At 73.0% G+C, this 55764-nt stretch carries 54 protein-coding genes, 5 tRNA genes and 1 other RNA gene (1 of these 60 only partly in view); 38 read left to right on the plus strand and 22 right to left on the minus strand.

Features of this window, described 5'->3' with window-relative positions:
* Positions 1–480 precede the first annotated feature (480 nt).
* Positions 481–687 carry a developmental transcriptional regulator BldC gene (bldC, locus tag ABZ135_RS16420; protein WP_003949541.1) on the minus strand — a complete coding sequence of 69 codons (207 nt, stop codon included), beginning with the start codon at positions 685–687 and terminating at the stop codon, positions 481–483.
* A 545-nt stretch (positions 688–1232) separates the two neighbouring features.
* Entirely contained in the window at positions 1233–2117 is an 885-nt protein-coding gene (locus ABZ135_RS16425) for a hypothetical protein (RefSeq protein ID WP_356696185.1), read from the minus strand.
* A 152-nt stretch (positions 2118–2269) separates the two neighbouring features.
* On the opposite strand from ABZ135_RS16425, the gene ABZ135_RS16430 reads away from it, so the two are divergent.
* Together ABZ135_RS16430 and ABZ135_RS16435 are read left to right on the plus strand one after the other, a co-directional pair.
* Positions 2270–3358 carry a Glu/Leu/Phe/Val dehydrogenase dimerization domain-containing protein gene (locus ABZ135_RS16430; RefSeq protein ID WP_356696187.1) on the plus strand — a complete coding sequence of 363 codons (1089 nt, stop codon included), beginning with the start codon at positions 2270–2272 and terminating at the stop codon, positions 3356–3358.
* A 288-nt stretch (positions 3359–3646) separates the two neighbouring features.
* Positions 3647–3904, plus strand: coding sequence for a DUF3073 domain-containing protein (locus tag ABZ135_RS16435; RefSeq protein WP_345486740.1), 258 nt, complete (start codon positions 3647–3649; stop codon positions 3902–3904).
* A 147-nt stretch (positions 3905–4051) separates the two neighbouring features.
* Here the strand turns inward: ABZ135_RS16435 and purM are convergent, their stop codons facing one another.
* Positions 4052–5119, minus strand: coding sequence for a phosphoribosylformylglycinamidine cyclo-ligase (purM, locus tag ABZ135_RS16440; RefSeq protein ID WP_356696189.1), 1068 nt, complete (start codon positions 5117–5119; stop codon positions 4052–4054).
* A gap of 44 nt (positions 5120–5163) precedes the next feature.
* The gene (gene purF, locus ABZ135_RS16445; protein WP_356696191.1) at positions 5164–6690 is read right to left on the minus strand and encodes an amidophosphoribosyltransferase; all 1527 of its coding nucleotides are present in this window, start codon (positions 6688–6690) and stop codon (positions 5164–5166) included.
* A 253-nt stretch (positions 6691–6943) separates the two neighbouring features.
* On the opposite strand from purF, the gene ABZ135_RS16450 reads away from it, so the two are divergent.
* Positions 6944–7042, plus strand: a complete 99-nt coding sequence (locus ABZ135_RS16450; protein WP_356696193.1) for a putative leader peptide — start codon at positions 6944–6946, stop codon at positions 7040–7042.
* Positions 7043–7212: 170 nt separating this feature from the next.
* Entirely contained in the window at positions 7213–8628 is a 1416-nt protein-coding gene (locus ABZ135_RS16455) for a sulfatase-like hydrolase/transferase (RefSeq protein ID WP_356696195.1), read from the plus strand.
* A gap of 21 nt (positions 8629–8649) precedes the next feature.
* Here the strand turns inward: ABZ135_RS16455 and ABZ135_RS16460 are convergent, their stop codons facing one another.
* Positions 8650–9471 carry an META domain-containing protein gene (locus ABZ135_RS16460; protein WP_356696197.1) on the minus strand — a complete coding sequence of 274 codons (822 nt, stop codon included), beginning with the start codon at positions 9469–9471 and terminating at the stop codon, positions 8650–8652.
* A gap of 129 nt (positions 9472–9600) precedes the next feature.
* Positions 9601–10392, minus strand: coding sequence for a sterol carrier family protein (locus ABZ135_RS16465; RefSeq protein ID WP_356696199.1), 792 nt, complete (start codon positions 10390–10392; stop codon positions 9601–9603).
* 67 nt (positions 10393–10459) lie between these two features.
* Here ABZ135_RS16465 and ABZ135_RS16470 point away from each other — a divergent pair, with 67 nt between their 5' ends.
* Positions 10460–10870: a nuclear transport factor 2 family protein gene (locus ABZ135_RS16470; RefSeq protein WP_356696201.1), complete on the plus strand. Its 411-nt coding sequence runs from the start codon at positions 10460–10462 to the stop codon at positions 10868–10870.
* 63 nt (positions 10871–10933) lie between these two features.
* On the opposite strand, the gene purL is transcribed toward ABZ135_RS16470, so the two are convergent.
* From purL to purS, 3 genes are all read right to left on the minus strand, one after another.
* Complete coding sequence (gene purL, locus ABZ135_RS16475; RefSeq protein WP_356696203.1) at positions 10934–13183, minus strand: phosphoribosylformylglycinamidine synthase subunit PurL; 2250 nt, start codon at positions 13181–13183, stop codon at positions 10934–10936.
* Positions 13184–13271: 88 nt separating this feature from the next.
* Entirely contained in the window at positions 13272–13952 is a 681-nt protein-coding gene (purQ, locus tag ABZ135_RS16480; protein WP_356696205.1) for a phosphoribosylformylglycinamidine synthase subunit PurQ, read from the minus strand.
* A complete protein-coding gene (gene purS / locus ABZ135_RS16485; protein ID WP_356696207.1) occupies positions 13949–14218 on the minus strand; it encodes a phosphoribosylformylglycinamidine synthase subunit PurS in 270 nt (89 codons plus the stop codon). Before purS ends, purQ begins: the two co-directional genes overlap by 4 nt.
* A 307-nt stretch (positions 14219–14525) precedes the next feature.
* On the opposite strand from purS, the gene ABZ135_RS16490 reads away from it, so the two are divergent.
* From ABZ135_RS16490 to ABZ135_RS16525, 8 genes are all read left to right on the plus strand, one after another.
* Entirely contained in the window at positions 14526–14867 is a 342-nt protein-coding gene (locus tag ABZ135_RS16490) for an Lsr2 family protein (protein WP_356696209.1), read from the plus strand.
* 111 nt (positions 14868–14978) lie between these two features.
* Positions 14979–15050 (plus strand) — tRNA-Gly (locus ABZ135_RS16495).
* A gap of 81 nt (positions 15051–15131) precedes the next feature.
* Positions 15132–15204, plus strand: a tRNA-Gly gene (locus tag ABZ135_RS16500).
* Positions 15205–15384: 180 nt separating this feature from the next.
* Positions 15385–16362 carry an ABC transporter ATP-binding protein gene (locus ABZ135_RS16505; RefSeq protein WP_356696211.1) on the plus strand — a complete coding sequence of 326 codons (978 nt, stop codon included), beginning with the start codon at positions 15385–15387 and terminating at the stop codon, positions 16360–16362.
* The gene (locus ABZ135_RS16510; protein WP_356696213.1) at positions 16359–17147 is read left to right on the plus strand and encodes an ABC transporter permease; all 789 of its coding nucleotides are present in this window, start codon (positions 16359–16361) and stop codon (positions 17145–17147) included. Before ABZ135_RS16505 ends, ABZ135_RS16510 begins: the two co-directional genes overlap by 4 nt.
* A gap of 50 nt (positions 17148–17197) precedes the next feature.
* Positions 17198–18595: a histidine kinase gene (locus tag ABZ135_RS16515; protein ID WP_356696215.1), complete on the plus strand. Its 1398-nt coding sequence runs from the start codon at positions 17198–17200 to the stop codon at positions 18593–18595.
* Positions 18592–19206, plus strand: a complete 615-nt coding sequence (locus ABZ135_RS16520) for a response regulator transcription factor (RefSeq protein WP_356696217.1) — start codon at positions 18592–18594, stop codon at positions 19204–19206. Before ABZ135_RS16515 ends, ABZ135_RS16520 begins: the two co-directional genes overlap by 4 nt.
* Before the next feature lie 22 nt (positions 19207–19228).
* A tRNA-Gly gene (locus ABZ135_RS16525) sits at positions 19229–19304 on the plus strand.
* 47 nt (positions 19305–19351) lie between these two features.
* Here ABZ135_RS16525 and ABZ135_RS16530 read toward each other — a convergent pair.
* The 6 genes from ABZ135_RS16530 to ffs form a co-directional block, all read right to left on the minus strand.
* A complete protein-coding gene (locus ABZ135_RS16530; RefSeq protein ID WP_356696219.1) occupies positions 19352–20251 on the minus strand; it encodes a phosphoribosylaminoimidazolesuccinocarboxamide synthase in 900 nt (299 codons plus the stop codon).
* An 88-nt stretch (positions 20252–20339) separates the two neighbouring features.
* Entirely contained in the window at positions 20340–21800 is a 1461-nt protein-coding gene (locus ABZ135_RS16535) for a N,N-dimethylformamidase beta subunit family domain-containing protein (RefSeq protein WP_356696221.1), read from the minus strand.
* Between the two features lie 149 nt (positions 21801–21949).
* Complete coding sequence (locus tag ABZ135_RS16540; RefSeq protein WP_356696223.1) at positions 21950–23806, minus strand: hypothetical protein; 1857 nt, start codon at positions 23804–23806, stop codon at positions 21950–21952.
* Positions 23807–24068: 262 nt separating this feature from the next.
* Entirely contained in the window at positions 24069–25328 is a 1260-nt protein-coding gene (gene purD / locus ABZ135_RS16545) for a phosphoribosylamine--glycine ligase (RefSeq protein ID WP_356696225.1), read from the minus strand.
* Positions 25329–25389: 61 nt separating this feature from the next.
* The gene (locus tag ABZ135_RS16550) at positions 25390–27543 is read right to left on the minus strand and encodes a DNA polymerase III subunit gamma and tau (RefSeq protein WP_356696227.1); all 2154 of its coding nucleotides are present in this window, start codon (positions 27541–27543) and stop codon (positions 25390–25392) included.
* An 84-nt stretch (positions 27544–27627) separates the two neighbouring features.
* Positions 27628–27726, minus strand: an RNA gene (gene ffs, locus ABZ135_RS16555) — signal recognition particle sRNA small type.
* 117 nt (positions 27727–27843) lie between these two features.
* On the opposite strand from ffs, the gene ABZ135_RS16560 reads away from it, so the two are divergent.
* Together ABZ135_RS16560 and ABZ135_RS16565 are read left to right on the plus strand one after the other, a co-directional pair.
* Positions 27844–27931, plus strand: a tRNA-Ser gene (locus ABZ135_RS16560).
* A 134-nt stretch (positions 27932–28065) separates the two neighbouring features.
* Positions 28066–29541, plus strand: coding sequence for a glycosyltransferase family 39 protein (locus tag ABZ135_RS16565; RefSeq protein ID WP_356696229.1), 1476 nt, complete (start codon positions 28066–28068; stop codon positions 29539–29541).
* Between the two features lie 56 nt (positions 29542–29597).
* On the opposite strand, the gene ABZ135_RS16570 is transcribed toward ABZ135_RS16565, so the two are convergent.
* Entirely contained in the window at positions 29598–29915 is a 318-nt protein-coding gene (locus ABZ135_RS16570; RefSeq protein ID WP_356696231.1) for a hypothetical protein, read from the minus strand.
* Positions 29916–30110: 195 nt separating this feature from the next.
* Positions 30111–31520, minus strand: coding sequence for an MFS transporter (locus tag ABZ135_RS16575; RefSeq protein WP_356696233.1), 1410 nt, complete (start codon positions 31518–31520; stop codon positions 30111–30113).
* Between the two features lie 94 nt (positions 31521–31614).
* Between ABZ135_RS16575 and ABZ135_RS16580 the strand changes: the two genes are divergently transcribed.
* The 7 genes from ABZ135_RS16580 to ABZ135_RS16610 all read left to right on the plus strand — a co-directional run bounded on the left by ABZ135_RS16580 (position 31615) and on the right by ABZ135_RS16610 (position 38717).
* The gene (locus tag ABZ135_RS16580; RefSeq protein ID WP_356696234.1) at positions 31615–32640 is read left to right on the plus strand and encodes a DUF5937 family protein; all 1026 of its coding nucleotides are present in this window, start codon (positions 31615–31617) and stop codon (positions 32638–32640) included.
* Complete coding sequence (locus tag ABZ135_RS16585; protein ID WP_356696236.1) at positions 32637–33635, plus strand: alpha/beta hydrolase; 999 nt, start codon at positions 32637–32639, stop codon at positions 33633–33635. Before ABZ135_RS16580 ends, ABZ135_RS16585 begins: the two co-directional genes overlap by 4 nt.
* A gap of 10 nt (positions 33636–33645) precedes the next feature.
* Positions 33646–34707: an aldo/keto reductase gene (locus tag ABZ135_RS16590; RefSeq protein ID WP_356696238.1), complete on the plus strand. Its 1062-nt coding sequence runs from the start codon at positions 33646–33648 to the stop codon at positions 34705–34707.
* A 140-nt stretch (positions 34708–34847) separates the two neighbouring features.
* Entirely contained in the window at positions 34848–36086 is a 1239-nt protein-coding gene (locus tag ABZ135_RS16595; protein WP_356696240.1) for a winged helix DNA-binding domain-containing protein, read from the plus strand.
* Entirely contained in the window at positions 36083–36862 is a 780-nt protein-coding gene (locus tag ABZ135_RS16600) for an ATP-grasp domain-containing protein (protein ID WP_356696242.1), read from the plus strand. The genes ABZ135_RS16595 and ABZ135_RS16600 overlap by 4 nt, the downstream gene beginning before the upstream one ends.
* A gap of 92 nt (positions 36863–36954) precedes the next feature.
* A complete protein-coding gene (locus tag ABZ135_RS16605) occupies positions 36955–37389 on the plus strand; it encodes a YciI family protein (protein ID WP_356696244.1) in 435 nt (144 codons plus the stop codon).
* Positions 37390–37520: 131 nt separating this feature from the next.
* Positions 37521–38717 carry a sigma-70 family RNA polymerase sigma factor gene (locus ABZ135_RS16610; RefSeq protein WP_356696421.1) on the plus strand — a complete coding sequence of 399 codons (1197 nt, stop codon included), beginning with the start codon at positions 37521–37523 and terminating at the stop codon, positions 38715–38717.
* 34 nt (positions 38718–38751) lie between these two features.
* Here ABZ135_RS16610 and ABZ135_RS16615 read toward each other — a convergent pair whose 3' ends face one another.
* Positions 38752–40209 (minus strand): MFS transporter, encoded by a 1458-nt coding sequence (locus ABZ135_RS16615; protein ID WP_356696246.1) that lies wholly within the window; start codon positions 40207–40209, stop codon positions 38752–38754.
* A 69-nt stretch (positions 40210–40278) separates the two neighbouring features.
* Between ABZ135_RS16615 and ABZ135_RS16620 the strand changes: the two genes are divergently transcribed.
* Positions 40279–41037 carry a TetR/AcrR family transcriptional regulator gene (locus tag ABZ135_RS16620; protein ID WP_356696248.1) on the plus strand — a complete coding sequence of 253 codons (759 nt, stop codon included), beginning with the start codon at positions 40279–40281 and terminating at the stop codon, positions 41035–41037.
* A 98-nt stretch (positions 41038–41135) separates the two neighbouring features.
* On the opposite strand, the gene wrbA is transcribed toward ABZ135_RS16620, so the two are convergent.
* On the minus strand, positions 41136–41747 hold the full coding sequence (gene wrbA / locus ABZ135_RS16625; RefSeq protein ID WP_356696250.1) for an NAD(P)H:quinone oxidoreductase: 612 nt from the start codon (positions 41745–41747) through the stop codon (positions 41136–41138).
* A 133-nt stretch (positions 41748–41880) separates the two neighbouring features.
* Between wrbA and ABZ135_RS16630 the strand changes: the two genes are divergently transcribed.
* Positions 41881–42576: a TetR/AcrR family transcriptional regulator gene (locus ABZ135_RS16630; protein WP_356696252.1), complete on the plus strand. Its 696-nt coding sequence runs from the start codon at positions 41881–41883 to the stop codon at positions 42574–42576.
* On the opposite strand, the gene ABZ135_RS16635 is transcribed toward ABZ135_RS16630, so the two are convergent.
* Positions 42551–43657, minus strand: coding sequence for an erythromycin esterase family protein (locus ABZ135_RS16635; protein ID WP_356696254.1), 1107 nt, complete (start codon positions 43655–43657; stop codon positions 42551–42553). The genes ABZ135_RS16630 and ABZ135_RS16635 overlap by 26 nt on opposite strands.
* A 51-nt stretch (positions 43658–43708) precedes the next feature.
* Between ABZ135_RS16635 and ABZ135_RS16640 the strand changes: the two genes are divergently transcribed.
* The 4 genes from ABZ135_RS16640 to ABZ135_RS16655 all read left to right on the plus strand — a co-directional run bounded on the left by ABZ135_RS16640 (position 43709) and on the right by ABZ135_RS16655 (position 47669).
* Positions 43709–44302 (plus strand): alpha/beta hydrolase, encoded by a 594-nt coding sequence (locus ABZ135_RS16640; RefSeq protein ID WP_356696256.1) that lies wholly within the window; start codon positions 43709–43711, stop codon positions 44300–44302.
* Positions 44303–44312: 10 nt separating this feature from the next.
* Entirely contained in the window at positions 44313–45347 is a 1035-nt protein-coding gene (gene pip / locus ABZ135_RS16645) for a prolyl aminopeptidase (protein WP_356696258.1), read from the plus strand.
* A 41-nt stretch (positions 45348–45388) separates the two neighbouring features.
* Positions 45389–46000 (plus strand): HhH-GPD-type base excision DNA repair protein, encoded by a 612-nt coding sequence (locus ABZ135_RS16650; protein ID WP_356696260.1) that lies wholly within the window; start codon positions 45389–45391, stop codon positions 45998–46000.
* 115 nt (positions 46001–46115) lie between these two features.
* Positions 46116–47669, plus strand: coding sequence for a M28 family metallopeptidase (locus tag ABZ135_RS16655; protein ID WP_356696262.1), 1554 nt, complete (start codon positions 46116–46118; stop codon positions 47667–47669).
* Here ABZ135_RS16655 and ABZ135_RS16660 read toward each other — a convergent pair whose 3' ends face one another.
* Complete coding sequence (locus ABZ135_RS16660; protein WP_356696264.1) at positions 47670–49370, minus strand: helicase HerA-like domain-containing protein; 1701 nt, start codon at positions 49368–49370, stop codon at positions 47670–47672.
* A 106-nt stretch (positions 49371–49476) separates the two neighbouring features.
* Between ABZ135_RS16660 and ABZ135_RS16665 the strand changes: the two genes are divergently transcribed.
* Positions 49477–49773 carry a type II toxin-antitoxin system VapB family antitoxin gene (locus tag ABZ135_RS16665; RefSeq protein ID WP_003999914.1) on the plus strand — a complete coding sequence of 99 codons (297 nt, stop codon included), beginning with the start codon at positions 49477–49479 and terminating at the stop codon, positions 49771–49773.
* A 123-nt stretch (positions 49774–49896) separates the two neighbouring features.
* Positions 49897–50526: a LytR C-terminal domain-containing protein gene (locus tag ABZ135_RS16670; protein WP_356696266.1), complete on the plus strand. Its 630-nt coding sequence runs from the start codon at positions 49897–49899 to the stop codon at positions 50524–50526.
* Between the two features lie 93 nt (positions 50527–50619).
* Here the strand turns inward: ABZ135_RS16670 and upp are convergent, their stop codons facing one another.
* Positions 50620–51255: a uracil phosphoribosyltransferase gene (gene upp / locus ABZ135_RS16675; protein ID WP_356696268.1), complete on the minus strand. Its 636-nt coding sequence runs from the start codon at positions 51253–51255 to the stop codon at positions 50620–50622.
* Positions 51256–51350: 95 nt separating this feature from the next.
* Here upp and ABZ135_RS16680 point away from each other — a divergent pair, with 95 nt between their 5' ends.
* The 8 genes from ABZ135_RS16680 to ABZ135_RS16715 form a co-directional block, all read left to right on the plus strand.
* Positions 51351–51575: a hypothetical protein gene (locus tag ABZ135_RS16680; RefSeq protein ID WP_356696270.1), complete on the plus strand. Its 225-nt coding sequence runs from the start codon at positions 51351–51353 to the stop codon at positions 51573–51575.
* A gap of 320 nt (positions 51576–51895) precedes the next feature.
* Positions 51896–52435, plus strand: coding sequence for a hypothetical protein (locus ABZ135_RS16685; protein WP_356696272.1), 540 nt, complete (start codon positions 51896–51898; stop codon positions 52433–52435).
* Positions 52436–52581: 146 nt separating this feature from the next.
* Positions 52582–53010: a tRNA adenosine(34) deaminase TadA gene (gene tadA / locus ABZ135_RS16690; protein WP_356696423.1), complete on the plus strand. Its 429-nt coding sequence runs from the start codon at positions 52582–52584 to the stop codon at positions 53008–53010.
* A gap of 104 nt (positions 53011–53114) precedes the next feature.
* Positions 53115–53199: transfer RNA gene (locus tag ABZ135_RS16695), tRNA-Ser, on the plus strand.
* A 360-nt stretch (positions 53200–53559) separates the two neighbouring features.
* A complete protein-coding gene (locus ABZ135_RS16700; RefSeq protein WP_164986384.1) occupies positions 53560–53724 on the plus strand; it encodes a hypothetical protein in 165 nt (54 codons plus the stop codon).
* Between the two features lie 44 nt (positions 53725–53768).
* Complete coding sequence (locus ABZ135_RS16705; protein WP_356696274.1) at positions 53769–54068, plus strand: Dabb family protein; 300 nt, start codon at positions 53769–53771, stop codon at positions 54066–54068.
* A gap of 234 nt (positions 54069–54302) precedes the next feature.
* Positions 54303–55151, plus strand: coding sequence for an RNA polymerase sigma factor SigF (locus ABZ135_RS16710; RefSeq protein ID WP_356696276.1), 849 nt, complete (start codon positions 54303–54305; stop codon positions 55149–55151).
* Between the two features lie 235 nt (positions 55152–55386).
* Positions 55387–55764: the 5' end (the start) of an RNA polymerase sigma factor SigF gene (locus tag ABZ135_RS16715; protein WP_356696278.1), read on the plus strand. It continues 663 nt past the right edge of the window; 378 of the gene's 1041 nt are visible here — the first part of the coding sequence; its start codon is at positions 55387–55389; its stop codon lies off the right edge, out of view.

Here is a 55764-nt window from a genome sequence, read left to right on the forward strand (position 1 = left end):
TCCTATCTGGTTAGCTCGCCACCCTGTCAAGGTGGAGGTCGCGGGTTCAAGTCCCGTCAGGATCGCAAGCGAAGAAGGCCCGCACCGTTCGGTGCGGGCCTTCTTGCGTTCCCCCGCCCGAGGGACCAAGGTCCCACCAAGGGGTGACCAATGGCGCGTTGGTGAACTCCCCGCGAGTGGCAGGCTGTTGGTTGGCAAGAGTCGTGCCGTGTGACGGGTGTCACTGAATCGGTTTCAGAAACAACCACACTTACACCCTCCCTACATGACCCCGATTTAATATGTGCAATTGCACCGACCGGACGCACTCGGGCACGGACACAAAAAAGATCGCGCCGGACCCGGCGGAGTCCAGCGCGATCGATGACGCGCCACCTGTTGGGGCAGGTGCGCGCCGGCAGAGCTTGGGGTGGGCGGACCGGGTTGGGGGACCCGGCGGGATGCCCGGTGTTACGGGGTGTTGCGTACCTCGCGCGTGCCTCAGGCCTCGCTGCGCTGCTGCGGAATGCCCGCCAGCAGGGCGCGGACCTCAGCCTCGCGGTACCGGCGGTGCCCACCCAGGGTGCGGATGGACGTGAGCTTTCCGGCCTTCGCCCAACGGGTCACCGTCTTCGGGTCCACGCGGAACATCGTGGCAACCTCGGCAGGGGTCAGCAGCGGCTCGGCATCAGGGGTGCGAGCGGTCATGAGCGGCCTCCTCGGGAGAACCGAACCTTCTCGGTTCTTTCCTCTAAATTCTGCACCTTGACCCGCCTTGCCCGAAATGGCAGAAGCGGGCCGAGTCGGTTATAGGACGAACGGCTTGTCCTCGGCACTACAACTACACCATCCGTCCAGCCACGTCGGCCAAACCGATGGAATTGCCCTCGCAGGTGTTCATCAGCGGCGGAAGTCGATGGACCATGCCATAACGGACAGTCACGCCACTGTGACGATCAGTCACAGAGCGATCAGGAGTCCTCAGACCCCCCATAGAGTGCAATGCTGAGCGTTCCGCCCAATCTTGGACGGAAGGAACCCTCCCCGGACTCCTTGTCCTATTTTGGCACGAGGGTGGGTGATGGGCGCAAGGGTGCGTTAAGTGCTGTCCGTCACGCTTGAGCCAAAGGCCCGGATCGGGACCTACGTCCCGCCACACCCGCACCGACGTCCCCACCAGAGCACACCAAAGACCCGAACAGGTGTCCAGCGATGAAGATCATTTACATCAGACCGAGATGTCCTGTCGATGGTCAGTTGGCGAACTGCAGGTCACGCACCGCCCGCCACCGCTCCGCCAGCCGCCCGTAGGCCGCCTGCGCCACCTCCCCGTCGCCGTCCCGCAGCGCCGCGATCCCCTCCGCCACGTCCGCGGCCGAGCGGTCCGCCGCCAGCGCCTCCGGCGCGAGCGCGTGCACCAGACCGCCGTAGTCCAGCTCCACCAGCGCCCGCGGATGGAACTCCTCCAGCCAGCGCCCCACGCCGACCAGGCTCTCGATCATCGGCCCCTCCGCGATCGCCCCGCGCAGCGCCTTCAGGGAGCGCGCCAGCCGCCGCCGCGCCTGCGCCATCGGCGTCCGGTAGCGCAGCACCACCCCGCCGGGGCCGCCCGGACCGTCGCCCGGCCCGTCACCCGGACCGCCGGGGCCGCCCGGCTCGTACTCGCGCTCCTCGTCCGAGAAGAGCACGAACCAGCTCAGCGGCACCCGCCACACCGCGCTGCGGATCCACGGTCGCGCGTCCGGGTTCCGCTCCAGCCACCGCTCGTGGTCCGCCGCCACCTGCTCCCGCACCACCGGCGGCAGCATCGCGTCCAGGACCGGCGCCGGCAGCGTCCCGCCCACCAGCTCCTCCATCGCCAGCCAGCCCCGCAGCCGGGTCCGCCACGGACAGACCAGGACCACCCCGTCCACCGACGCCACGAACGCGTCCCCGCTCTCGTGCACCGGCACCGGCACCGGCGGGACCGGCAGCAAGTCGGCGAGCGAGCGCCGCAGTTCGTCCTGCGCGCCCGGGGTGTCCGTACGGCGCGCGTAACGGGCCCAGTGCTCCCGCTCCGCGGCCGGGAACGCGGCCAGCGGCTCGTACACACGCAGATAGGAGGCGTAGGGAACCAGCACCGAGGACGCGACCGACATGTCGCAAATCCTTCCACGCGGGTACTCCTGCCGGGGGTGATCCTCGGCACTGCGTCCCTGCTACGGCCAGGTAGGACTTAATCTTCTGCCGTTCCGGTCCCGCCCCCACCCGCAGGGGGGACCTTCGCCGCCTCGTTTTGGGAGTCACCACCGTGACCGATGTGACCGGCGTTCCTGACGTACTGCACACCCTGTTCCACTCGGAGCAGGGGGGCCACGAGCAGATCGTGCTGTGCCAGGACCGCGCCACGGGCCTCAAGGCCGTCATCGCCCTCCACAACACCGCCCTGGGCCCGGCCCTCGGCGGCACCCGCTTCTACCCGTACGCCACCGAGGCCGAGGCGATCGCCGACGCGCTCAACCTGTCCCGCGGCATGTCGTACAAGAACGCCATGGCCGGGCTCGACCACGGCGGCGGCAAGGCCGTCATCATCGGCGACCCCGAGCAGATCAAGACCGAGGAGCTCCTCCTCGCCTACGGCCGCTTCGTGGCCTCCCTCGGCGGCCGCTACGTCACCGCCTGCGACGTCGGCACCTACGTGGCCGACATGGACGTCGTGGCCCGCACCAACCGGTGGACCACCGGCCGCTCCCCCGAGAACGGCGGCGCCGGCGACTCCTCCGTCCTGACCGCCTTCGGCGTCTTCCAGGGCATGCGCGCCTCCGCGCAGCACCTGTGGGGCGACCCCACGCTGCGCGGCCGCAAGGTCGGCGTCGCGGGCGTCGGCAAGGTCGGCCACTACCTGGTCGAGCACCTGATCGCCGACGGCGCCGAGGTCGTGATCACCGACGTCCGCGAGGAGTCGGTGCGCCGGATCACCGAGAAGTTCCCGCAGGTCACCGTCGCGGCCGACACCGCGGCCCTGATCCGCACCGAGGGCCTGGACGTCTACGCGCCCTGCGCGCTGGGCGGCGCCCTCAGCGAGGAGACGGTGCCGTTCCTGACCGCGAGCATCGTCTGCGGCGCGGCCAACAACCAGCTCGCCCACCCCGGCATCGAGAAGGACCTCGTGGAGCGCGGCATCCTCTACGCGCCCGACTACGTGGTCAACGCCGGTGGCGTGATCCAGGTCGCCGACGAGCTGCACGGCTTCGACTTCGACCGGTGCAAGGCCAAGGCCACGAAGATCTTCGACACCACTCTGGAGATCTTCGCACGTGCGAAGGCGGACGGCATTCCGCCGGCCGCGGCGTCCGACCGGATCGCCGAGCAGCGCATGGCCGAGGCGCGCCGGGCCTGATCTTGACAGGTCCGGCCCGTCGCCGGCGGGCGATTCGCGAGACTTCGCTCACGCCGATCGGCGGGTCGGACCTCCAGAAGAGGTTAAAATCGCGATTGACCAGCGAGGACAGGGCACCTCGATGGTTCTGTACCGGGGTATGTGATGCGCGCGGCGTACCGTAGACCGACGGAAACAGGTACCGTTGAAGCCCTACGGACCGGTCTCTCTCCCGAGAGCCCGTTCCGAATCATGAACGCGTGTCAAGACTCTGGGGCCGTCGAGCCCCGTCACCGAGGGGGTCGAGCCATGGGGCGCGGCCGGGCAAAGGCCAAGCAGACCAAGGTCGCCCGCCAGCTGAAGTACAGCAGCGGCGGGACCGACCTTGCGCGTCTGGCCCACGAGCTGGGCGCTTCGACGACTTCGAGCCAGCCGCCGAATGGCGAGCCGTTCGAGGACGACGACGAGGAAGACGACCCGTACGCGCAGTACGCGGATCTTTACAACACGGACGACGAGGACGAGGACGACGAGTCCGGTCCGGCGTCCACTCAGCGTCGCGCTTGACCTTCTGAACATCGAAACCCGGTCCGGGCACCCCGGACCGGGTTTCTGCGCTGTCCGGAGTGGGCCGGGACCGCCGTACCGCGCAAGCCGAAGAGCACCCTTGAACGTTCAAGGGTGCTCTTCGGCTTGCGTCGCGTGCGGTCGCCGCTACTTCGCGTAGTCGCCGATCAGCTCGGCACCGGTGGCCCGGTCGCCGCGCTCGGTGATCTCGCCGGCGACCCAGGACTCGACGCCCCGGTCGGCGAGCGTGGTCAGGGCCACGTCCACGGAGTCGGCCGGGACCACGGCCATCATGCCGACGCCCATGTTCAGGGTCTTCTCCAGCTCCAGGCGCTCCACCTGCCCGGCCCTGCCGACCAGGTCGAAGACCGCGCCCGGGGCCCAGGTCGAGCGGTCCACCACGGCGTGCAGGCCGTCCGGGATCACCCGCGCCAGGTTGGCGGCGAGGCCGCCGCCCGTGATGTGGCTGAAGGCGTGCACGTCGGTGGTCCGGGTGAGCGCCAGGCAGTCGAGCGAGTAGATCTTGGTGGGCTCCAGGAGCTCCTCGCCGAGGGTCCGGCCGAACTCCTCGACCTGCTGGTCGAGCGTCATGCCGGCGCGGTCGAAGACCACGTGCCGGACGAGCGAGTACCCGTTGGAGTGAAGACCGGAGGACGCCATGGCGATGACCGCGTCACCCGTACGGATGCGATCCGCGCCGAGCAGCCGGTCGTGCTCCACGACACCCGTGCCCGCGCCGGCGACGTCGAAGTCGTCCGGGCCGAGCAGGCCCGGGTGCTCCGCGGTCTCGCCGCCGACCAGGGCGCAGCCGGCCAGGACGCAGCCCTCGGCGATGCCCTTGACGATGGCGGCGACCCGCTCGGGGTGGACCTTGCCGACGCAGATGTAGTCGGTCATGAAGAGCGGCTCGGCGCCGCAGACGACGATGTCGTCCATGACCATCGCGACCAGGTCGTGGCCGATCGTGTCGTACACGCCCATCTGGCGGGCGATGTCGACCTTCGTGCCGACACCGTCCGTGGCGGAGGCGAGCAGGGGACGCTCGTAGCGCTTGAGGGCGGAGGCGTCGAAGAGGCCGGCGAAGCCGCCGAGGCCGCCGAGGACCTCGGGGCGCTGCGTCTTCTTCACCCACTCCTTCATGAGCTCGACTGCGCGGTCGCCCGCCTCGATGTCGACGCCCGCACTCGCGTAGCTGGCACCAGTGGTCTGAGACATGGGTTCAGAGCTTTCGTGTCGTACTGCGGGTGTGCAGCGGGGTGTTACGGGCGGCGCAGCGCGTCGGCGGCCGCGGTGGCGGCGGGGCCGGCGGCCAGCTCGGTCTCCAGGAGCTGCTTGCCGAGCAGCTCGGGGTCCGGAAGCTCCATCGGGTACTCGCCGTCGAAGCAGGCACGGCAGAGGTTGGGCTTGGCGATGGTGGTGGCCTCGATCATCCCGTCGAGGGAGATGTACGAGAGCGAGTCCGCACCGAGCGAGGTGCCGATCTCCTGGACCGACATGCCGTTGGCGATCAGCTCCGCGCGGGTGGCGAAGTCGATGCCGAAGAAACAGGGCCACTTCACCGGCGGCGAGGAGATCCGGATGTGAACCTCGGCGGCGCCGGCCTCGCGGAGCATCCGGACCAGCGCGCGCTGGGTGTTGCCGCGGACGATCGAGTCGTCGACGACCACCAGGCGCTTGCCCTTGATGACTTCCTTGAGAGGGTTGAGCTTCAGCCGGATGCCCAACTGGCGGATGGTCTGCGAGGGCTGGATGAAGGTCCGGCCGACGTACGCGTTCTTCACCAGGCCGGCGCCGAACGGGATGCCGGACGCCTCCGCGTAGCCGATGGCGGCCGGGGTGCCGGACTCCGGCGTCGCTATCACCAGGTCGGCCTCGACCGGGGCCTCCTTGGCGAGCCGGCGGCCCATCTCCACGCGGGAGAGGTACACGTTCCGGCCGGCGATGTCGGTGTCGGGACGCGCCAGGTACACGTACTCGAAGACACAGCCCTTGGGCTTCGCTTCTGCGAATCGCGAGGTGCGGATGCCGTTCTCGTCGATCGCGATCAGCTCGCCCGGCTCGACCTCGCGGACGAAGGTCGCGCCGCAGATGTCGAGGGCGGCGGACTCGGAGGCCACCACCCAGCCGCGCTCGAGCCGGCCGAGGACCAGCGGGCGGATGCCCTGCGGGTCACGGGCCGCGTAGAGCGTGTGTTCGTCCATGAAGACGAGGGAGAAGGCGCCCCGGACCTCGGGGAGGATCTTCGCGGCCGCCTGCTCGATGGTGAGCGGCGTGCCGTCCTCGGCCACCTGGCCCGCGAGCAGCGCGGTCACCAGGTCGGTGTCGTTGGTGGCGGCGACCCGGGTGGAGCGGCCCTCCCGTTTGGGAAGGTCGGCGACCATCTCGGCGAGCTGCGCCGTGTTCACCAGGTTGCCGTTGTGGCCGAGCGCGATCGAGCCGCGGGCGGTGGCCCGGAACGTCGGCTGCGCGTTCTCCCACACGGAGGCCCCGGTGGTCGAGTAGCGGGCGTGACCGACCGCGATATGACCCTGGAGGGAACCGAGAGAGGTCTCGTCGAAGACCTGGGACACGAGGCCCATGTCCTTGAAGACGAGGATCTGGGAGCCGTTGCTGACCGCGATTCCCGCGGATTCCTGACCCCGATGCTGGAGGGCGTAGAGCCCGAAGTACGTGAGCTTTGCGACCTCTTCGCCCGGAGCCCAGACACCGAAGACGCCACACGCGTCCTGGGGGCCTTTCTCGCCGGGGAGCAGATCGTGATTGAGTCGACCGTCACCACGTGGCACGTCTCCGAGTGTAGGCGAGATCGACCACCGGTCCGAATTCGTCCGGGAGCGTGATAGGGCGCTGTGCGATCGCACGAACTGATCGTCCGGTCCTTGTCGGAGCCCACAAAGCAGGCGGGGTAAGGGCGGGGGCCGGGTGGCGTGATCAGAGCGCACGCTCGTACGGCACGGGCCGAACGGTCGGGATGTGACGGAGTCCACGCAGCGGGACGCCCGTTGACAGCCGGAGGCGGACTCGGCCACGCTTTCGATCATGCAGCCCATCGGTGACCTCGACCCTTCGGTCACGCTCGTCGAGCGCCGGCACGTGGACCTGGCCCGTGTCGCGAGCGCCGTCTGTCGCCGCGCCTGAGCGCTTCCTTCCGCAGGCCGTAGGGCCCTGCCGGAGAGCGGGCCGCGAAGCCCCGCCGTCCGGCCGTGCCGTACCGCCGCGCCCTCTCACCGCCGCCTCACCGCCGCGCTCGCGGACCTTCCGCCTTCGGGCCGTTCCGCGTTGCCGCCGCGTCCCTCCAGGAGACCCGTATGTCCACACCCCTGTCCCGGCGCGCCCTCGGCGGCGCCGCCGTCGGAACCGCCGCCGCTGCCGCCCTCGCCGCCACGGTCCCCGCCGCACAGGCGACAGCCTCCGCACCCGGGACGGCCGCGCGGGAACGGCCGTTCCGTGCCGCGCCCGGCCGCCACTCCGCACGCCCGAACATCCTCTTCATCCTCGGCGACGACCTCGGCTGGGCCGATCTCTCCTCCTACGGCTCCCCGCACATCCGCACCCCGCACCTGGACCGGCTGGCCCGCCAGGGCGTCCGCTTCACCGACGCCTACGCCGGTTCCGCCACCTGCTCGCCCACCCGCTTCAGCCTCTACACCGGCCGCTACCCGGGCCGCACCAAGGGCGGTCTCGCCGAACCCATAGCGGACCGGTCCGTGGGCCTGGAGCCCACCCACCCCACGCTCGCCTCACTGCTCCGCGACGCCGGCTACGCCACCGCCCTCATCGGCAAGTGGCACTGCGGGTACCTTCCCGACTACTCCCCCACCCGCTCCGGCTGGGACGAGTTCTTCGGCAACTTCGGCGGAGCGCTCGAGTACTACTCCAAGCTCGGCCTCGGCGGCGAGTACGACCTCTACGAGGGCGACGCCGCGTACAAGGACCTGCGCTACTACACCCGGATCCTCACCGAGCGGGCGAGCGAGTACGTGGGCCGCGACCACGGCCGGCCCTTCCTGCTGAACCTCAACTTCACCACGCCCCACTGGCCCTGGATCGCCGACGGCGACGAGGAGACCAGTGCGGAGATCGTCCGGCGGATCAAGGCCGGTGACCGCTCCGCGCTCTGGCACCAGGACGGCGGCTCCCTGGAGAAGTACAAGGAGATGGTCGAGGACCTCGACCGCTCCGTCGGCACGGTCCTCGCCGCACTGGAGCGCGCCGGCCGCGCACGCGACACCCTCGTCTTCTTCGGCAGCGACAACGGCGGCGAACGCTTCTCCTACAACTGGCCGCTCGCCGGCAACAAGGGCTCCCTCCAGGAGGGCGGCATCCGCGTCCCGTCGATCCTGCGCTGGCCCGCCCGGATCGACGGCGGCCAGGTCAGCGACCTGCCCGTCTTCTCCCCCGACTGGACGGCCACCCTCCTGGAGATCGGCGGCGCCCGTCCCCACCCGGCCTATCCGCTCGACGGCACCAGCCTCGCCGGCCACCTCCTGCGCGGCGAGGCCGTGCCCGAGCGCGACCTCTTCTGGCGGGTGCGCGGGGAGCGGGCGCTGCGTCGCGGCGACTGGAAGTACTACCGCGGCAAGAGCGGTCGCGACCAGCTCTTCCGGCTCACCGAGGACGCCCGCGAACAGGCCGACCGGGCCCCGTACGAGCGGGCGCGGCTCGCCGAGCTGAAGGCCGCCTGGGAGAGGACGGACGCCGGGCTCCTCCCGTACGGGAGCTAGGCCGGGGTCCGGCGGCCCCGGCTAACCCTCGACGGTCTCCGCGCGGGCGGTGAAGCCCTGGCCGTCCGCGCCGGTGACCGTGAGGGTGCGGTGGTCGAGACGGTAGGTGACGGGGCCGTCGAGGACCTCGTACAGCTTGGTCTCCAGCTCCATCTGCGGGCCCGCGCAGATCATCCGGGTCGTCGAGACCGCCCCCAGGGTGATCGTCTTCCCGGAGATCTTCGCCGGGGCGGAGACCCGGTTGCAGCCGAGGCTGCCGCTGAGCCGGCCGTCCTTGCCGAAGGCCAGCTTCGCCTTGCCCTCCGAGCCCGTCGGCAGCGACGCCGAGACGTCCCCGGTGAGCAGCGCGTCCACCGTCCAGGCCGTGCCGACCAGCGGAGCGGCGGTCTCGGTGACCAGCTCCAGCGTCTTGCGGCCGTCGGGCGAGGCCAGCGTGAGCCCCTTCTCCTGGAGCTTTCCCGTCAGCTTGCCGGTGAAGGCCGTGAGCAGCGCCCGTTCGAAGCGGTCCCAGTCGGCGGGGCAGCCGATCATCGTGACCTCGTGTGTGGACACGGTCAGGGTGTCCCCGTTGACGGCGACCGCCGCACCGAAGCTGTTGCAGCCGGTGTTCCCCCGGGCGCGGCCGTTCTCCTCGATCTCCAGGCGGGCGCCCGGCGGAGCCACCGAGCGGGTGCCGTCGACGGTGACGGCGGCGATCGTCCAGTGGCCGCCGGCGACGGGCAGGTCGGGCTTGTCCGGGTCCCCTCCCGCCCCGGGGCCGGCGCCCGGCTCCGTACCGCAGGCGGTGAGGAGCGCGAGGGCGGAGACGGTCAGGGCGGCGGCGAGTGTGCGCGGCTTCTGCATGCCGATGGGACGGACCCTGTGCCCGTACGGTTCCTCGGCCGGCCTCCGTACGGTTCCTCGGCCCTCATCCGTACGGTTCCTCGGCCGGCCTTCACCGTACGGTTCCTCGGCCGGCCTCCGTACGGTTCCTCAGCTCATCAGCGGCAGCAGGCCCGCCAGATCGGCCCGCTCCCCGCTGGCGCTCACCCGCGCCGCGTCCCGCTCCGCCGCCCAGCCGGTCCGCCCGGTCGCCAGCCGGATCCAGGTGAGCGGGTCCGTCTCGACGACGTTGGGCGGGGTGCCCCGGGTGTGCCGGGGGCCCTCGACGCACTGCACCACCGCGAACGGCGGGATCCGCACCTCGACCGCGCCGCCGGGGGCCTTCGCCGCGAGGGCGTCGGCGAGCAGCCGGGTGCAGGCGGCGAGCGCCTGCCGGTCCAGGGGGATGTCCAGGCCGGCGGCCCGGTTCAGGTCGTCGGTGTGGACGACCAGTTCGACGGTGCGGGTGACGAGGAAGTCGCCGAGGCGCATGGGGCCGATCCACAGGTCGAGCACCCGCTCGTCGTCGTGCGCGGCGAGGGCCTGCGCGAGCCGGGTTCCGGCCCGCTCGTACAGCTCGGGAAGCGGCGCCCCGGTCAGCGTCTCGCGGGCCGCGTCGGCGATCTTCGCGGAGAGCGCGACCGTGGTGAAGGGCCACTGGTGCGGCAGGATCTCGCCCTTGGCGGCCGGCGGGCGGTCGAGGGAGCCCGCCAGGGAGTCGGCGACCCACGCGATGTGCGCGGCCAGATCGGCCACCGTCCACTCTCCCAGGCCCGACGGCCGGGCGAGTCGATCGGGCGCGAGGCCGCGGACGGCGTCGGCGACGTGTCCGAACTGGGCGAGCACGGCGGCCCGGATCTTGGCGGAGTCGTAGCTGCGGGTGCGCTTCTTGGCCGGTGGCATGGGCAGAGGCTAGCCCCGAGACTGGAGGAAGGGGGGAACGCCCCTCACGAAAGGCAGTGACGGGACCATGACCCATCACGAGCACCCCGACGCCGCTCTGGTGCGCCGGGGCTACGAAGCGTTCTCCCGAGGAGACATGGAGACCCTGCGGTCCCTCATGACCTCGGACTGCACCCACCACTCGCCGGGGTCCGGCCCGATGTCCGGGCACTTCAAGGGCGCGGACAACGTCCTCGCCCACTTCGGGCGTCTCATGGAGCTCACCGGCGGCACGTTCCGGGTCGAGGTGGACGGCGTCTACCCGGACGGCCGGGGACACGTCATGGCGACCCACAAGTGGCACGCCGACCTCGGCGACCGCGGCATCGAGATGCGCGGCGGTCTCTTCTTCACCATCGTCGGGGGCAAGGTCACCGACGTCGACGAGTGCGTCGAGGACATCGAGGAGGCCGACGCCTTCTGGGCGCAGGCCGGCTGAACGAGGGACGGCCCCCGGTCCGAGGACCGGGGGCCGCCGCACGTACGCCTCGGGGGCCGGCGGCTAGGCCAGCAGACCCGGGATCGTCGCCTCGTGCACCGCGCGCAGCTCCTCCAGGGAGACGCTGAACTCGCCCTGCACGTCGACCGAGTCGCCGTCGACGACACCGATCCGGGTCGCCGGCAGACCCCGCGCACCGCACATGTCGGTGAAGCGGAGCTCCTCGCTGCGCGGGACGGCGACGACCGCGCGGCCGGCCGACTCGCTGAAGAGGAAGGTGAACGCGTCCAGGCCCTCGGGCACGACCAGGCGCGCGCCGTTGCCGCCGCGCAGGCAGGACTCGACGACCGCCTGGACCAGGCCGCCGTCGGACAGGTCGTGCGCCGCGTCGATCATGCCGTCGCGGGAGGCCGCGATCAGGATCTCGCCGAGCAGCTTCTCCCGGTCGAGGTCCACGGCCGGCGGCATGCCGCCGAGGTGCTGGTGGATCACCTCGGACCAGGCCGAACCGCCGAACTCCTCCTTGGTGTCGCCGAGCAGGTAGAGGAGCTGGCCCTCTTCCGCGAAGGCGATCGGGGTGCGGCGGTTGACGTCGTCGATCACACCGAGGACGGCCACGACGGGCGTCGGGTGGATGGCCACGTCACCGGTCTGGTTGTACAGCGACACGTTGCCGCCGGTGACCGGGGTGCCGAGCTGGAGGCAGCCGTCCGCGAGACCGCGGGTGGCCTCGGCGAACTGCCACATCACGGCCGGGTCCTCGGGCGAACCGAAGTTCAGGCAGTCCGAGATCGCCAGCGGCTTGGCGCCGGAGGCGGCGACGTTGCGGTACGCCTCCGCCAGCGCGAGCTGCGCGCCCGTGTACGGGTCGAGCTTGGCGTAGCGGCCGTTGCCGTCGGTCGCCATGGCCACGCCCAGGTTCGACTCCTCGTCGATCCGGATCATGCCGGCGTCCTCGGGCTGGGCGAGCACGGTGTTGCCCTGCACGAAGCGGTCGTACTGGTCCGTGATCCACGCCTTGGACGCCTGGTTCGGGGAGCCGACCAGCTTCAGGACCTGGTCCTTCAGCTCGGCGCCGTTCTGCGGGCGGGGCAGCCTGCCGGCGTCGTCGGCCTGCAGCGCGTCCTGCCACGCGGGACGCTCGTACGGGCGGTGGTAGGTCGGGCCCTCGTGGGCGACGGTGCCCGGGGGCACGTCCACGATGAGCTCGCCGTGCCAGAAGATCTCCAGGTGGTCGCCGTCCGTGACCTCACCGATGACGGTGGCGGTGACGTCCCACTTCTCGCAGATCTCCATGAAGCGGTCGACGTGCTGCGGCTCGACGATCGCGCACATGCGCTCCTGCGACTCGCTCATGAGGATCTCCTCCGGCGAGAGCGTCGCGTCGCGCAGCGGCACGGTGTCCAGCTCGACCCGCATGCCGCCCGAGCCGGCGCTCGCCAGCTCGCTCGTCGCGCAGGAGAGTCCGGCGCCACCCAGGTCCTGGATGCCGGCGACCAGCTTCTCCTTGAAGATCTCCAGGGTGCACTCGATGAGGAGCTTCTCCTGGAACGGGTCGCCGACCTGGACGGCGGGGCGCTTGGTCGGCTTCGTGTCGTCGAAGGTCTCCGAGGCCAGCACGGACACGCCGCCGATGCCGTCGCCGCCGGTGCGGGCGCCGTAGAGGATCACCTTGTTGCCGGGGCCGGACGCCTTGGCGAGGTGGATGTCCTCGTGCTTCATCACGCCGATGCAGCCGGCGTTGACCAGCGGGTTGCCCTGGTAGCAGGAGTCGAAGACGACCTCGCCGCCGATGTTCGGCAGGCCCAGGCAGTTGCCGTAGCCGCCGATGCCGGCGACGACGCCGGGCAGCACGCGCTTGGTGTCGGGGTGGTCGGCGGCGCCGAAGCGCAGCGGGTCGACCACGGCGACCGGGCGGGCGCCCATGGCGAGGATGTCGCGGACGATGCCGCCGACGCCGGTGGCCGCGCCCTGGTAGGGCTCGATGTAGCTGGGGTGGTTGTGCGACTCGACCTTGAAGGTGACCGCGTACCCCTGGCCGACGTCGACGACGCCCGCGTTCTCGCCGATGCCGACGAGCATGGCGTCGTTCTGCGGGGCCTTCTCGCCGAACTGCTTCAGGTGGACCTTGCTGCTCTTGTAGGAGCAGTGCTCGGACCACATGACGGAGTACATGGCGAGCTCGGCGCCGGTGGGACGGCGGCCGAGGATCTCGCGGATGCGCGCGTACTCGTCCTCCTTGAGGCCGAGTTCCTTCCAGGGCTGCTCGACGTCGGGCGTCTCGGTCGCGTGCTTGACGGTGTCGAGGGTCACGCTCGGTCGCTCCTTCGCGCGATCGTGGTGCTGTGGTCTCGCGCGGGGCGCTCAGTCGCTCCCTCGGCTGTTCCGATGTCCAGAGTCATCAGGCGTTGACCAGCTTCTTGAGGATCGAGGTGAAGAAACCGAGGCCGTCGGTCTTGCCCGTGCCGACCAGCGGCTCGACCGCGTGCTCGGGGTGCGGCATGAGGCCCACGACGTTGCCCGCGGCGTTGGTGATGCCCGCGATGTCGCGCAGGGAGCCGTTGGGGTTCACGTCCAGGTAGCGGAAGGCCACCCGCCCCTCGGCCTCCAGCTCGTCGAGCACGCGCTCGTCGGCGACGTAGCGGCCGTCCATGTTCTTGAGCGGGACCTCGATCTCCTGGCCCCGGGTGTAGTCCGAGGTCCAGGCGGTCTCCGCGTTCTCCACCCGCAGCTTCTGGTCGCGGCAGATGAAGTGGAGGTGGTTGTTGCGCAGCATGGCGCCCGGCAGCAGATGGGCCTCGGTGAGGATCTGGAAGCCGTTGCAGATGCCGAGGACGGGCATGCCCGCCTTCGCCTGCTCGATGATCGTCTCCATCACCGGCGAGAAGCGGGAGATGGCTCCGGCCCGCAGGTAGTCGCCGTAGGAGAAGCCGCCCGCGAGGACCACCGCGTCGACCTGCTTGAGGTCCTTGTCGCGGTGCCAGAGCGAGACGGGCTCGGCGCCCGCGAGGCGGGCGGCGCGCAGCGCGTCCTGGTCGTCGAGCGTCCCGGGGAACGTGACGACGCCGATGCGTGCGGTCACGACGAGGCCCCGGCGGTCTCCGTGGACTCGACCTTGACGGTGAAGTCCTCGATCACGGTGTTGGCAAGGAAGGTTTCGGCCATCTCATGGATGCGGGCGAGGGCGGCGTCGTCGACCGGTCCCTCCACCTCCAGCTCGAAGCGCTTCCCCTGGCGGACGTCGGAGATCCCTTGGAAACCGAGGCGGGGCAGTGCACGCTGCACCGCCTGTCCCTGCGGGTCGAGGATCTCCGGCTTGAGCATGACGTCGACTACGACGCGTGCCACTGGCACTCCCGGTGGTGTGTTGCGTGGGCGGTTCCCTCAGCGTACCTGCCTCCAAAATCTACGCGAGTAGAAATCTGAAGGATCCTACAAAGACGACGGGGTGACGGGCAGCCGAATTCCAGCGAAATTAGGCGGGACACGCGGAGACAATTGCCTGGGCTTCCCCATGCGATACCCCGCGCTGTACAAAGGAATGCAGAACGACGCAGTATGCGCCAGGGGTGGCCGCGATGACGGCATCACCGCACGTCAGAGTGGTGATGGCACCGTTCGGGACACGGCGATCCCCAGGAAAGGACCGATATCCGTGGCCCAGCGTGTGGTAGTCACCCTCTTCGACGACATCGACGGCGGAGAAGCGGCGGAAACGGTCGCGTTCGGCCTGGACGGGAAGATGTACGAGATCGACCTGAATCCCGCCAATGCAAAGAAACTGCGCACCGCCCTCGCGCCCTACCTCGCCGCCGGCCGCAGGCTGAGCGCGCGCGACGGCGCTGCGGCCCCGGCCTCCCGGAGCGACTACAAGCACACGGCGCTCGCCCCCGACCCGGCCGCCGTCCGCGCCTGGGCCCAGTCCAACAAGATGGACGTGCCGGCCCGCGGCCGGATCCCCAAGCGGGTCTACGAGGCGTTCCAGGCCGCGAGCTGACCCGGGCCCGGGGAGGGGATCCGATACGGATTTGCGCTCCACCCCCCATGATCCGCTAGAGTCTGGATCACGCCGAGGGGCGAGGCCGCAAGGCCGGACCTCACGCAGCGTGCGGGTGTAGTTCAGTAGTAGAACAGCCCCCTTCCAGGGGGAAGCCGCAGTGTGCGATCCCTGTCACCCGCTCTGCATCACGGTTACCGAGCACTCCGGTGCGTTTGGTAGAGTGGTGCTCGCACCGCCCGGTGAAAGCCGGTCGGGAGCAATGCGGACGTGGCTCAGTTGGTAGAGCATCACCTTGCCAAGGTGAGGGTCGCGAGTTCGAATCTCGTCGTCCGCTCAGGGAGCGAAGGCCCCGGTTCTCAGGAACCGGGGCCTTCGTCGTTCCCACGTCCGGGGTGTTCCCGCGCCCGGGGTGTTCCTACGGCCGGGGTGTTCCCGGGCCGGGCATGACATTTGTCAGCCGGGCCGGTGACAGCGCGCACTGCCGAAGGCCGGGGACCGGCGGAAGCCTGGACCCATGACACCAGCGATCGAGGCGGACACCCTCCACCGGACCTACTCCGGCGGCTTCGAGGCCGTCGGCGGGATCTCCTTCACCGTGCCCCGGGGCGAGATCTTCGCGCTCCTCGGCACCAACGGCGCCGGCAAGACCTCCACCGTCGAACTCCTGGAGGGCCTCGCCGCCCCGACCGGCGGCACCGCCCGCGTCCTCGGCCACGACCCGTACCGGGAACGCGCCGCCGTCCGCCCCCGCATCGGGGTCATGCTCCAGGACGGCGGCTTCCCCTCCGACCTGACCGTGGCCGAAACCGTACGGATGTGGGCCGGCTGCACCAGCGGCGCCCGCCCCGTCGGCGAGGCCCTGGAGACCGTCGGCCTCACCGACCGCGCCCGCGTCCGGATCAAGCAGCTCTCCGGCGGCGAACGGCGCCGGCTCGACCTCGCGCTCGCCCTCCTCGGCCGCCCCGAGGTCCTCTTCCTCGACGAACCCACCACCGGCCTCGACGCCGAGGGCCGCCGCGACACCTGGGAACTCGTCCGCCGGCTGCGCGACGAGGGCACCACCGTCCTCCTCACCACCCACTACCTGGAAGAGGCCGAGACCCTCGCCGACCGACTGGCGATCATGCACCGCGGCCGGATCGTCACCTCCGGCACCCCGGCCGAGGTCACCGCCGCCCGACCCGCCCGGATCCGCTTCCGGCTCCCCGAGGGCGTCGGCCACGAGCGGCTGCCGCTCGGCCTGAAGGCCGCCGCGTACGGCCGCCGCGTGGAGATCCGCACGTACGAGCTCCAGGAGACCCTCGGCGAGCTGCTCACCTGGGCCGCCACCCACGGCGTACGGCTCGAAGAGCTCGACGCCCGCTCCGCCTCGCTGGAGGAGGCGTTCCTGGAGATCGCCTCCCGCGCCGACGACGACTTCGCCGAGCACCCCGGCGGCGGCCTCGGCAGCGCCCTCGCCCGCACCCCCACCGCCCTGGAAGAGGCCCGATGAACGCCACCGCCGCGCGCCTGACCGCCCTCGGACGGGCCGAGCTCACCCTCCTGACCCGCAACCGGAACAACCTCTTCGTCGCCCTGCTCATGCCGGTGCTCATGGTCTTCCTGCTGCGCACCTCCCTCGCCGGCATGGACGAGGGCGGCCTCCCGATCGGCGTCGCCGAGGCCACCATGGTCGGCGGCACCGGAATGGTCCTCTGCCTCGTCGTCTACATGAACCTGGTCGCCACCTACGTCGCCCGCCGCGAGGAACTCGTGCTCAAGCGGCTGCGCACCGGCGAGGCCCGCGACACCGAGATCCTGGCCGGCGGCGCCCTGCCGGCCGCGGTCATCGCGCTCGCGCAGTGCGCGGTCCTGACCGCCCTCGGCCCGGCCGCCCTGGGCGCGGCCGCCCCGCGCCGCCCGGATCTGCTGCTCCTCGGCGCGCTGGCCGGGATCGTGCTGCTGGCCGCGCTGGCCGCCGTCACCACCGTGATCACCCGCTCCGTGGAGAGCGCCGGCCTGACCACCCTGCCCTTCTTCCTGGTCTCCGCGATGGGCTCGGGCCTGATGGTGCCCGTCGAGTCCCTGCCGGACGCGGTCGCCTCCGTCTGCTCGCTGCTCCCGCTCAGCGGTCCGATGGAGCTCGTCCGGGCCGGCTGGCTGGGGACGGGCGGGGAGGCCGGGGCGGCCGGCGTCGGCGGAAAGGAACTGCTGGGCGCGGGGCTCACCACGGTGGCCTGGATCGTGCTGAGCGTGTTTGCTGTCCGGAAGTGGTTCCGCTGGGAGCCGCGGCGCTAGGGGACCGGGACCGATACCGAGACCGGTGAACGGGAGAACGGGGGTCGGCCGTGTCCAGGCTGACGGGGTGGTGGAGCGGCCGCAGCAGCGCGGCCAAGGTCGAGCTGTACACGCGGTGGACCTTCCACCTCTTCCCGCTGCTCGAGGTCGGCGGGGTCGCGTTCGTGCCCTTCGCGAGCAACGCCGAGGGGAAGATCGGCATCGCCCCGGCCACGGTGATCGCCCTGCTGGTCGTCGCGCACGCCGTCCTGTGCGCGGTGCTCGCCTCCCGCGCCCTCGACTGGCAGCTCGACCGGCGGGAGCGTCCCGTGCGGCTCGCGGCCGTGCTGCTCGGGGTGACCGCGCTCGGGGCGGTGACGCTCATCGCGCTGCAGTCCGCGGGCACGCTGCGGGACGCGGGCATCGCCGGCGCCGTCGTCGTCGGCACGGCGGCCTTCACGCTCGGTTCGGTGGCCGTGTGCCTGCGCTCGGCGCGGCGGATGGCCGGCACCGTGCTGCTCGCCTCGCTCACGGCCGGCCTCGCGGCGCTCGTACTCGGCCTGGACTGGCCGCAGGTCCTCGCGTACACCCTCGGTGTGCCGGTGAGCGGCGGCGCCATGGTCTTCGCCTGCGGGTTCTCCGGCTGGCTGCTGCGGATCGTGTGGGAGCTGGAGCGGTCCCGCGACCTCGGGGCCCGGCTCGCGGTCGCCGAGGAGCGGCTCCGGTTCGGGCGCGACCTGCACGACGTCATGGGCCGCAACCTGTCGGTGATCGCGCTCAAGAGCGAGCTGGCGGTGCAGCTCGCCCGGCGCGGTCGCCCCGAGGACGCGGTGGCCCAGATGACCGAGGTGCAGCGGATCGCCCAGGAGTCCCAGCGCGAGGTGCGGGACGTGGTCCGCGGCTACCGCGAGGCGGACCTCAGGGTGGAACTGGAGGGCGCGCGGGGCGTGCTGGCGGCGGCGGGCATCGCCTGCGCCATGGATCCGGCCGCGGTCGAGCTGCCCGGCGAGGTGCAGTCGGCGCTCGGCTGGGTGGTCCGCGAGGCCACCACGAACGTCCTGCGGCACGGTGACGCGCGGCAGTGCCGGATCGCGCTGCGGACGCGGGGCGGTGCGGTGCTGCTCGTCGTCGAGAACGACGGCGTACGGGAGGCGGCGGACGGCACCGGGTCGGCGCGGCGGCCCGGCTCGGGCCTCGCGGGGCTGCGGGAACGGCTGTCGGCGGTGGACGGCACGCTGGAGGCCGGCCCGGCGAAGGACGGCTGGTTCCGGGTGACGGCCCGGGTTCCGCTGCCGGCGGGGCCCGGGGCCGGGGTCGGGGTCGGGGGCGCACCCGTCCCGGGGACCGGGGGGCGTTCGGGGGACTCGGGGCGCTCCGGGCGCTCTGGGCGCTCCGGGCGTTCGGAGATTGCGAAGAGCGCGAAGAGCGCGAAGAACGCCGAGAACTCGAGGAAGGAGACGGCGTCGTGACCGCGCGCGTACGCGTTCTGCTCGCCGACGACGAGCATCTGATCCGGGGCGCGCTCGCCGCCCTGCTCTCCCTGGAGGACGACCTCGTGGTCGTCGCCGAGGCCGCGTCCGGGCCCGAGGCGCTCGCCATGGCGCTCGCCCACGAGCCGGACGTCGCGGTCCTCGATCTCCAGATGCCGGGCGCCGACGGTGTGAGAGTGGCCACATCCCTGCGGGAGCAACTGCCCGGCTGCCGAACCATGATCGTGACGAGTCACGGCCGCCCGGGGCACCTGAAGCGGGCCCTCGCCGCCGGTGTCCGCGGCTTCGTCCCGAAGACCGTCAGCGCCCAGCGGCTGGCCGAGCTGATCCGTAGCGTGCACGCCGGAAACCGTTATGTGGACCCGGAGTTGGCGGCCGACGCCATCGCCGCCGGGGACTCCCCGCTGACCGCCCGCGAGGCCGAGGTCCTCGAACTCGCCGCCGACGGGGCCCCCGTCACGGAGATCGCCAGACGGGCCTCGCTCTCCCCCGGAACCGTCCGCAACTACCTCTCCTCCGCCGCCGCGAAACTGGGAGCCGAGAACCGGCACACGGCAGTGCGTCTCGCGCGGTCGAAAGGTTGGGTATAGTTAGCTGCGCGCTACGGCGCAGGCGGACGTGGCTCAGTTGGTAGAGCATCACCTTGCCAAGGTGAGGGTCGCGAGTTCGAATCTCGTCGTCCGCTCCATGAAGAAGCCCCCGGTCGATCCGACCGGGGGCTTTCTCGTGCCCGCCTCAGCTCCAGGTGTTGCCGGTGAGACGCTCGTACGCCTCGATGTACTTGCCGCGGGTGGCCTCGACGACCTCCTGCGGGAGGGCCGGCGGCGGCTGCTCGCTCTTGCGGTCCCAGCCGGAGGCCGGCGAGGTCAGCCAGTCGCGCACGAACTGCTTGTCGTACGAGGGCTGGGCCCGGCCCGGCTGCCACTGGTCGGCCGGCCAGAAGCGGGACGAGTCCGGGGTGAGGACCTCGTCGGCGAGCACCAGCGCCTCCCCGTCGAAGCCGAACTCGAACTTGGTGTCGGCCAGGATGATCCCGCGCTCGCGCGCGATGTCCCGGGCCCGGCTGTAGACGGCGAGGGTGGTCTGGCGCAGCCGTGCGGCGGTCTCCGCGCCGACCTGGCGGGCGACCTCCTCGTACGACACGTTCTCGTCGTGGTCGCCGACGGCGGCCTTGGTCGCCGGGGTGAAGATCGGGGCGGGCAGCTCGGAGCCGTCGGCCAGGCCCTCCGGGAGCGCGAGGCCGCAGACCGTGCGGGACTCCTCGTACTCGACCAGGCCGGAGCCGGTGAGGTAGCCGCGGGCCACGCACTCGACCGGCACCATGTTCAGCGACTTGCAGATCAGGGTGCGGCCCGCCCAGTCGGCGGGGGCGCCGGCCGGGAGGTCGGTGGACAGGACGTGGTGGGGGGCCAGATCGGCGAGCCGGTCGAACCACCACAGCGAGAGCTGGGTGAGGACCCGGCCCTTGTCGGGGATCTCGGTCGGCAGCACCCAGTCGTACGCGGACATGCGGTCACTCGCCACCATGACGAGGTTGCCGGTCTCGTCGCGGTACAGGTCGCGAACCTTGCCCGTGTGGAGATGGGTCAGGCCCGGGACCTGGACGGGTTCGGGCTTTTCTACGAATCCGGACACGGTTCCTCCGCGTAGGTTGATCCAGGAGCGTGTCCGATTGTCTCGCACACCCGGCCGGGTCCGGCCGCCGGGCCCGGTGAACCCCTGGTCAGTCCCTCTTACAGATCCGGTCGAGCAGGTTCGCGGTGGCGCGCTGGACGCGGGTGTCCACATGGCCCGGCCGGTCGAGCGCCGGCGACCAGGCGAAGGTGCCCGAGGCGAAGACCCAGGCGCCCGACGGCGCGCGGTAGAGGCTCGTCTCCTGGTGGCGCCGCGCGCCCTCGCCGTCCCGGTACGGGGAGTGGGCGAGCAGGATGCGGCTCTGGTGCTCGGGGAGCGCGGTGCGCGGGAAGTAGCGGTCCGCCTCGCCCGCGACCAGGCCCGGGAGCTCGTCGCCCTCGCCCGCGCCGGTGGCCTCCCACAGCCAGTGGTTCGCGTTCCGCACGACCAGCGGGTGCGGTTCGGGCACCCGCCCCGCGTACTGGATGCCGAGCAACTGCTGCTCGGGCCGGTCGACCTCCCGCCACAGCGCCGGGCGGCCGGGGCCGCGGCGCTTGCGGCAGGTCAGGAGCCGGTCCGGGGCGCCGGACGGCGAGGGCCCCAGCTCCACCTGCCAGTACAGGGTGTTGGCGGACAGGAAGACCAGCGAGGTGCCCTGGTCGCGGGCGAGCTCGACCGTACGGCGCATGGGCACCGACCAGTACTCGTCGTGGCCCGGGAAGACCAGGCCCCGGTAGCGGCTGGGGTCGACCCGGCCCGCGTGCAGGTCGCGGGTCTCCGCGTACGCCAGGTCGTAGCCGTAGCGCTCGGCCCAGCGGATGAAGTCGTAGGCGTGCCCGACGTGCAGGGGCAGGCCGGCGCCCGCGTACGGGCGGTCGAAGGAGACGGTCACGGCCGCGTCCTCCTCGCCGAGCAGCCGGCCCTCCTCGTCCCAGGCGTGGTAGAGGCTGGCGCCGGTGCGGCCGTCCTCCGGATAGAGGTTGTACGCCTGCCAGGTCACGTCCGGCAGGACGAGCAGCAGGTCGGCCGGGTGGCTGTCGCGGACCGTGAACGGGATGTGGGAGCGATAGCCGCCGACGGTGGTGAGGACGGCGACGTACGCGCCGATCGACCAGTACGAGGGGACCTGAAGCCGCCAGGACTGCCACCAGTGGTGGCAGGAGACGGTGCGGTCGGCGGTGAGCGGGGCCGGCTGGACGATTCCGGACAGCCGGGGGCTGGTGGTGATCTTGGCGGCGCCGTCGCCGCCGTAGTGCCCGATGCGATAGACGTCGACCGAGAACTGCTGCGGCGGGTCCACGGTGATGTGGAAATCGATCGCCTCGCCGGGCGCGACGGCCCCGGTGGACACGAAGCCCTTGATCTGGCCGTGCACGTCGTCGGCGGTGCGGGGGCCGCCGCCACCGCCGCGGGCCAGGGTCTCGTCCGCGTACCAGGGGACGAGCTGGCCGGTGCCGTCGAAGTAGTTCTCCGAGCCGCGCAGCCAGGGCAGGGGGCCCTGGCCGAAGGGATCCGAGACGGCATGCGCGAGCGCGCCCGACTCCCACCGCCTGATCTGCTCCGCCCCCATGCTGCGCCCCTCCCTCGACTCCCCCGGTCGTCGCCCTCGTCGGTCCGGTGTCCTGCCTCTGTCAGTGCCGGTCTCCAGCACATCACATAACGCACGCACTCCGTCACCGTTCGTCGCGAATTGACGAGAGTGGAACCTCGCCCTCCGGCTCAGACGAGCCGGACGGGCTTCTCCGGGCGGACTCCGGTCCTGGCCAGCCAGGCCCGCAGGGGCTTCGGGTCGCCGTCCTCGACGAGGGCGAGCACGACCGCGGTCAGATCCGTGCTCCGCTCGCCCCGGACGAACAGCGCCGGCCCGTCCAGCCAGTCGAGCCCCGGCGCCGCCTCCGCCGTGTCCACGGCGGCGCAGCACACCATGGCCGCCACATGATCGGCGAGCAGATCCCGCCCACTGCGGGGCGGCTGCAACGGGAACAGCTCCAACGGCCCGTCGGGCCCCTCCGCCGCGGGCACGGCGGGCCGCCGCCCCTCCTCCTCCCGCGCCGCCTGCGCCGCGAGCGCGGCGGCCAGCACATCGGCGGCCCCACCGCCCCCCTCGGAGCCCCCCTGCGGCGGCCCGGCCAGATGCGCCATGACCCGCGCGAGCGTCGGCCCGTCGGGCGCGGCGACGAAGTCGGTGGACGTGGGGGTGGGGGCGGGCGTGGGGGCGGGGGTGGGAGAGGCGGCGGGGGCCGGGCCGCCGGAGGCGGGCGCGGGCGCGGGCGGCGCGGTCGGGGCCGGCTCGTCCGCCGGCTCGGGAAGGCCGGTCAGGGGGGTTTGGGGGGTTTGGGGGGTCAGGGGGGTTTGGGAGGTCAGGGGGTTCGAGGGCGGCGGGGGGCTCGCGCCCAGGCGGTCGAGGACCTGGTGGAGGCGGGCCGCGTCGGTGCGCCAGGTGCGGTCGACGACCTCGTCCGCGTAGTCGCTCCACTCGACCGGCGCCCAGTCCGGGCCCGCTCCGGAGGGGGCGCCGTGGAAGAGCTGGGCGGCGAGGAGGGAGGTGGCCTCGTCGACCGCGCCCGGCTCCTCCAGGAGGTCGCAGGCGGGGCGCTCGCCGAGGCGGGAGGTGAAGCCGTCCGCCAGCCGGTCGCGACGGGACAGCTCCGTGAGCGCGGAGACCACGCCGGCGTCGAGGCGGGAGGGCCAGCGGCCCATCCGCCAGGCGGGCAGCGCGACCCGGGTCAGCAGGCGGTCCCAGCCCGCGTAGGCGAGGCCGACCTGCTCCTGGGCGACGATCCGCACGCCGTAGTCGACGGTCTGGGCCCGCTCGGAACCGGCCGCGGCGACACCCCGCTCCATCTCGGCGGCATGCCCGCGGCAGCTCCTGAGCATCACCCGGGCCAGCCGGCCGACGCCCAGCGCGCCCAGCCTGCGCAGCGGGTCGAGGCCCGGGCGCCGGGGCGCGGCCACCGCCGCGTCGAGGCCCCGGACGAAGCGGCGCGCGGCGGCTATGTCGGGGTGCGCGGCCGGCCCCGTACCGGCGACGACCGGCGCGAGCACCGCCCGCAGCTCGGCGACCCGCATCCACCACAGGAAGGGCGAACCGATGACGAGGACGGGCGCGTCGCCGGGCGCGCTCCCCTGGTGCCGGCGGCCGTGCGCCGGGTGGGAGCGGTCCTCCAGCCAACTGTCGCAGTCCGGGGTGAGGGCTATCGCGGAGGGCGCGGGAACGCCGAGCCGGTCGGCGAGGTCGCGCACCAGCCGGTACAGATCGGGCGCGGCGCTCTCGGCGAGCTCCACCGTCGGCGTCACGGCCGGCCGGGACCGGGCGACGACCAGGGCGACGGCCGCCGCCACGAGCAGGACGACCACGGCGAGCGCGGTCACCACCCAGCGGGCGGTGTCCCAGCCCGGGCCGGTGAAACGGCCGGTGACACCACCGGCGTACAGCACGACGGCGACGGCGGCGGGGAGCACCGCGAGGCCGAGGGCCCTGCCGCGGACGCGGAGCACGGCGAGGGCCCGGGCACGCGCGGCGCGCGCGCCGAGCTCCTCGCCGGCCGCGGAACCGATACCGGACACGCCGTACATCACCCCCTCCTGCCCTCGTCGGGACTGCCCGTGGCGGTGTTGCTCACTCCCCCACTGTGGCACCCGCCACTGACATCGCAATGTCGGTAGGGCCAAGTGCCGGAACATCGGCGGAACGCCTTCGCCGCACCCTAGTTGGGCGTTCGGCGGGCGTCATCCGGATGGCCGAGCCGTCACTCGATGGAATGGCTTTGGGCAAAGGTGATGACGTCGGCGCGGCCGTGCGGTTCACTGCGCGGCCGCGCCTCCGGGCGCCGGGACCTCAGCCCCGCGCGTCCTTCGCGGCCTTCTCCGCGATGTCCGTACGGTGCTGGGAACCGTCAAGGCGGATTCGGCCGACCGCCGCGTAGGCGCGCTCGCGGGCCTCGGTCAGGTCCGATCCGGTGGCGGTGACCGAGAGGACCCGGCCGCCCGCGCTCAGGACCGCGTCGCCGTCCCGCCTGGTGCCCGCGTGCAGGACGTACGCGTGCGGGGCGTCCTTCTCGGCGACCTCGGCCAGGCCCTCGATGGGGTCGCCGGTGCGCGGGGTGCCCGGGTAGTTGTGGGAGGCGACGACCACGGTGACGGCGGCCTCGTCGCGCCAGGCGAGCGGCGGCTGGTCGGCGAGGGTGCCCTTGGCCGCGTTCAGCAGGACGCCCGCGAGCGGGGTCCTGAGCCGGGCGAGCACGACCTGCGTCTCGGGGTCGCCGAAGCGGGCGTTGAACTCGATGACCCGCACTCCGCGGCCGGTGATCGCCAGACCCGCGTACAGCAGGCCGGAGAACGGGGTGCCGCGGCGGCGCAGTTCGTCCACGGTGGGCTGCAGGACGGTCGCGAGGACCTCCTCGACCAGCCCGGGATCGGCCCAGGGCAGCGGCGAGTAGGCGCCCATGCCGCCGGTGTTCGGGCCCTGGTCGCCGTCGAGCGCGCGCTTGAAGTCCTGCGCGGGCTGGAGCGGCAGGACGGTGGTGCCGTCGGTGATGGCGAAGAGGGAGACCTCGGGGCCGTCGAGGTACTCCTCGATGACCACGCGGTCGCAGGCGAGGGCGTGCGCCCGGGCCTGCTCGACGTCCTCGGTGACCACGACGCCCTTGCCGGCCGCGAGACCGTCGTCCTTGACGACGTACGGAGCGCCGAAGGCGTCGAGCGCCTCGTCGATCTCCTCGGGGGTGGTGCAGACGTAGCTGCGGGCGGTGGGCACGCCGGCGCCGGCCATCACGTCCTTGGCGAAAGCCTTGGAGCCCTCGAGGCGCGCCGCCTCCGCGGAGGGGCCGAAGACGGGGATGCCGGCCGCGCGGACGGCGTCGGCGACGCCCGCGACGAGCGGGGCCTCCGGGCCGACGACGACCAGGTCGGCACCGAGCCGGGTCGCGAGCGCGGCGACGGCTGCGCCGTCGAGCTGGTCGACGGGATGGAGCTCGGCGACCTCCGCGATTCCGGCGTTGCCGGGCGCGCAGTGCAGAGCGGTGACGTCGGGATCGAGCGAGAGGGAGCGGCACAGGGCGTGTTCGCGGGCGCCGCCGCCGATGACGAGGACCTTCACGCCAGCCAGGGTAGCCCGCGCGACCTCGTGGTCTTTGTGCGGGCCGCCGACCGGGACGCCCCTACTCGTTCGTGTATTCCTCCAGGACCGTGGCGCCGAGCTCGCGCACGATCAGCTCGTGACCGGAGAGCGCGGAGTCGACGAGGTCCGGATCGTCCTCCTCCGGCATGTCGTCCTCGGGCGCCACCGGCGGCGGCGCCTGCGGGGCGGGCGCCGGGACCGGAGCGGCCGCCGTCGCCTGCGAGGCGGCGGCGGACGCGGCCTGGGGACGGTGCTGCTGTACGGGGCCGGGGGCGGGGGCCGCCGCCTGGTACGGGGCCTGCGGGGCGGGCGCCGGCGCGGGAGCGGCGGGCTGCTGGTAGGCGGGGGCGGCCGGGCGGCCCCCGAAGCCGCCGGCGGCGGGCGGCGGGGCGGAGCCGCCCGAGGGGTCGACGATCGCCTCGACCCGCCAGTGCACGTTGAACTGCTCGGCGAGGGCCGCCTTGAGCACGTCCTCGCTGCCGCTGCTCGCGAAGTTGTCGCGGGCGCCCGCGTTGAGGAAGCCGAGCTGGAGGGTGGTGCCGTCGAAGCCGGCCACCTGCGCGTTCTGCGAGAGCAGGATCCAGGTGAAGCGGCGCCGGTTCTTGACCGCCTCCAGGATCGACGGCCACATGTTGCGCACCTGGGCGGCACCGGCGGCCATGTTCCCGGCGGGGGCCTGCGCGGCTCCGGCGGGGGCCGGGGACTGGGCGGCGGGGGCCGGGGGCTGGGGCTGCGACGGGGCCGGGGACGCGGACGCTCCGGGCCAGGCGCCGGGGGCACCACCGCCGGGCGCGCCGCCGCCGGGGCGGGCGGCCCCGGGCCAGGCGCCGGGCCGGGGGGCGTCCGCGGGGGGCGCGGGGGCTGCCGGGGTGGGGGCTGCCGGGGCGGGGGCCTGCTGCACGGGCTGGGCGGCGGCCTGGGGCTGGGCGGGCGGCTGCACCGGTGCGGGCGCCGGGACGTGGGCGTCGGCACCGGGCACGTACCCCATCTGGGGCGCCGGGGACGTGGTCGTGAAGACGGGCGCGGGCGCGGCGGCGGCCCCGCGCTCCAGCCGGTCGAGGCGGGCCTGCACCGACCGCTCGTCGTCGAAGGCGGCGGGCAGCAGCACGCGGGCGCAGATCAGCTCCAACTGGAGCCGCGGCGAGGTCGCGCCACGCATCTCGGTCAGTCCGGCGTTGACCAGGTCGGCGGCCCGGCTGAGCTCGGCGGCGCCGAACACGGACGCCTGCGCCTGCATACGCTCGATGACGTCGACGGGCGCGTCGACCAGGCCCTTCTCGGCGGCGTCCGGCACGGCCGCCAGGATCACCAGGTCGCGCAGCCGCTCCAGGAGGTCGGCGACGAAGCGGCGCGGATCGTTGCCGCCCTCGATCACCCGGTCGACCACCTCGAAGGCCGCGGCCCCGTCCCCGGCCGCGAAGGCGTCCACCACCGAATCCAGCAGGGACCCGTCCGTATAGCCGAGCAGGGACGTCGCCATGGCATACGTCACACCGTCCTCGGCGGCACCGGCGAGCAACTGGTCCATGACCGACATCGAGTCACGCACGGACCCGGCGCCGGCCCGCACCACGAGCGGCAGCACCCCGTCCTCGACGGGGATGCCCTCGCGTCCGCAGACCTCGCCCAGGTACTCCCGCAGGGTGCCGGGCGGGACGAGACGGAAGGGGTAGTGGTGGGTGCGCGACCGGATGGTGCCGATGACCTTCTCGGGCTCGGTCGTCGCGAAGATGAACTTGAGGTGCTCCGGCGGCTCCTCGACCACCTTCAGCAGGGCGTTGAAGCCCGCCGAGGTGACCATGTGCGCCTCGTCGATGATGTAGATCTTGTACCGGCTCGACGCGGGCCCGAAGAACGCCTTCTCCCGCAGGTCACGGGCGTCGTCCACACCACCGTGCGAGGCCGCGTCGATCTCGATGACATCGATCGACCCCGGCCCGTTGCGCGCGAGGTCCCGACAGGACTGACACTCCCCGCAGGGAGTCGGGGTCGGCCCCTTCTCGCAGTTCAGACACCGGGCGAGGATCCGGGCGCTGGTCGTCTTTCCGCAGCCGCGGGGTCCGCTGAACAGGTACGCGTGGTTGACCCGGTTGTTGCGCAGCGCCTGCTGCAACGGGTCGGTGACATGCTCCTGCCCGATGACCTCGGCGAAGGACTCGGGACGGTAGCGGCGGTACAGCGCGAGAGACGACACGTATACGAGGTTATAGGCGCCCACCGACAACCCGGGAACAACCGGAAACCGGAGCCCGGCCCCCCACGGCCGGACCCGCGCCGGAACGCAAGCGCCCCTCACGCACCCGCCAGAGCCGACCTACCCTTGCTGCCTTCCGGCCCTGGGGGAGTTCAGTCAGATAGCGCCACGTGAGGGGCTGCGCCCAGCGTACCCGATCCGAACCCCTCCCCGACCACCCCCGCCGACCTGCGCCCTTCGACGATCCCCGCTCCGGATCACGTTCGCGAGCACCCTTCCCGGTCATGTAATGTTCTCCCCGGAGGATTCGCCTAGAGGCCTAGGGCGCACGCTTGGAAAGCGTGTTGGGGGCAACCCCTCACGAGTTCGAATCTCGTATCCTCCGCCAGCCCGAAGGGCCGGACCGTGAAAGCGGTCCGGCCCTTCGGCTTTTCCGTGGCCGTGGGGGGCTCGGAGTGTGCGGCGGGCGAGGGCCCGACGGGGAGCGGGGTTGTGACGTGCGTCATGGGGGGGTGGGACGGCGTGAGGGAAGCGCCAGGTTCGATCAAGGCGGTACGACTCCCGTACCTCTGGCCGATACCGGTGGTGTGGACCGTGGTGCTCGGGCTGTGGGGGCTGTCGCGGCAGAACAGTGTGTGGCGGGACGAGGCCGCGACCTGGCAGGTGGCGGAGCGGTCCACCGCCGAGATCGTGTGCCTGCTGGAGCACGTCGACGTCGTGCACGGGCTCTACTACCTCTTCATGCACGGCCTCTTCGAGTGCTTCGGGCCCGGCACCACCGTCCTGCGGCTGCCCTCCGTGCTGGCCACGGCGGTGGCAGCGGGCTGTGTGACCGTCATCGGGCGGCGACTGGCGGGACCGTGGGCGGGCCTCGGGGCGGGCCTCGCGTTAGGGCTGCTGCCGGCCGTGCAGTTCTACCTGCAGGAGGGACGCCCGTACGCCCTGGTCGCGGCCGGGGCCGGCGTCTCGACGCTGCTCCTCGTGAGCCTGCTCCAGGGCGGGAAGCGCCGGAACGCGCGATGGGCGGCGTACGGCGGGATGGTCCTCCTGTGCGGGCTGCTGAACTGGCTGTCGCTGCTGATCCTGCCGGCGCATCTGGTGACCCTGCTCCGGACCCGCCCCGGGCGGAGAGTGTGGATCGGCTGGACGGCGGCCTCGGCCGCCGCCACGGCGGGCGTGCTTCCGCTGATCCTCTTCAGCCGCGGCCAGTCCGGCCAGGTCTCCTGGATCCCGCCGCTGACCTGGCACATGATGATCGGCCCCGCGATCCTGCTGGCGATCGGCGGCCTCGGGGCCCTGCTCGACCGGCCCCGGGCGGACCGGCGGCCGACCCTCGCCGCCGTGGCGCTCCCCCTGCTCGCGGTGCCGCAACTCGGCCTGATCGGGCTGTCCCTGGTCCAGCCGCTCTTCCTGGACCGGTACGTACTGTTCAGCCTGCTCGGTCTGGCCCTGCTGATCGGCTCGATCCTGGCCGCGGCGGTACAGGCGGTCCGGCCGCGCTTCCCCGGGGCGGCGCGCTGGATCCTGCCCGTGGCGATCGCCGTGGCGATGGTGGCGCTGCTGCCCCAGTCCCTGGCCAAGAGGTCCCCGGCCAGCCGCGTGGACGACGTCCTGGCGGTGGCCGAGGAAATACGGCGGCTGGGCGGCCCCGGGGACGCCGTGGTCTACATACCGGCCGCCCGGCGGGACACCCGCATGGTCTCCCCCGGCGCCTTCACCGGCCTGCGGGACATCGCGCTGGCCGAGACCCCCGAGGCGTCCGGCACCCTCAAGGGCGTCGAGGACAGCCCCGAGCGGATACGGGCCGCGATGCTGTCCCAGCGGCGGATCCTGCTCGTGACCGACGCGCGGAAGGTGGCCAGGCCGGTGTCGGCGGAACGGGACCGCGTGAAGCTCTCCGTACTGGAGGAGCACTTCGCCCCGGTCACGGACGCGCAGGTGCGCGGGCGCCGGGTGACGGTGTACGAGCGGCGGGCGGGAGCGGTGGTGGCGCGCTGACGCCGGCGCGATGAGTCAAGTGCGGGAGGGAGGGGCGGAGGGACGGGATGGGGGTGTCAGTCGATGTCGTCGCTGGCCAGGCGCAGCGCCAGCTCCTGGAGGATCGGCTCGGTGCCCGGCTCCGCGCCCGAGGCGTCATGGGCGTCGGCCACGGCCTCGAAGGCCAGGATGAAGCCGTTCACCAGCGCGCTCACCGGTTCGGAGAGCTGGGTCAGGACGGAAAGCCCGATCTCCTCCGCGGTCGCCCCCGCCGGCACGGCGAACTGCCCCGGGATCACCTCGCCCAGAAGATCCGAGACGAGGCTTTCGTCGACCCCGCCGCGCAACGCCGTCAGAGCGGCGATGGCCTTGAGTTTGATCTCGTTCTCGGTCACGTGCCGAGCGTAGGAGCCCGGGCGAGCGTGCGGGCGGAAATCGCGCGACACGCGCCGCCGGGGGGGCGGGCCCTGACGGGTCGGCGGACGGATCGGCGGACGGTCGGCGGACGGATCGACCGGCCGGTGGACGACCGACGCCCCGCCGACGAGTGGTCGGCGGGGCGTTCGGTCTGCCTCCGTGTGAGCCGGCCGTCAGCGGCGGCTCGCGTACGAGTCGCGGCGCGGCTGGAGCTCGTCCGCCGACTCAAGTCCGGTCGGCTCAAGGGCGAACGCGGGCCTGGGCTCGGGCCTGGGCTCGGGCCTGGGCTCGGGCCTGGGCTCGGGCCTGGGCTCGGGCTTGGGCGCGCCCACACGCACGCCCACCGTCTCGCCGTTCGACAGCGCGGCCCGCTCGTCCACCCGGCGCCGCAGCAGCAGCGTGGCGGCGGCCGCGGCGAGGCCGGCGGTGAGGGCCGCCCACCAGAGGACGGCGGGGCCGAGGCCCGTGTAGAGGGTGACGCCGAGGGTGAGGGCGCCGAAGCGGGCCACGCCCCAGGTCCAGCCGAAGGCGCCCTGGTAGCGGCCGCGGGCGTGGGGCGGGGCCAGGTCGGCGACGACGGCGGCGGCGATGCCGGCGACGATCACCTCGCCCAGGGACCAGACGACGACCGAGACGGTGAAGCCCACGACCCCGTCCGCCAGACCCGTGAGCGCGACGCCGACGGCGATGAGCGCGCTGCCCGCCGCCTGCACGCGCAGCCGCGGCAGGCGGGCCAGGCGGACGGTCGCGAAGGGCTGGAGGGCGACCACCAGGATCGCGTTGACGGCCGCCATCGCGCCGTACACGGCGGGCGAGAGACCGCTGTCGCGGATCGCCAGCGGCAGGGCGACCTCCGTGAGGGAGTAGACGAAGAGCTGGACGCCGAGGAGGGGCAGGAGCACGACCGCGAGCCGGTCGCGCAGGACGACTCCGTAACCGATGCCGTCGTCCCCGGCCGGCCGCGGGGCTCGCGGCGGTTCGGTCAGGCGGGTGGCCACCACCACCGCGTACAGCAGCATCGATCCCGCGTCGACGGCGAACAGCAGCCAGTAGCCGTGGGCGGCGAGGAAGCCGCCGAGGACGCCGGCGACCGCCGTGCCGATGTTGACGCCCCAGCCGAAGAGGGCGTACGCGCGCTGCCGGCGTTCGGCGTCGACGACATCGGCCATCAGCGCGTACGCGGCGGGAGAGACGGTCATGCCGGTGGCGCTGATCAGGAGCGCGGCGGCGGCCATCGTCCACACACCGGGTGCGACGAACAGGGCGCCCTGCGCGGCCGCCGCGCCGACGAGGCCGATGAGCATCGTGGGGCGGCGGCCGATGCGGTCGGCGAGGATCCCGCCGAGGGCCGGACCGAGGAGGTTGCCGGCGCCGAGCGCGCCGAGGACGTACGTGGTGTCGGTGCCGGTGACACCGCGCGAGGCGAGGAAGAAGACGAGGAAGGGCGTGACCAGGTAGCCGAGCCGGTTGATCACCGTTCCCGCGAAGAGGGTCCAGACGACCGGCGGCAGCCCCCTGAACGACGACAGCGAGGACCGCGACGGGGACGGGGACGAGGAAGACGAAGAAGAGGAGGGAGGCATGGGAGGAGACTGCGCCTCTGGCCCGCACCCCCTCCAATCATTAAGCTCAGGCCGAATCCGTCACCGAGACGACCGGGACAGCAGGGGGCGCGCCATGGAGTCCGGGCTCAGTTTCTCCGCCGCCGACCTCGCCCAGACCCGTTTCGCCGTCTCGCCCATGTGGGAGGTCGTCACCAGCTTCCGGCTGCTCGTCACCGACGCCGAGCCTCCTCTGCACCGGAGTTGGGCCGCGCAGGTACGTCCCCGGGTCCGCCGCGCCGGGCTCCACCGGGGCCGGCTGGCCGCGCTGGTCCCCGCGCACGGCTACCTCGCCGACTTCCTCACGCCCACCCCCGCCGGGCCCTTCCCCACCCTCGACGACGAGCTCGACGCCATCCGGCGCACCCCGCCCGAGCAGATCGCCGACGACCTCGACACCCTCCGCACCGCAGCCGCCCAGGCCCCAGGCGCCCAGACCTCAGGCGGCCGGGCCCCAGGGGGCCGGGCCGACGCGGGCCCCGACTCCCTCGACCTCGAACGGCTCTGCGACGAGATCCGCGCCTACTGGGAGCTCGCCCTCGCCCCCTACTGGGCCCGCATCCGCGCCCTCCTGGAGGCCGATGTCTTCCACCGCGCCCGCCAGGTCGCCGAGCACGGTTCGGCGCGCGTGCTCAGCGAACTCCACGAGACCGTACGGTGGGACGACGGCACCCTGCGGCTCGTCCGGCGGGCCTGTGCGCTCACCCGCGACCAGGCGGGTTCCGGGCTGCTCCTCGTGCCCTCCGCGTTCGCCTGGCCGCGGGTCCTGACCCGTTCCGTGGCGCCGGATCCGCCCCAACTCGCGTATCCCGCACGCGGGATCGGCAACCTGTGGGAGCCCCGCACCACCACCTCGGCCACCGACGCCGTCGCCGCCGTCCTCGGCCGCTCGCGCGCCCTGCTCCTCGCCGAGCTCGACACGCCCGCGTCGACCACCCAACTCGCCGCCGTCTTCGGCCTGTCGGCGGCCGCGGTCTCCCAGCACCTCATCGCCCTCAGGAACGCGGGCCTGGTCAGCGCCCACCGCAGCGGCCGGTCCGTCCTCTACGCACGCACCGCCGTCGCGGACGCGCTGCTCTGCCCCCGCGAGGTGTACGCATGACCGGGACGACGGCCGGGACGGCCGGGGCAAGCGGGGCGAGCGGAACGACAGGGGCGGCGTCGGCAGGGGCGGCGTCGGCCGGGGCGACCTGGACCGAGCGGACTCTCGTACGCGACAGCGGGCCCGGCGGCGAGGGCGTACGGCTCTCGCTGCGCGACTGGGGCGGCGGCGGCACCGGCCGGTCGCTCCTCCTGCTGCACGGGCTCGCCGGGCACGCCGGCGAATGGGACGGCGTCGCCCGGCGCCTGCGGGCCGACGGGCACCGGGTCGTCGCCCTCGACCAGCGCGGACACGGCGCGAGCGAGCGCCACCCGAAGGACGTCTCCCGGGCCGCGTACGTCGCCGACATCCTCGCCGTGCTCGACCACCTCGGCCTCACGGACACGGTCCTCGTCGGGCAGTCGTACGGCGGGCACGCCGCCCTCCTCACGGCCGCCGCCACCGCCCACCGCGGACACCCGCCCCCCACCGCCCACCGCGGACGCCCGGCCGCCACCGGCCACCATCGCCGTCTCGCGGGTGCCGTGCTCGTCGAGGCGGGGCCCGGTGGAGCCGACCCGGCGGTGCTCGCCGGCGTCGGTGACTGGCTGCGGGCCTGGCCGGTGCCCTTTCCGTCCCGGGACGCGGCCGTCGCCCACCTCGGCGGCGGACCCGTAGGGGAAGGCTGGGCGGACGGGCTTGAGGAGCGGGACGGCGGCCTGTGGCCCCGATTCGACCCCGAGATCATGATCGCCTCGCTCGCCGAGAACGCCGGTCGCGCCCGGTGGGAGGAGTGGGCGGCGATCGACGTGCCCGTCCTCGCCGTCCTCGGGCAGAACGGGATCATCCCCGCCGAGGAGTACGACGAGATGAGCCGCCTGCTGCCCGGGCTCCGTGGCGCCTGCGTGCCCGGCACCGGGCACGACCTGCACCTGGAACGGCCCGGCGTCCTGTACGACCTGATCGACGGCTTCCTCTCCGAGACCCCTTGCGCTGGAGTGGACTTCAACACCTAGGGTGCGGCGCATGCGCTATCGGGTACTCGGCGGGACCGGGATCGAAGTCAGTACGTACTGCCTGGGCACGATGATGTTCGGGAAGGTGGGGAACCCCGACCACCAGGATTCCGTACGGATCATCCACACCGCCCTCGACCAGGGGATCAACTTCGTCGACACGGCCGACATGTACTCGGCCGGCGAGTCCGAGGAGATCGTCGGCAAGGCGCTGCGCGACGCGCGCCGCCGCGACGAGACCGTGCTCGCCACCAAGGTGTACTTCCCCTTCGGCGGCGAGGGCCCCAACCGGGGCGGTCTGTCCCGCCGTTGGATCACCCGGGCCGTGGAGAACAGCCTCAAGCGGCTCGGCACCGACTGGATCGACCTCTACCAGGTCCACCGGCCCGACCACCGCACCGACATCGAGGAGACCCTCGACGTCCTCGGCGACCTGGTCTCCCAGGGCAAGATCCGGGCCTTCGGCTGCTCGGCCTTCCCCGCCGAGGAGATCGTCGAGGCGCACACCGTCGCCGAGCGGCGCGGCCTGCGCCGCTTCCGCAGCGAGCAGCCCCCGTACTCGCTGCTCGCCCGCGGCATCGAGACCTCCGTCCTGCCGGTCGCCCGGCGGTACGGGATGGGAGTGCTCACCTGGGCGCCGCTGGCGGCCGGCTTCCTCACCGGCCGCTACCGCAAGGGGCAGGCCGTCGACCTGACCAGCGGGCGGGCCGCGCTCGCCCCGCACCGCTTCGACCCCGCCCTGCCGGAGAACCAGGCCAAGCTGGACGCCGTCGAGAAGCTGATCGCCGTCGCCGACGACATCGGCGCCACACTGCCCGAGCTGGCGATCGCCTTCGCCGCCACCCACCCGGCGGTCACGTCGGTGATCCTCGGGCCGCGCACGGGGGAGCAGTTGGAGGGGCTCCTGAAGGGCGCCTCCCTGGTCCTGACGGACGAGGTCCTCGACCGCATCGACGCGATCGTCCCGCCCGGCACGAACCTCTACCAGCCGGACGGCGTCTGGCGCCCGGCCGCCCTCACCGACCCTGCGCTGCGCCGCCGACCGGTGGGCGAGCGGGCGGCAGCGGACTGAGCGGACGCGGACGAGGACGAGGCCCCGGTCGCGCGGTCGCGGTCGCAAACGCAGACGCAGACGCAGACGCAGAAGCGGACTCAGACGAGTTCGTAAAGACCGCGACGGACTTCCTCACCGGGTGACACCATCCTTGACCCATGGGAGAGAAGACCGGAAAGACGACGGCAAGGGCGACCGGAGCGAAGAGAGCGATCGGGCCCGACGAGCGCAGGGCCCGCCTCGCCCTGCGCCACCGCCTGGCCCCCTCCGCGCGGGCGGCAACCGCGGAGGAGGTGGCCGGGGCGCTGGTGGCGCTGCACGCGACGGACGCGGCGACCGTCTTCCTGGCGGCGGCCGCGCGGCTAGCGCCGGGCGGCGACCCCGTCGCGGAGGTGGAGCGGGCCCTGTACGAGGACCGGACGCTGACCCGTATGCACGGCATGCGGCACACCGTCTTCGTCGTCCCCACCGGTCTCGCCGCCGCCGTCTACTCCTCCACCTCGGACGCGGCCGCCGCCCGCGAACGCGCCACGCTCCTGAAGCACTTGGCGGCGGGCAGCGACTTCGACGAGACCTGGCTCGCCGAGACCGAACGCCAGGTCCTCGCCGTCCTCGCGGAGCGCGGAGAGGCCACCGGAACCGAACTGGGCGCGGCCGTCCCGCGGTTGAGGTCGCACTACGTGTACGGCGTGGGCACCGCCCATGAGGGGCCGCAGTCGGTGTCCAGCCGGGTGCTGCGGGTGCTCGGCATGGAGGGGCGGATCGCCCGGGGCCGGCCGCAGGGCGGCTGGACGTCGAGCCGGTTCCGGTGGGCGCTGGTCCCGCCGCACGCGGAACTCCCGGCGGCGGAGGCGCAGTCGGAGCTGGTGCGGCACTGGCTCGCCGCCTACGGCCCGGCGACCGAGGCCGATCTGAAGTGGTGGACGGGCTGGAAGGTGACGGACGTCCGCCGTGCGCTGGCCGCCGTCGGCGCGGCCGAGGTGGTCCTCGACGAGGGGCCGGGCTTCGTGCTGCCGGACGACCTCGAGCCCGTACCGGCAGCGGCAGCGGCAGCGGACGCGGGCGAGCCGTGGGCGGCGCTGCTGCCCGCCCTCGACCCCACGGCGATGGGGTGGCAGGCCCGCGACTGGTACCTGGACCCTGCCCACCGTCCCGCGCTCTTCGACCGCAGTGGCAACATCGGACCGACCGTGTGGTGGAACGGCCGGATCGTTGGCGGCTGGGCACAGCGGCCGGACGGCGGGATCGTGTGGCGGCTGCTCGACGAGGGCGCCGGCGGCCGGGACGCCGTACGGGCCGTGGAGGCGGAGGCCGCCCGGCTGGCCGACTGGGTCGGCGAGGTCCGCGTCACGCCCCGCTTCCGTACGCCCCTGGAAAAGGAACTCTCCGCCGCATGACCGACCTCCCCCCGCGCGATGTCCTGGTGATCTCCGCCCAGCGCACCTCCACCGCCCTCCTCCTCACCGAGGCCGCCGCCCGGCGCGGCCTCGCGGCCCGCGTGCTCGACGGGCCGCCGGAGACGGTCGTACGCCCGGACGAGGCGCCCCACTGGTACGGCGGCCCGCTGCTCGCCGACAAGGTCGCGGAGCGGCTCGGGCTCGGGCTCCTGGAGCCGTCGGGCGGGTGGCTGGCGCAACTGCCGGAGGAGTTCACGGGGCGCCGCGTCACGCTGACGACGCTGGCGCGGGCCCGCCGGGAGCTCGCGCGGCCGGCGTTCGTGAAGCCGCCGGTCGACAAGTCCTTCGCGCCCGCCGTGTACGAGGACGGGGGCCGGCTGCCGGACGACCTGCCCGGGGACACGCCGGTGCTGGTCTCGGAGCCGGTGACGTTCGCGGCCGAGTACCGGCTGTTCGTCCTGGACGGGCGGGTGGTGGCGGGCAGCCGCTACCTCTCGTACGGGCGCCTCGACCCGGGCCCGGCCGCGCCGGACGCCCTCCGTTTCGGGGCGGAGCTGCTCGCGGCGGTGGGCGGCACGCTGCCGAGCGCGGTGGTCGTGGACGTCGGCCGGACGGAGGAGGCCGGGTGGGCGGTGGTGGAGGCGAACATGGCGTGGTTCGCGCACTGCTACGCGGCCGATCCGGCCGCCGTGCTCGACGTCGTCCTGCGGGCGGCGGGTCCGCGGGGGCGGGTCGGGGAGCGGGATCGTTCCTTCCTCCGGGTGGGATCGGCCTGAGTGTCGAGAATCGCGGACCCGCTCCGACGTCTCCTGTGAAAGAACCGGCACGGACCACTACGCCGGCGAGGACACCGGCACAGGAGGACGTCATGAAGTACCTGGTGATGGTGCAGGGCGCGCAGGCCGACTACGACGCGATGAACGGCAAGGGCAACGCGCACAGCCCCGCGTGGAGCGAGCAGGACCTCAGGGCGATGTTCGCCTACATGAACGCGATCAACGACGACCTGTCGGAGACGGGGGAGTTCATCGACGGGCAGGGACTCGTCGAGCCGGCCAGGACGCGGTTCGTGACCGCCGACGCCGACGGACGGCCGGTCGTCACGGACGGGCCGTACGGGGAGACGAAGGAGGTGCTCGCCGGGTACTGGGTGCTCGACTGCGCGAGCCTGGAGCGGGTGACCGAGATCGCGGCGCGGGTCGCGCAGTGCCCGCAGCCGGCCGGCGCCCCGGTCTACCCGGTGGTGATCCGCCCGATCGACGAGACGGGCGGCGCCGACCTGGGCGGGAGCGAGCTCGGTTGACCGACCCGGACGGCGGTCCGCGCGGAGAGCCGGACGGCGCCCCGCACGGCGGTCCGCAGGGCGACCCCTACGGCGGTCCGTACGGGAAGGAGCGCACCGTCCCGTACGGGAAGGAGCCCACCGTCGAGGGCCTGCTGCGGCGGCACGCGCCGCAGGTCCTCGGCGCGCTCGTACGCCGGTACGGGCACTTCGACGCGGCCGAGGACGCCGTGCAGGAGGCGCTGCTCGCGGCGGCCGCGCAGTGGCCGCGGGACGGGTTGCCGGGCAATCCGCGCGGCTGGCTCATCCGGGTGGCGTCCCGGCGTCTCATGGACGCGCTGCGGTCGGAGGAGGCGCGGGCGCGGCGGGAGGAGACGGCGCTGCGGCTCGCCCCGCGTGAGGTGCGGGCGGCGCCCGCCGAGGACGACACGCTCACGCTGCTGTTCCTGTGCTGCGACCCGGTGCTCCCGCCGGCCGCCCGGATCGCGCTGACGCTGCGCGCGGTGGGCGGTCTGTCGACGGCGGAGATCGCGCGGGCCTTCCTCGTGCCGGAGGCGACCGTCGCCCAGCGGATCAGCCGGGCGAAGGCGAAGCTGCGGGCGACGGGGGCCGACCACCCGTTCCACCCGCCCCGGCCGGAGGACCGGGACGCGCGCCTCGCCTCCGTGCTCCAGGTGCTCTACCTGATCTTCAACGAGGGGTACACGGCCACGTCCGGGCCCGCGCTCCACCGCGCCGACCTCGCCCGTGAGGCGATCCGGCTGACCCGGGCGGCCCGGCGCCTGCTGCCCCGGGAGGGCGCGGTGACGGGCCTGCTGGCGCTGATGCTGCTGACCGAGGCACGCAGCGCGGCCCGCACGGGGCCCGACGGCGAGCTGGTCCCCCTCGACGAGCAGGACCGCACGCTCTGGGACCGGGCGGCGATCGCCGAGGGCACCGCCCTGGTCGAGGAGGCCCTGACCGAGGGGCCGCCCGGCCCGTACCAGCTCCAGGCCGCGATCGCCGCCCTGCACGACGAGGCCACGGGCCCCGGCACCACCGACTGGCCCCAGATCCTCGCGCTCTACGACGTCCTCCTCACGAAGGTCCCCGACGACCCGATGGCGGAACTCGGCCGGGTGGTCGCCGTCGCGATGGTCGAGGGCCCGGAGGCGGGCCTCGCCGCCCTCACCGCCCTGGAGCCCCGCCTCCCCCACTCCCACCGGCTCCCCGCCGTCCGTGCCCACCTCCTCGAACGCACGGGCGCCCACGCGGCCGCCGCCGCGGCCTATCGCGCGGCCGCCCGCGCCACCCGGAGCCTCCCGGAACGCCGCTACCTCCAGACCCGCGCGGCGCGCCTCTCCGGGTGACGGTGACCGTGCTCCCCGGCGCGGTGGAACGTGCTCAGTGGGCGTGCGGGCCGCCCGTCAGATGGGGGGTGCCCTGGGGGATGAGGGCGGGGGCGAGGAGGGCCGTGAGGGCGGCCGTGGTGGCGAGGAGGGTGAAGGCGCCGGTGAAGGTGGTGGGGTCGGGGCCTTCGAGGGCGGGGGCGGCGAGGGTGGAGACGGCGGCGACGCCGAGGGTGCCGCCGAGTTCGTGGCTGGTGTTGACGATGCCGGAGGCGAGACCGGCCTCGTGAGGGGCGGTCAGGCCGAGGGCGGTGGTGGTGGCGGTGACGAAGACCGCGCCGAGGCCCAGGGCGGCGACGGAGAGGGCCGGCAGGAGGGTGCTCCAGGGGCCGGCGTCGGCCGGGAGGAGGGCGAGGGGGAGCAGGGCGAGGGCGGTCACGGCCGCGCCGGCGGTGGCGAGGGGCCGGGGGCCGACGGTGCCGATCAGGCGGGAGGCGAGGTGGGCCCCGATGACGGTGGCGAGGGCGACCGGGAGGAAGAGGAGGCCGGTGCGCAGGGCGGAGAGGTGGTGGACGTGCTGGAGCAGGGCCGAGCCGAGGAAGAAGAAGGAGATCAGCAGGCCGGTGGCGACCAGCATGAGCAGGGCGCCCGCGACGACCGGGCGCCGGGTGAGCATGCGCGGGTCCATGAGCGGTGCGGCGGCGGCCTTCTCGACCGCCGCGAACAGCCCGTAGAGAACGAGCGCCGCGAGCAGCGGGAGCAGGGCGGCGGCGGAGGTCCAGCCGGTGTCGCCGGCGCGGACCAGGCCGTAGACGAGGGAGCCGGTCGCGGCGGTGACGAGCAGCGCGCCGGGGACGTCGAGCCGGGCGGGGCGGGGCGCCGTGGCGGGCAGGATCCGGGGCAGGGCGGCCAGCAGGGCCAGGCCGACGGGCACGTTGAGGAAGAAGATCCAGGACCAGCCGGGGCCGTCGGTGAGCGCGCCGCCGAGCAGGACTCCGACCGCGGATCCGGTGCCGCCGACGGCGGCCCAGACGCCGAGCGCGCGGGGCCGTTCGGGGCCGTGGAAGAGCAGGGTGAGGAGCGCGAGCGCGGCCGGGGAGAGCAGCGCCGCGCCGACGCCCTGGGCGATCCGGCCGCCGATGAGCAGGCCCGCGTTCGGCGCGAGGCCGCAGAGCAGGGACGCGGCGGTGAAGAGGGCGAGGCCGGCGAGGAGCAGGCGGCGGGCGCCGAGGGCGTCGGAGAGCCGGCCGCCGAGGAGCATCAGGCCGCCGAAGCAGAGGGTGTACGCGGTGACGACCCAGGTCAGGGCGGTACGGCCCAGGTCGAGGTCCTCGTCGATGGCGGGCAGCGCCACGTTCACGACGGTGACGTCGAGAACCAGCATGAACTGCGCCGCGCAGAGCAGCGCGAGGGCCGTCCAGCGGCCGGGGAGAGCGGGACCGGGGGCAGGGCCTGGAGCGTGGCCGGGGGCATGGCTGGGGGAGGGGACGTGAGCGTCCGGGTGGGCCGTCATAACTGAACTGTACGGCACAGTACACATGAACTCAACGGTTCAGTTCAGTTACGCGGGTACGCTGGGGCCATGAAGGCCGACGTCACGAAGACCGCACCCACCGGGCCCCGCGCCGCCCGCAAACGCCAGGCCATCGTGCGGGCCGCCCGCGCCCTCTTCCTCCGCGAGGGCTTCGGGGTCGGCATGGACGCGATCGCCGCCGAGGCGGGCGTCTCGAAGGTGACCGTCTACAACCACTTCGGCAGCAAGGAGGCCCTCTTCACGGCCGTCGTGGCCGGCGCTCTCGACGAGCCCCTCGGCCGGCCCCTCGGCGAGCCGGGAGGCGGTGCCGACGACGGGAGCGGGGACGAGGAGATGAACGGCGGCCGAACCGGGGGCCGGACCGGGGGCCGGACCGGCGGCCGGACCGGGGGCCCCGACCTCGCCCGCCTCGCCGCGGCGACCGACCCGGCCGATCTCAAGGCCGCGCTCACCGAGACCGGCCGGGCCTGGCTCCTGGCCGTACGTGCCGACGAGGAGGGCCGCGCCCTGCGCACCCTCGTCGCCACCGAGGCCCACCGCTTCCCCGAACTGGGCCGCGCCTGGCGCGCGCACGGCCCGGCCGGCCACCACCCGGCCGTCGCCGACGCCCTGCGGACCCTCGCGGACCGGGGGCTCCTGGAGATTCCCGACCTGGAGGTCGCCGTCCTCCAGCTCTACTCGCTGCTGATCTTTCCGCAGATGGTCTTCGAGCAGCAGGGGGCGGAGCTCGGTGACGACCTGAGCGAGCGGCTCCTCGTCGACGGCGTGGAGATGTTCCTGCGCCGTTACGACGCGTCTCCGGGGTGATCCACCCCCGCCCTTCCCACAGACACACGCACCGTGGCCCCCGGCAGGACGACGCCGGGGGCCACGGTGTTGGCGGTCGAACTCCGCCCGGGGCGGGGTCAGTCGACCACGAGGCCCTTCAGACGCTTGGCGATCCTGGTGAGGCGCTCGCCCTGGTAGCGGGCGGCGGCGAGGACGTTCTCCGCCGGGGCGCCGTTGGCGCCGGGGTGGGCGGTGCCGTAGGGGTTGCCGCCCGCGGCGTACACGGTCTGGTCGGTGAAGCCGGGCGAGACGATGACCGAGCCCCAGTGGTGGAAGGTGTTGTAGAGGGCGAGCAGCGTCGACTCGTTGCCGCCGTGCGGGTTGTACGCGCTGGTGAAGGCGGTGGCGGGCTTGTCGGCCATCACGCCCTGGTTCCACAGGCCGCCGGAGGTGTCGATGAACTGCTTCAACTGGGCGGCGACGTTGCCGAAGCGGGTCGGCGAGCCGAGCGCGTACGCGTCCGCCCACTCCAGGTCGTCGAGGGTGGCGACCTCGACCGCGCCGGCGGTGGCGTCGACGTGGGCGCGCCAGGCCGGGTTGGAGTCGATGGCCGCGTCCGGGGCGAGCTCGGGCACCCGGCGGAGCCGGACCTCGGCGCCGGCCTTCTCGGCGCCCTCGGCGACGGCCTGGGCGAGCTGGTGGACGTTCCCCGTGGCCGAGTAGTAGATGACGGCGACCTTGACGGACATGACGAGCCCTCCCGAAAACCGGATTACTTTCCGCTTCAACGGTGGACAGGCTAAGCGGACATCTATCCGGTTAGCAAGGGGGGCGGGTATGCTCGGGTCAGGAGGGGGAGGCGCGAGAGGCGGGTGACGGCGGATGAGCGACACGAGGAAACGGCGGTCCGGGACCGGTGGCGACAGCGGTGACCAGCCGGTCGACGCGCCCGCACCGGCGCCCACGCCCCTGCTCAGCCTGCTGCCGACGGTCGGCGGCCCGGCCCCCGAGCGGGCCGACGCCGCCCGCAACCGCCGCAAGATCCTCGACGCCGCCGCCCGGATCGTCGCCGAGGACGGGCCCGAGGCCGTCACCATGAACCAGGTGGCCCACGCCAGCGGCATCGGCGTCGGCACGGTCTACCGCCGCTTCGGCGACGTCTCCCAGTTGCTGTGGGCGCTCCTCGACGACCGGGAGCGCCAGTTCCAGGAGGCGTACCTCAGCGGCCCGCCGCCGCTGGGCCCGGGCGCGCCGGCGGCGGAACGGCTGGACGCCTTCCTCGACGCGCTCGTCGACCGGGTCGTCGAGCAGCGCGAGATCCTCCTCGCCGCCCAGACCGCCGCGCCCACCGCGCGCTACACCAGCGGTGCGTACCTCGCGATGCACACCCACGTGACCCTGCTGATCTCCCACGCCCGCCCCACCACCAACGCCCCCCTCCTCGCCCACCTCCTCCTGGCCCCGTTCTCCCCGAGCCTGATGCACCACCTCTCCCAGGACCAGCACCTCTCGGCCGAGGACCTGAAGGCCGGCGTACGGCAGTTGCTCAGCCTCAAGCAGCGCCCCGAGAGCCCCTAGGCCGTACCCGGAGCGGCACCGACGGCGTCGACACCGGGACGTACGCCAGACCGTCGTACTCCTCCCCCGGCACCGTCGGCATGACGTTCCGGCGGTAGACCAGCCGCGCCACGTACGCGCCGTACGAGCGGGATCCCAGCGACTCCCGGTGCCAGGGCTCCTCGGCGCCCCGCAGGTCGCGGACGTGCTCGCCCCGGTCGGCGAGCAGGGCCTCCAGCGAACCGGGCGGCGGCGGGCCGACGCGGTTGACGGCGACCGGCGACGGGCGCTTCGTACGGGGTCCCCACGGCCCCGGCCACATCCGGCGCGCCCGGAAGGCGCCCTCGCCGAAGAAGAGGCCGAGCGCGTAGTACGCGGAGCCGTGCCGTTCCCGCAGCCGGCCGCCCATCCCGCCCTCCCGCACGGCCACATGGCCGTTGTGGGCCCACAGTGCGATGCCCGCGTCCGTGGCGGCGAGCAGTTCGTCGACCGCGTCCGCCATGTACCCGTCCCGTACGCCGAACACGTCCGGCCGCGGCCGCGTGACCACGTCCGCCGCCCGCGTCAGGATCCGCGCGTGGCGGACGTCCTCCGGGGCGGAGAGGCCGTCGGCCAGTGCCCGCGCGGCCTGCGTCAGCTCGGCCCGACGCTCCGGCAGGGCACCCGGATGCGCCTCCGCCAGCACCGCGAGCGCCCCCGCCCGGTCCCCGAAGTGCGCCACCGACGCCCCGCACCGCTGCGGGTCGATCCCCGCGAAGCCGACCTGTTCGGCCGGCGCCCGTCCGCGGTTGTAGGCCCTCAGCCACTCGAGCAGGTCCAGGACCTCGCGGGTGCGCCACGTCCAGAAACCGAGCCCGGCGAGGACGGCGGCCCCCTCCGCGGCCCCGCCCCGGCCCCGTACGTACGCGTCCACCGCGGGCGCGGCCGAGGCGCTCGCCTCCATCGCGAAGGTGCGGAAGCCGTGCTCCGTGACCAGGTACTCCACCAGCCGGTGCTTGAGGCGGAAGAACTCCGCCGTACCGTGCGTCGATTCGCCCAGACCGACCAGGCGGACGCCGGCCAGCGCCGCACCGAACTCACTCAGACCCCGTAAACCGTCCATCCCTCGAAACTACTCTGGACCCCGCCCCCGCCCGCCCCCAAGATCGGTGGGGTGAACACCTACCTCATCCTGCACGGGTTCCAGAACCACCGCCCGCCCGGTCACTGGCAGCACTGGCTCGCCGGGGAGCTGCGGGAGCGCGGGCACGAGGTGCGGTATCCGCAGTTGCCGGAGGCGGACGCGCCGAGGTTGGCGGAGTGGCTGGACGCGCTGGAGGAGCACGGGAAGCCGCCCGCGGGCGGAGAGGGCCGAGAAGGCGGGGACGGCGGGGAGTTCGTCGTGCTGGCGCACAGCCTGTCCGTGCTGCTGTGGCTGCGCGCGGGCGCGCGGCGGCCCGCGGCCGACCGGGTGCTGCTCGTCGCGCCGCCCTCGCCGGGCGTGACCGCGTCCATCCCCGAGATCGCCGCCTTCGCCGACGGCCTCGACCTGACCGAGCGCGGGCTGCGGGCCCGGCTGGTCTACGGGGACGGCGACCCGTACTGCCCCGAGGGCGCCGACACGCACTACGGCGTCCCGCTCGGGCTCGACATGGACCACGTCCCGGGCGGCGGGCACCTCAACCCCGAGCACGGCGGCTACGGGCCCTGGCCCTCCGTGCTCGCCTGGTGCGAAAACCCGGCGACGCGGGTGACCGGCGGCCACTAGCGTCGGCCGGATGAGCCCCGCGCCCCACCCCGACCACGTCCCCGACCGTTTCGCCGACCACGTCCCCGACCGTCTCCCCGACCACGTCCCCGACCGTTTCCCCGCCACCGCGCCGTACGACGAGGGCATGCTCGACGTCGGCGACGGCAACCGCGTCCACTGGTCCGCCTACGGCAACCCGGCCGGCCGGCCCGCGCTCGTCGTGCACGGCGGCCCCGGCTCCGGGTCCTCGCCGGGCGCGCCCCGGCTGTTCGACCCGGCGGTCTACCGGGTCGTCCTCTTCGACCAGCGCGGCTGCGGCCGCTCGACCCCGCACGCGAGCGCCCCGGCCACCGACATGACGGTGAACACCACCGCCCACCTGGTCGCCGACATGGAGCTGCTCCGCACCCACCTGGGCATCGACCGCTGGCTGCTGTACGGCGGGTCCTGGGGCTCCACGCTGATCCTGGCCTACGCGGAGGCGCACCCCGAGCGGGTCACCGAGATCGTCATCCCGTCCGTGACCACCACCCGCCGCTCCGAGACGGCCTGGCTGTACGAGGGGGTCGGCCGCTTCTTCCCGGAGGCGCACGAGCGGTTCCGGGCCGGCGTCGACCACGCGGAGGACCTGGTCGGGGCGTACGCGGCGCGGATGAACCACCCCGACCGCGCCGTACGCGAGAAAGCGGCGGCCGACTGGTGCGCCTGGGAGGACGCCGTCCTGTCGCCGGAGGGCCAGGGCACCCCGTACACCGACCGGGTCGACGACGCCCGCCTCGGCTTCGTCCGGATCTGCTCGCACTACTTCGCCCACGGCGCCTTCCTGGAGGAGGGCGCCCTGATCCGGGACGCCCACCGGCTCGCCGGGATCCCGGGCGTGCTGATCCACGGCCGGCTCGACATGGGCGGCCCGCTGATCACCGCCTGGGAGCTGTCCCGCGCCTGGCCGGACGCCGAACTGCACGTGGTGGAGAGCGCCGGCCACCTCGGCGGCGACGAGACGAGGCGTCTCATCATGGCCGCCCTCGCCCGCTTCGCACGGGAGGGCGCCGCGAAAGGGTGAGCCACCGGGCGACGCGCCCGCCCCGGCGGGATCATCGATACATGAGCCCCGAGATCCACCTCGCCCAGCAGCCGGAGGCCGACGCCCTCCTCGGCCGCTCCCCGCTCGCCGCCCTGGTCGGCATGCTGCTCGACCAGCAGGTCCCGATGGAGTGGGCGTTCTCCGGCCCGTACACGATCGCGACCCGCCTGGGCCGCGACGACCTCGACGCGCACGAGATCGCCTCCCAGGACCCGGAGGCGTTCGCCGCGCTGCTCTCCGAGAAACCGGCCGTGCACCGCTATCCGGGGTCGATGGCCCAGCGGGTGCAGCAGTTGTGCCGGTTCCTCGTGGACGAGTACGGCGGCGACGCCGAGGCCGTCTGGTCGGACGCGGCGACCGGGAAGGAGCTCCTCGCCCGGCTGGAGGCCCTCCCCGGCTTCGGGAAGCAGAAGGCGCAGATCTTCCTGGCGCTGCTCGGCAAGCGGTACGGGGTGCGGCCGGAGGGCTGGCGGGAGGCGGCGGGCGCGTACGGCGAGGAGAACTGCTACCGCTCGGCGGCCGACATCACCGGCCCCGAGTCCCTGGCGAAGGTCCGCGCCCACAAGCAGGAGATGAAGGCCGCCGCGAAGGCCGCCAAAGCCGAGAAAGCCGGCAAAACGACCAAGAATTGACAACGCCTGATGTCAATCCTGTTCAAGCCGACAGGAATTGTGCGAGATGTGTTCCCAGACGCGCCCGGCGATCGCTAACTTCCCCTCAACCTCGTACGTCTCGGGAAGGACTTCTGTGAACGCAACCCAGCGCAGAGCCGCCGCCGTTCTGGCCGCCGCCGCACTCGCCACCCCGCTGGTGCTCGCCGCGCCCGCCACCGCCACCCCCGACCCCGGGGCCGCGCAGGCCCGTGACGCCGCCAAGCTGGCGAGGAAGCTGGTCCGCGAGACGTCCGCGCAGGACGCCTACAAGCACCTGCAGAAGTTCCAGGCGATAGCCGACTCGGCCGGCGGTCACCGCGCGGCCGGCACCCTCGGGCACGACGCCTCGGCCGCGTACGTGTACGCGCAGCTCAAGAAGGCCGGCTACGCCGTCACCTACCAGAAGTTCGACTTCGTCTACACCGAGACCCTCGCCGAGAAGGTCGCCGTCCTCTCCCCCGCCCCGCGCGACCTCCCGATACGTGCGATGACCTACACCCCCTCGACCCCGGTCGGCGGCATCAAGGCCGATCTCGCCGCCGTCCCGGTCGACGCCGACGGCACCTCCGGCTGCGAGCCGGGCGACTTCGCCTCCGGCACCTTCACCGGCAAGGTCGCCCTGATCAAGCGCGGCGGCTGCTCCTTCGCCGTCAAGCAGCAGAACGCCGCCGCGGCCGGCGCCGCCGGCGCGATCGTCTTCAACAACGCCGACGGCATCCTCTCCGGCACCCTCAGCGACCCGGCCGCCGGCAAGATCCCGACCGGCGGCATCAGCCAGGCCGAGGGCGAGAAGCTGCTCGCCGACCTCGCCAAGGGCCCGGTGAACCTCTCCTTCGAGATCCGCCAGTTCCAGGAGAAGCGGACCACCAACAACGTCATCGCGGAGACCAAGGGCGGCAACGCCGCCAACACCGTGGTGCTCGGCTCCCACCTCGACTCCGTGACCGCCGGCCCCGGCATCAACGACAACGGCTCCGGCTCCGCCGGCCTCCTCCAGGCCGCCCTGGAGCTCGCCGCGTCGAAGGACAAGGTCCGCAACAAGGTCCGCTTCGCGTGGTGGTCCGCCGAGGAGAACGGCCTCGTCGGCTCCCGGCACTACGTGAACAACCTGTCGGAGCTCGGCAAGAAGGAGATCAAGCTCTACCTGAACTTCGACATGATCGCCTCGCCGAACTACGGGCTCTTCGTCTACGACGGCGACAACTCCGACGCCGTCGGCGAGGGCGCCGGCCCCGAGGGCTCCGCGCAGCTCGAGCGCGACATCAACGAGTTCCTCGACCGGCGCGGGCTCCCGCACGAGGGCACGGACTTCACCGGCCGCTCCGACTACGGCCCGTTCATCGCCGTCGGCATCCCCTCCGGCGGCACCTTCACCGGCGCCGAGGGCATCAAGACCGCCGGCCAGGCGGCGAAGTTCGGTGGTGAGGCGGGGGTCGCGTACGACGTGAACTACCACGCCAAGGGCGACGACATCCGCAACATCGACATGACCGCGTTCGACATCAACATCGACGTCATCGCCAACGCCGTCGGCACCTACGCCCACGACATCAGCTCCCTGAAGAAGCCGGTCGTGTCCGTCCCGACCACCGGCGACGCGGGTAGCGGCGGCGGCCTGCACGAGGACCACCACGAGGTCACCGAGTAGTCACCGCCTGCGGCGGGCCGTCCCGAAGACCGAGCGGGAGATCTCCCGGCCGAGCTGGGTGCCGATCGACCGCGCCAGGGACCTGAACAGACCACTGCCGACGACCTGTTCGGCGAGCGAGGGCTCCTCCTTCCGGCGGGGAGCCCTCTCCCGTTCCCGCACCTCGCCCGCCTCACCCGCCTCGCCCGCCTCGGCCCGCTTCTCGGCGGCCCGCCCGGCCGCCTCCTGCGCCGCGGCCCGCTCCGCCGCCTCCTCCGCCGCCCGCTGCTCGGCCGTCAGCCTCTCGTACGCCGACTCGCGGTCCACCGCCTCCGCGTACCGCCCGTACAGCGCCGAGCCCCGCACCGCCGCCGCCAGATCGGCCGCCGGGACCGGGCCCATCAGCGACTCCGGCGCCCGCAGCCGGGTCGCCGCCACCGGCGTCGGGGCGCCCTTCTCGCTCAGGACGGTGATCACCGCCTCGCCGGTGCCGAGCCCGGTCAGGACCTCCTCCAGGTCGTACGCCGACTTCGGGAAGGTCCGCACGGTCGCCTTCAGCGCCTTCGCGTCGTCCGGAGTGAACGCGCGCAGCGCGTGCTGGACCCGGTTGCCGAGCTGGGCGAGCACGTCCGCCGGCACGTCCTTCGGCGTCTGGGTCACGAAGAAGACCCCGACCCCCTTGGAACGGATGAGCCGCACCGTCTGCGTGATCGACTCCAGGAACGCCTTCGACGCCCCGCTGAAGAGCAGGTGCGCCTCGTCGAAGAAGAAGACCAGCTTGGGCTTGTCGAGGTCGCCGACCTCCGGCAGACCGCCGTACAGATCCGCGAGCAGCCACATCAGGAAGGTGGAGAAGAGCTGCGGCCTGTCCTGGACGGCCGGCAGCTCCAGTACGGAGACGATGCCGCGCCCGTCGGGCGCGGTGCGCAGGAACTCGGCCGTGTCGAACTCCGGCTCCCCGAAGAAGCCGCCCGCGCCCTGCTGCTCCAAGGCGGTGATCGCCCGCAGGATCACCCCGGCCGTCGCCGTCGACAGACCGCCGATCCCCTTCAGCTCGGGCTTGCCGGCATCCGAGACGAGGAAGGCCACCACCGCCCGCAGGTCCTTCAGATCGACCAGCTCCAGGCCCTTGCCGTCCGCGTAGTGGAAGATCAGGCCGAGCGACTCCTCCTGGGTCCGGTTGAGCCGGAGCACCTTCGACAGCAGCAAGGGGCCGAAGCCGGTGACGGTGGCCCGGATGGGGATGCCGGCGCCGTGGGCGGTCGCACCGGTGCCGGTGGGCCCGGTGCCGGTGCCGGTGGCCCCGCCGCCGGCGAGCCCGGTGTCGCCCAGCCCGTAGAACTCGCAGGGAAAGCCCTTCGCCGTCCACTCCTGGCCCACCTGCCCGGCCCGCTCGCGCACCTTCGGCCCGTCCTCGCCGGGCGCCGAGATGCCGGAGACGTCGCCCTTGATGTCGGCGAGGAAGACGGGCACGCCCTGCGCGGACAACTGCTCGGCGATCAACTGCAGCGTCTTGGTCTTGCCGGTGCCGGTCGCGCCGGCGACCAGACCGTGCCGGTTGAGCATCGGCAGCGGGACGCGGATCCGCGCGTCCGGGTGACAGGCGCCGTCCCAGAGCAGGGCCCCCAGATCGAGTGCCGGTCCGTCGAAGGCGTAACCCGCGGCGATCTCCGCCCAGGGCTCCGCCGCAGGGGCGGCCGACGGCTGCTCGCTCACACTCATGACGGACCCCTGTCCCGGTTGCGTACCGATTGACACCGGTTTGACCCAGCATCGCACCGGGCCCGCGTGGCTGCGCCGGGAGCCGCTTGACCGGTAGGCTTTCCGTGTGATCTTCAAGCGCATCGGAAACGGCCGGCCGTATCCCGACCACGGCCGGGAAAGCACCCGGCAGTGGGCGGACGTGGCACCGCGCCCGGTCCGCCTCGATCAGCTCGTGACGACCAAGGGCCAGCTCGACCTGGAGACCCTGCTCGCCGAGGACTCGACCTTCTACGGCGACCTCTTCGCGCACGTCGTGAAGTGGCAGGGCGATCTCTACCTGGAGGACGGACTGCACCGCGCGGTCCGTGCCGCGCTCCAGCAGCGCCAGGTGCTGCACGCCCGCGTGCTGGAACTCGACTGACTCCGGGGTCCGAAACCCCTCCGGGGCCTCCCGTGATCCTTTCGGGGCCCTTTCACGCCCATCCGGACGCGATCACATGATCATCCAGTAGGCATCGTCCACGGGCGGCATTACGCTGCGCTCATGAGCATGCTCACTCCCCCCGGAATGGGCGGAAAGTACCGCATCACGGGGGATGTCTACCCGCGCATGCGCCGCCCCCACCGCCGGCGCAGGATCGTCCTCGGGGCCGCGGCCGCCGTGCTCGTGCTCGGCGCGGCCGGCTGGGGAACGTTCCAGCTCGTCGACGTCTTCTCGGGCGGCGACGGGAAGACGACCACGGCCGCCGGCAGACGCGGCGACTGCAAGCCGGCCCCGAAGCCGACCGGGCAGCCCGCCGCCGCGCTCCCCAAGCCCGCCCAGATCACGGTGAACGTCTACAACGCGACCCCGCGCAGCGGCCTCGCGAAGTCGACCGCCGACGAGCTGAAGAAGCGGGGCTTCGTCATCGGGAAGGTCGGGAACGCCCCCGCCGCCTACGACAAGAAGGTCCCCGGCACCGGCCTGTGGCTCGGCGCCCCCGGGGCCTCCAAGGGCGCGTTCTCCGTCCTCGGTACGCAGCTCAAGGGCGCCACGACGAAGGTCGACGCCCGCACCACGGCGGACGTCGACCTGATCATCGGTACGGCCTTCAAGGCGCTCGACCCGAAGGCGGCGGCGGACGCGGCGCTGATCGCGCTCAACAAGCCGAAGCCGGTCCCGGCCCGCTGCTGAGCCCGGGAGGCCCGGAGGCCCGGAGATCGGGGGCCGGAAAGCGGGGGCGTACGGGGTGTGGTGGCCGCCGTGCCGGGCGGCCGCGGCGGAGGACTACTCCGCCGTGCCGTACATGCGGTCGCCCGCGTCGCCCAGGCCCGGCACGATGTAGCCGTGCTCGTTGAGCCGCTCGTCGACCGAGGCGGTCACGACCGTCACCGGCGTGCCCGCCAGCTCGCGCTCCATGATCGCGACGCCCTCCGGGGCGGCGAGCAGCACGACCGCGGTCACGTCGTCCGCACCGCGCTTGATCAGCTCCTGGATCGCCGCCACCAGCGTGCCGCCGGTCGCGAGCATCGGGTCCAGGACGTACACCTGGCGGCCGGACAGGTCCTCCGGCATCCGCGTGGCGTAGGTCGACGCCTCCAGCGTCTCCTCGTTGCGGATCATGCCGAGGAAGCCGACCTCGGCCGTCGGGAGCAGCCGCACCATGCCGTCGAGCATGCCGAGACCGGCCCGCAGGATCGGGACCACCAGCGGCCGCGGGTACGACAGCTTCACGCCGGTCGTCGGCGTGACGGGGGTCTCGATGTCGACCTGCTCGGTGCGCACGTCCCTGGTCGCCTCGTAGGCGAGCAACGTGACCAGCTCGTCGGCGAGCCGGCGGAAGGTCGGGGAGTCCGTGCGCTTGTCGCGCAGCGTGGTGAGCTTGTGGGCGACCAGCGGGTGATCGACGACGTGGAGACGCATGCCTCAACAGTAGCCGGGACTGGCGTCAACCCACGCCGTGGAGGGAAGGTGGGGACAGGACACAGGGACGACCCAGTCATGGGGTGGTGTGGCCTATGCCCGACGACCTGGACAAGACGCCCGGCGAGGTGACCTCGGCAGTCGAGGCGCCCCGCCAGGGCCGCGAGGAGCAGGAGACCGACGCGGAGCGCCGCAGGCGCCGCGCGCAGTTCCTGCGCGAACTGAACGAGGCCAAGGCGCTGCGCGACCGCGTCCAGCCGCGGCGCGCCCGGGCGGCCCGGATGCGGCAGGCGATGCGCATGCGGACCTTCCGGTGGTGACCCGCCGGTGGTGACCCGCCGGTGGTGACCCGCCGGTGGTGACCCGCCGGTGGTGACCCGCCGGTGGTGATCCTCCCGTGGTGACCCGCCGGTGGTGACCGGCGCCGTACGGCCGAGGGGCTCCGGCCCCCTCCCGGTTGTGCGCCCCCTGTGTGCGCCGGGGTCGCACGCCCGCCCGATCGCGGTGTCGTTCAGACTGATGCACGACGCAACAGCCGAAGACCTCTCCTGACGGCCGGGTTTCTGTCACGATGCCGATTGGGCGGGGCATCAGGAGCGCGCCGCCGGATCATCACACCTCTGATCAGTGGGAGAGTCAGGTGTACTTCGCCGCACTGCTCGCGCGCACCGAAGACGGGTGGGAAGCGAGCGATACAGAGCTCGACAATGTGGAGACGCTGGCGGACCTGGCCGATCTGGCCCGCGAGTCCGCAGCCGACGACGGGGACACGGTGATCGTCTTCATCGAGCAGGAGGAGGAGTGGTTCGGCGTCGTCCGCGTGGACGGTGAGGACGACCCCCGGATCTTCGTCTCCAACGCGGCCGCCGCGGCCCGTTCCTCGTACGGGGAGATCCTCACCTCGGAGCTCCTCGGCGACGACGACCGGGACGACGACCTGGACGAGCTGGTCGACCTGGACGGCACCGAGGACGGTGAGCCGGAGACGGTCGAGGACGAGGAGGACGACGTCGTGGCCGCGGCCGGCATCCCGCCGGCGGGACCGCTCGGCGACGGGCAGGTCCTGGCCGACCTCGGCCTGACCGAGAAGCAGCTCCTCGCCCTCCGGGCCGACGCCGACGCCCTCGGGGAGATCGCGGACGCGATCGGCGCCTCGGACATCCTGGAGACCGTGCGCTAGTGCCCCTCGCCGTACGGGGACCGGACCCGTCCGGTCCCACCCCCGATCCCTATCCCCATCCCGACCCCGACCCCGATCCCGGACCCGGACCCGATCCCGTACGGAATCACGCACCCGATCCCGTACGGGATCCCTGGCGGGAGCCGATGCGGCTGGCCCTCGCCGAGGCGGACGAGGCCGTGCCGGCCGGTGACGTACCGGTCGGCGCGGTCGTTCTCGGCCCGGACGGCACGGTCCTCGCCCGCGGCCACAACGAGCGGGAGGCGACCGGCGACCCCACCGCCCACGCCGAGGTGCTCGCCCTGCGCCGGGCCGCCGCCGCGACCGGCGCATGGCGGCTGACCGGCTGCACGCTCGTCGTGACCCTCGAGCCCTGCGTGATGTGCGCGGGCGCGCTCGTACAGGCGCGGGTCGAACGGGTGGTGTTCGGCGCCTTCGACGAGAAGGCGGGCGCGACCGGCTCCCTCTGGGACCTCGTCCGCGACCGCCGGCTCAACCACCGGCCCGAGGTGATCCACGGCGTCCTCGAAGAGGAGTGCTCCCGCCAGTTGACCCGCTTCTTCCGCGACCGCTGACACGATCGCTGACACGGGGGCTGTCACGCCGGCTGACACGACCGCTGACCTGCACGGCAATACGGATTTCAGTCCACGGGCACCTTTGGGCTAAGCTCTCTCTCGGTAGCGTGTCCGAGCGGCCGAAGGAGCTCGCCTCGAAAGCGAGTGTGGGGAAACTCACCGAGGGTTCAAATCCCTCCGCTACCGCTCAGAGAGAAGGCCCGGTGCGATGCACCGGGCCTTCTTCTGCGTCTGCCGGAGGGGTGTGGACGGTTGGACGGGGGGAGCGGCATCGGGGGGACAAGCCGCTCCCCCCGATGAGAACCGGTCCTGCCGGTCCTGCGCCGCGGTCAGGGGGGAAGCTCGCGGCGCGGACCCCGCAGTGAGGGCCGGTTCCACCGCCCCGCGGATTCCTGCCAGATCCGCCGGGCTCGCCCTCCATCCTGCTCGCCCGTCACCCTTACGGGGGGTGGCAAAAGACCCCGATCGCCGGGCCCTTGGTCCATAAAGGCTCGGTTAGACTCACGCGACCGGGGAGGGCCGAGGCGGGCCGGGGAGGGCAGAGGCATGGCGCAGGCGAAGAAGATCGCGCTCTACGCGGTCGTGGTCTTCGTGCTGTACACGATCATCACGTCCCCCGCCCGGGCGGCGGATCTCGTCCAGGTAGGGTTCGAGGGCATATCGAGCGCCGCTCAAGGCGTCGGCCAGTTCATGACCGAACTCGTCAACTAGGACGAAACGCGCCTAGGACGACCAGGACTTCCGGGAGTACCGCCGTGATCCGCCATCTGGTCCTCTTCAAGCTCAACGACGGCGTGCGGCGCGACGACCCCCGTGTGGTCGCCGGCGTGGAGGCGTTCCGCGCGCTCGGTTCGCAGATCCCGGAGCTGCGGTTCTGGGAGTGCGACTGGAACATCACGGACCGTCCGATCGCGTACGACTTCGCCATCAACTCGGCCGTCGAGGACAAGGACGCCCTCCAGCGCTACCTGGACCACCCGGCCCACCAGGCGGGCGTCGCCCAGTGGCGCGAGTTCGCCACGTGGGTGATCGCCGACTACGAGTTCCAGGGCTGAGCCCCCGGTCGACCCGGCTTCCGATCGGCTTCCACCCGGCTTCCGATCGGCTTCCGACCGACTTCGCCCCGGGGTCGCGCGCCATGAAAGCGCAGGCCCCGGGGTTTTTGCTGCCCAACTTCCCCCTCAACACGTAGTTATGCGGTGCTTGCACACAGTGGACATGTCTTGTGATGCTATGACCGCTTTTGACGGATGAGTCGACCGAAGTTGACGAGAAGGGGTGGCGTGAACGTGCCGGCCAGTACAGCGCCTCAGGTCCCGCCCCAGAACGAGGCCGGGACCACCCCGGACACGCCCCGCCCCCGCCCCCAGAGCACCCGCGGCGCCGACACCCGCGCCCTCACCCAGGTGCTCTTCGCCCAACTCAAGAACCTGGAGCCGGGCACCCCCGAGCACCACCGCGTGCGCGGGGCCCTGATCGAGGCCAACCTCCCCCTCGTGCGCTACGCCGCCGCCCGCTTCCGCAGCCGCAACGAGCCGATGGAGGACGTCGTCCAGGTCGGCACGATCGGCCTGATCAACGCCATCGACCGCTTCGACCCCGACCGGGGCGTGCAGTTCCCGACCTTCGCCATGCCGACCGTCGTGGGCGAGATCAAGCGCTACTTCCGCGACAACGTCCGCACCGTGCACGTCCCCCGCCGCCTCCACGAGTTGTGGGTGCAGGTCAACGGCGCCACCGAGGACCTGACCACCGCGCACGGCCGCTCGCCGACCACCGCCGAGATCGCCGAACGCCTCAAGATCGGCGAGGACGAGGTGCTGGCCTGCATCGAGGCCGGCCGCTCCTACCACGCCACCTCCCTGGAGGCGGCCCAGGAGGGCGACGGACTGCCCGGTCTGCTCGACCGGCTCGGCTACGAGGACCCCGCGCTCGCCGGCGTCGAGCACCGCGATCTCGTACGGCATCTGCTCGTCCAGCTTCCCGAGCGCGAGCAGCGGATCCTGATGCTCCGTTACTACAGCAACCTGACGCAGTCCCAGATCAGTCAGGAGCTCGGGGTCTCCCAGATGCACGTGTCAAGGCTCCTCGCCCGGAGCTTCGCCCGTCTGAGATCCGCAAATCGGATCGAGGCGTAACCGGATCGGGTAGACCGGTTCGGAGCAGTTTTCAGCCGTCCCAAATGCCGTACACCCCTTGTTTCCTGCGGATATTCACCCCCGCTGTGTCGACAAGTCACTACAGCGTGTTGCCGACATGTGACATTCTGCTGAGAGCGCGTTTGCCGCAGCCCCGCTGCCGGTATTCAGGTGGAGGCTGCGTTCCTCAGATGGTCGTGGCCGCCACGACCGTCCGCGACCTCAAGGGGGTGGCATGTCCGCAGATCAGGGCAGCTCGAAGGTGCTCACGCTCACGCCCATGCCCACGCAGACGACGGCGCCGACCGCCGCGGAGAACGCCGAAGGCCCGCACGGCACGGCGACCGCGACGGCCACGGCGACCGCCACCGTCTCCGCCACGGCCGCCGCCGCCGTCTCCGCCCGCGTCCCCGTCCCCGCCCCCACGGCGGACGCCGCCGCGCCGGAGGCCGGACCGGAGGACACGCTCGCCGCCGCCCCGCCGGCCGTCGTGCCCGAGGCCCTCGACACCCGCACCCTCTCCCGCTCCCTGTTCCTGCGCCTGCGCGCCCTGGACGACGAGGGCGCCGCCGCGGACAGCCCGGAGCGGACCTACGTCCGCGACACCCTCATC

Source organism: Streptomyces sp. NPDC006339 (assembly GCF_040612775.1).
Classification (GTDB): domain Bacteria; phylum Actinomycetota; class Actinomycetes; order Streptomycetales; family Streptomycetaceae; genus Streptomyces.

Coding starts and splice junctions, on each gene's coding strand:
- ABZ135_RS16450 (WP_356696193.1), top strand. CDS start 6,944: ATGCAGCCCATCGGTGACCTCGACCCTTCGGTCACGCTCGTCGAGCGC.
- pip (WP_356696258.1), top strand. CDS start 44,313: ATGAGCCCCGCGCCCCACCCCGACCACGTCCCCGACCGTTTCGCCGAC.
- ABZ135_RS16535 (WP_356696221.1), bottom strand. CDS start 21,800: ATGGGGGCGGAGCAGATCAGGCGGTGGGAGTCGGGCGCGCTCGCGCAT.
- ABZ135_RS16435 (WP_345486740.1), top strand. CDS start 3,647: ATGGGGCGCGGCCGGGCAAAGGCCAAGCAGACCAAGGTCGCCCGCCAG.
- ABZ135_RS16660 (WP_356696264.1), bottom strand. CDS start 49,370: ATGAGTGTGAGCGAGCAGCCGTCGGCCGCCCCTGCGGCGGAGCCCTGG.
- ABZ135_RS16470 (WP_356696201.1), top strand. CDS start 10,460: ATGACCCATCACGAGCACCCCGACGCCGCTCTGGTGCGCCGGGGCTAC.
- ABZ135_RS16465 (WP_356696199.1), bottom strand. CDS start 10,392: ATGCCACCGGCCAAGAAGCGCACCCGCAGCTACGACTCCGCCAAGATC.
- ABZ135_RS16680 (WP_356696270.1), top strand. CDS start 51,351: ATGCCCGACGACCTGGACAAGACGCCCGGCGAGGTGACCTCGGCAGTC.
- ABZ135_RS16595 (WP_356696240.1), top strand. CDS start 34,848: ATGGGAGAGAAGACCGGAAAGACGACGGCAAGGGCGACCGGAGCGAAG.
- ABZ135_RS16615 (WP_356696246.1), bottom strand. CDS start 40,209: ATGACGGCCCACCCGGACGCTCACGTCCCCTCCCCCAGCCATGCCCCC.
- ABZ135_RS16540 (WP_356696223.1), bottom strand. CDS start 23,806: ATGTACGGCGTGTCCGGTATCGGTTCCGCGGCCGGCGAGGAGCTCGGC.
- ABZ135_RS16650 (WP_356696260.1), top strand. CDS start 45,389: ATGAGCCCCGAGATCCACCTCGCCCAGCAGCCGGAGGCCGACGCCCTC.
- bldC (WP_003949541.1), bottom strand. CDS start 687: ATGACCGCTCGCACCCCTGATGCCGAGCCGCTGCTGACCCCTGCCGAG.
- ABZ135_RS16600 (WP_356696242.1), top strand. CDS start 36,083: ATGACCGACCTCCCCCCGCGCGATGTCCTGGTGATCTCCGCCCAGCGC.
- ABZ135_RS16670 (WP_356696266.1), top strand. CDS start 49,897: ATGAGCATGCTCACTCCCCCCGGAATGGGCGGAAAGTACCGCATCACG.
- ABZ135_RS16460 (WP_356696197.1), bottom strand. CDS start 9,471: ATGCAGAAGCCGCGCACACTCGCCGCCGCCCTGACCGTCTCCGCCCTC.
- ABZ135_RS16425 (WP_356696185.1), bottom strand. CDS start 2,117: ATGTCGGTCGCGTCCTCGGTGCTGGTTCCCTACGCCTCCTATCTGCGT.
- purM (WP_356696189.1), bottom strand. CDS start 5,119: ATGTCTCAGACCACTGGTGCCAGCTACGCGAGTGCGGGCGTCGACATC.
- ABZ135_RS16700 (WP_164986384.1), top strand. CDS start 53,560: ATGGCGCAGGCGAAGAAGATCGCGCTCTACGCGGTCGTGGTCTTCGTG.
- tadA (WP_356696423.1), top strand. CDS start 52,582: ATGCGGCTGGCCCTCGCCGAGGCGGACGAGGCCGTGCCGGCCGGTGAC.
- ABZ135_RS16585 (WP_356696236.1), top strand. CDS start 32,637: ATGACCGGGACGACGGCCGGGACGGCCGGGGCAAGCGGGGCGAGCGGA.
- ABZ135_RS16620 (WP_356696248.1), top strand. CDS start 40,279: ATGAAGGCCGACGTCACGAAGACCGCACCCACCGGGCCCCGCGCCGCC.
- ABZ135_RS16575 (WP_356696233.1), bottom strand. CDS start 31,520: ATGCCTCCCTCCTCTTCTTCGTCTTCCTCGTCCCCGTCCCCGTCGCGG.
- wrbA (WP_356696250.1), bottom strand. CDS start 41,747: ATGTCCGTCAAGGTCGCCGTCATCTACTACTCGGCCACGGGGAACGTC.
- ABZ135_RS16505 (WP_356696211.1), top strand. CDS start 15,385: ATGACACCAGCGATCGAGGCGGACACCCTCCACCGGACCTACTCCGGC.
- ABZ135_RS16510 (WP_356696213.1), top strand. CDS start 16,359: ATGAACGCCACCGCCGCGCGCCTGACCGCCCTCGGACGGGCCGAGCTC.
- upp (WP_356696268.1), bottom strand. CDS start 51,255: ATGCGTCTCCACGTCGTCGATCACCCGCTGGTCGCCCACAAGCTCACC.
- ABZ135_RS16455 (WP_356696195.1), top strand. CDS start 7,213: ATGTCCACACCCCTGTCCCGGCGCGCCCTCGGCGGCGCCGCCGTCGGA.
- ABZ135_RS16630 (WP_356696252.1), top strand. CDS start 41,881: ATGAGCGACACGAGGAAACGGCGGTCCGGGACCGGTGGCGACAGCGGT.
- ABZ135_RS16605 (WP_356696244.1), top strand. CDS start 36,955: ATGAAGTACCTGGTGATGGTGCAGGGCGCGCAGGCCGACTACGACGCG.
- ABZ135_RS16580 (WP_356696234.1), top strand. CDS start 31,615: ATGGAGTCCGGGCTCAGTTTCTCCGCCGCCGACCTCGCCCAGACCCGT.
- ABZ135_RS16635 (WP_356696254.1), bottom strand. CDS start 43,657: ATGGACGGTTTACGGGGTCTGAGTGAGTTCGGTGCGGCGCTGGCCGGC.
- ABZ135_RS16590 (WP_356696238.1), top strand. CDS start 33,646: ATGCGCTATCGGGTACTCGGCGGGACCGGGATCGAAGTCAGTACGTAC.